We start from the raw sequence: 54,166 nt of genomic DNA on the forward strand, positions 1-54,166 counted from the left end.
ACAACGGCACCTACGGCCATGTCGCCATCGTCGACAGCGTGCACGGCGGGACTGTGACGGTCGAGGACTACAACTGGACCGGTGACGGGCACTACCTCGTCCACGACGTCAGCGCATCGTCGTTCCGCTACATCCACTTCTACAACTGATCCAGGGGCCGACATGCGTTCGTTCAGCCGGAGATCCCTCCTCGCGACGACAACGGCGGCGGTCGCCGTCGCGCTGGCGCCGCGAGCAGCTGTCGCACTCCCGGCGGCTCCGTCCGGCGCCACCGCCCGCGACTACGAGAAGGACGGGCCGCACCAGCCGGTCAAAGCCGCCGGCGACGGTGCGCACACCCTCTACCATCCCGCCGGCCTCGCGTCGAGCACGGCCAAGCACCCGGTGCTGATCTGGGGCAACGGCACCGGGGCCACCGTCGAACAGTACGAACTCCTGTTCGCCCATCTCGCCACCTGGGGCTACCTCGTCGCCGCGGCGAACACCGGGCAGTCCGGCTCCGGCAAGGAGATGCTCGACGGGGCGAAGTGGCTGACCGCCGAGAACGCCCGTCCGGGCAGCGTCTTCCACGACCGCGTCGACACCGGGGCGATCGCCGCCGCGGGCCACTCCCAGGGCGGTGGCGGCGCCATCGCGGCCGGTGCCGATCCGCTGGTCACGACCACGATCCCGATCATGCCGGGGCCGCAGGGCTCCGTGCACCAGCTGCACGGCCCGGCGTTCTTCGTGTCCGGGCAGGCGGACCTCGTCGTCCCAGCGCCCTACGTCCGCGCGCGCTTCGCCGCGTGCGACCAAGTGCCTGCCGTCTACGGACAGCTGCGCGGGGCCACGCATTTCCTGCAGGGCGACACGCGTTACCGCCTCATCGGCGCGGTCACCGCCTGGCTGCAGTACCACCTGGTCGGCGACCAGACAGCGAAGAGCGTGTTCTACGGCCCGAGCCCCGCTCTGCGCCAGGACACCGCTGCCTGGTCCGATTTCGCCCGCGACAGCCGAGCCGACGGCGGATAGGCCCTGCGCGCGAACGGGAAATCGGCGATGACGACTCTGTGCCGAGGCCGCGCAGGCCCAAGTGACGTGTCCACTGTGGATTACTCCGCCTGAGTGGCGGAGGCCTTCATCGCCGACGTGGTCTGAAAAGCACTGGGCCAATGATCGCTGGAAGCGGTGCCGCCCGGCACCGCTTTCGGCGCGTTTCAGCCCAGTTCCTCGGCGAGCCCGACGACGATGTTCTCCGGCCCGCGCACGTAGCACAGCAGGTAGATGTCCTCGTACCGCACCACCTCGCCGACCAGTTCGGCTCCGCGGGCGCGCAGGCGGGAGAGGGTGTCCTCGAGGTCGTCGACCGCGAACATCATCCGGCGGATGCCGAGCGTGTTCGCCGGGGCGTTCCACGGCTCCGGGGCGGCTGCCTTCGGCTGGTGGAATTTCGCCAGCTCGACCCGGCCGGGGCCGTCGGGGACGCGCAGCATGGCGACGTCCTGCCGGACGCCGGTCAGGCCGACCACCCGTTCCGCGCCCTGCCAGTCGAGCGGGCCGCTGCCCTCCAGTTCCAGGCCCAGTTCGACGAAAAAGGCGATGACCGCTTCGAGATCCTCGACGACGATGAGGACGTTGTCCATCCGCTTGACTGCCATGCGCAGCACCGTAGTCCTTTCAGGAAACCTTAGCGGTGCTATTCTTAGGGCGAAGCTATCCAGGGGGTGCCGGATGCCGAAGCGGACCGAGCCGGACGAGGTCGACGAGATGCTCGCGCAGTGGCGCGCGGAGACGCCGGACGTCGACACGTCGCCGCTGGCGGTGTTCGGGCGGCTGCATCGTTCGTTCGACCGGTATCAGCGGCAGCTCGCGCGCGTGTTCGCCCGGCACGGGATCACGGTGGCGGACTTCGGGATCCTCGCCGCGCTCCGGCGGGCCGGCGCGCCCTACCGGCGCACGGCCGGGGACCTCGCCGACACGAATCTGCTCACCACCGGCGGCATCACGCAGCGGGTCGACAAGCTCGTGCAGGCCGGGCTGGTCCGGCGCGAACGCGACGAGGACGACCGGCGGGTCGTGTTCATCGGCCTCACCGAGGACGGGCTCGCGGCTACGGACAAGATCGTGCACGAGCATTTTCCCAACGAAAACCGCATGCTGGCCGGGCTGAGCGCCACGGAACGGGCACAGCTGGCGAAATTGCTGGGACGGTTGGAACGGTCGCTGGACCAGGCTGAGTCTGAGGGCTGACCAGGCGTCAATTTCCCTCCTCGGGAGAAGGGGATTTTCTCGGCCGCCGCTGGTAGCACGCGAGAATGAGCCGTTCGAGGTCCTCGGTGGGAATATTCCACTCGCGACGGGCGCGCAGCGCGAGGCAGAAGACCGCCAGCCGCCCGAGATTGAGCAGCGCGATCGTCGCGAGCATGGCCCAGGCGTAGGCGGGCATCACGAGTCCCCGAACAGGGCCGGAAAAGCTGTCATGGGCTCACTGGACTGGGGCCGGTCGAGAACGTGACGCGGTTTCGCGGAAATAGTTCCCCGAATCCCCGTCATAACCCTCGCGGCGGCGGGTCCTCCGGGCATCCCGACCCCAGGAGGCTCGCGTGCCCGCCGACCAGAGTGACCCCGAATTGATCGCCGCCGTGCGCGCGGGGAGGCCAGCGCGTACGGCATCCTGTACGAACGGCACTGCGCGGCGGCGCACAACCTGGCCCGTCAGCTCGCCAAGTCCAGCGCGGAGGCCGACGACCTGGTGTCCGAGGCGTTCGCGAAGGTGCTCGACACCCTGCGCGCGGGCAGGGGACCCGACTCGGCCTTCCGCGCGTACCTGCTGACCGCGCTGCGGCACACCGCGTACGACGTGACCCGGCAGCATCGCGGCATCCACCTCGCCGACGACCTGTCCGAGCCGATCGGCAAGGACGCGGAGCGGCTGGCCGTGCCGTTCGCGGACACCGTGGTCGCCGGGCTCGAACGGACGCTCGCCGCGAAAGCGTTCGCGCGGCTGCCGGAACGCTGGCAGGCAGTGCTGTGGCACACCGAGATCGAAGGACAGAGCCCGGCCGAGGTCGCGCCGCTGCTCGGGTTGACTCCCAACGGCGTCTCGGCGCTCGCCTACCGTGCTCGCGAAGGGCTCCGGCAGGCTTATCTGCAGGTTCATTTGTCGGAGAACCAATCCGGAAGCTGCCGGGAGGCCGTCGAACGGCTCGGTGCCTGGACGCGCGACGGACTGTCCAAACGGGAACGCGCGCAGGTCGAGAACCACTTGGACGGATGCGAGAACTGCCGCGCGCTCGCCGCGGAACTCGCGGACGTCAACTCCGGATTGCGCGCGATCATCGCCCCGATCGTCCTGGGCGGGGCGGCGCTCGGCTACCTGGCGACCGTCGGCGCGGCGAAAACCACTGCGGCGACAGCGGCCGCGGGTGTGGCCGCCGGTGCCGCCGCGGGCAACGGCGGGGGTGCCGCAGCCGCCAGTGCACCCCGACAGTTCATCGGCGTCGGCGTGTCCGGTGCCGCCGTTATCGCGGCGGTCGCCGTCGCGCTCGCTGCTGGTGGCGCACAGCAACCTCCGGCAGCCGCGCCGTCGATCCCCGCCGCACGCCCTGAGCCCGACGGCGCGGCCGACATCGGCGGGCGCTTCGCCGAGGACGGAATCCGCATCCGCACCGCACCCAGCCCGACCGGCGCGATCAAGGGTGTTGCCTACCGGAATCATCCTGCGACCGTGCATTGTCTGGCCTCGAAGGCTGGTGGCTATGCGTATTTCTCGCTGACCGACAACGCCACCGGTATCACCGGCTATGTCGCCGAGCCCTATGCCGCGCCGGTGAGCAAGGTCAGGACGTGCTGACCCGGGCCCAGGGGATCGGTTCGTCGGCCAGGCTCAGGTACAGGCTCTTTTGCCGCTGGTAGCTGCGGATCGCAGTGCGGCCCTTGTCAGTGCCGAGGCCGCTTTCCTTGGTGCCGCTGAACGGTGTCGAGATGCTGAACTGCTTGTAGGTGTTGATCCACACCGTGCCCGCCTCGACGCGGCGGGCCAGGCGGAGTGCGCGGCGGTAGTCGGAGGTCCAGATTCCGCACGCCAGGCCGTAGACGGTCGAGTTCGCCTGAGCGACCAGGTCGTCCTCGTCGTCGTAGGGGAGCAGGACGCCGACTGGGCCGAAGATCTCCTCCTGGCACGTCTTCGCGTCCGGGGCCAGGCCGTCGAGCAGGGTGGGCAGATAGTACGCGCCGCGGGACAGGCGTTCGTCGGACGGGATGCGGCCGCCGCAAAGGACTTGCGCGCCTTCTTCGCGGGCCCGGTCGACCATCGCGGCCACCTTGTCGCGGTGGGCGAAGGTCGCCAGCGGGCCGACCTGGGTGGCGGGGTCGGTGCCGGGGCCCAGCCTGAGCGAGGTGGCGGCCGCGGTCAGCCGGGCCGCCCAGTCGGCATAGTGCTTGCGGGGCAGGAAGATCCGGGAACCGGCGATGCAGCTCTGTCCGGTCGACGAGAAGATTCCATACAGGATTCCGGCGACAGTCTCCTCGACGTCGGCATCCTCGCAGACGATCGTCGGGGACTTGCCGCCCAGTTCCATGGTGACCGGGATGATCCGGTCCGCGGCGATGCGGCCCAGCACGCGTCCGGTGGCGGTGCCGCCGGTGAAGGCGAGCTTGCCGACCAGCGGGTGGCGGGCGATCGCGTCCCCGACGACCGAGCCGGGGCCGGGCAGGACGGACAGCAGCGCGGGCGGGACGCCGGCGCCGTGCGCGAGGCGGGCCAGCGCCAGGGAGACCAGGGGAGTGGCTTCGGCCGGTTTGAGCAGGACGGCGTTCCCGGCGGCCAGCGCGGGGGCGATTTTCTGGGCGTCGCTGGCGATCGGGGAGTTCCACGGCGTGATCGCGCCGACGACGCCGATCGGTTCGTGCACGCTCATCGTCAGGTGCGCGCCGCGGCTCGGCGGGAGTTCGCCTTCGAGGGTTTCGAGCGCGGCCGCGTAGTACCGGAAAGTGCCGGCCGCGCTCGCGACCAGCGCGCGGGTTTCGCCGAGGGCCTTGCCGGTGTTGCGGGTTTGCAGCAGGGCCAGTTGCTCGGTGTGGTCCTCGATCGCGTCGGCGACCCGGCTGAGCAGGCGGGCACGCTGGTGCGGCAACAGGTCTCGCCACGCCGGATCCGCGGCCGCCGCGGCACCGGCGCGGGCGGCGGCGTCGACCTGGGCGGAGTCCGCGGCGTGAATCGAGGCGACCGCCGAGCCGTCGGCGGGATCCACGCACGCGGACGCGGGGCCGCCGCCGCGCCGCCACTGCCCGCCGACCGGGATTTCGTCGGGCGGGACGGGGAAGGGCTGCATGGCGACGTCCTTTCGGCGCGGATGACGGGGTGTCAGCGAGGAAACCTTAGAGCTAAGATTTCGTCAAGGCCCGGTCCGGCCGGAAAGAATTTTAGGCCTAAGGGGTTGTGCGGATCACAGCCCGCGGGGTACAACCCTTATCGGTAAGTCTCTTAGACCTAAGGCATTAGGAGTCGCCAGCGATGACCACCACCGAACGCAAGCACGAGGACCTCGAGGCGCTGATCGACTCGTGCATCGCCGCTCGCGAGACGCGCTACGAGGACTGGGACACCCTCGGTTTCCAGGCCGCGGCCAAGGGCGACGAGTTCCGCCGCGCGCAGATCCGCTATATCGGCTCCGGCGCGACCGGCAACCACGAGGGCGACGCGCGCCAGCTGCCCTCGGAGCACTTCACCTTCTCCAACATGCGGCTTCCGGTCGGCGCGATCGGCCCGGAGCACACCCACCACGACGTGGAAGAGGCGTTCTTCGTCCTCGAGGGCACGCTGGAGGTGACCGTGCACGACGTCGAGGACGGCACCAAGACCGCCACCCGCGTGCTCGGCTACCGCGACCTGATCCGGGTGCCCGCCGGGGTGCCGCGCAGTCTGCGCAACGCCGGCGACACCGACGCGCTGTTCTGCGTCATCATCGGCGCGCAGAAGCCGCAGCTGCCGACCTACCCGCCCACCTCGCCGATGCACGGCGTCACCCGCTGAGCAGCGACCGCGATGCCGACGATGCTGCGGGTGCACCGGACGACGTGGCTGGCCGACCGGGTCACGCAGGTGGAACTGCGCGATCCGGACGGGAAGCCGCTGCCCGCCTGGGAACCGGGGGCGCACCTTTCGCTCCATCTGCCGAACGGGCTGGTGCGCGAGTACTCCCTCTGCGGCGACCCGGCCGACCGGCACAGCTGGACGGTCGCGGTGCTGCGGGAGGAGTCCTCGCGCGGCGGCAGTGCCTGGGTGCACGAGCGGCTCACCGCCGGGAGCGTCATTCCCGTCGAGGGCCCGCGCAACACCTTTGAACTGCACGACGCTCCGGAGCACTTGCTCATCGCCGGCGGCATCGGCGTGACCCCGATCCTCGCGATGGCCCGGAAACTCGCCGAGGGTTCCGCGCCGTGGTCCATGCTCTACTGTGGACGGTCGCGGGGCGGGATGGCTTTCCTGGCCGAGCTTTCCGGGCTCGCCGGGGACCGGCTGGAAGTGCACGCCGACGACGAGCACGGCGGTCCGCCCGATCTGGTCGCCCGGCTGGCCGGGCTCGCGCCGGGCACGGTCGTGCACTGCTGCGGTCCCGAACCGCTGCTCCGCGCGGTCGAGGCCGCGCTGCCGGAGACGGCGACCTTGCGGGTCGAACGTTTCCGGGCCCCCGAAGCCCCGGCCGCCGCGCCGGGCACCGGATTCGACGTCGTGTGCGCCGGTTCCGGGACCAGGGTCGCGGTGACCGCCGAGGAGTCCATTGTGGACGCACTGGGCCGCGCGGGGGTTTCCGTGCCGACCTCGTGCCGCGAGGGCGTGTGCGGGACGTGTGAGACAAAGGTGCTCTCCGGCGAACCGGACCACCGCGATTTCGTGCTCGACGACGACGAGAAGGCGAGCACCGGCACCATGATGCTGTGCGTGTCGCGGTGCCGCTCCGCCGAACTCGTTCTTGACCTCTAGGAGCCGGCCATGGCCGGACACACTCACCGGCAGCTCGCCGTGCTGCGCGCCGCCGCCGCGGGGCACGTGGAGATGACGTGCAGCCGCGAACCCCATCTCTACGTCGACGGGCTCGCCTGCTGCGACCCGACGCTCGGCCACCAGCTGGCCGGGCTGCTCGCCCCCGAACCGGCCGCGCCGGGCGGCCCGGGGCTGCGGGTGCCCGCGGTGCTCACCGCCGCCGGGCGCGCCGTGCTCGCCCCGTCCGCCGCCTGACCCACCACGAAGCGAAGGGAACGCCCGATGCCGCTGCAGCTGCGGCCGGTGCAGAGCCGCACCGCCCCGCCAACGAGCTACGAGAACGCGCTGGCCGACGAGCTGGAAGCCGTCTACGGCCGGGGCGTGCACGACCTGCCCGGCGTGGTCGCCGCGCTCAACGCGGGCGGTCTGCGCCCGGCGGACGGCTCCGACTGGACCGAAGAGACGTTCGCCGCCGAGCTGGCGCGGCTGGCGGGGGAGGCGTGATGGCGACGAAAACCGCCGAAGAGCTGCTGGCGCTGGGCCTGCGCGACCGCTGGTACCCGCTGTGCCCGTCCGGCACGGTCAAGCGCGGCGAGCTGACCCGCATCGAGCGGGCCGGGGAGCAGCTGCTGCTCTGGCGCGATTCGGCCGGGGTCGTGCACGTTCAGGAAGACCGCTGTCCGCACCGCGGCGCGCGGCTTTCGCTCGGCGTGCACATGGGCGATCGGGTCGCCTGCAACTACCACGGCGTGCAGGTGGACGGCGAAGGCGTCGTCGTGTCGGTGCCCGGCAGCCCGGGGTGTGCGCTGGAGGGCCGCCGCGCGCTGCGGACGTTCCCCGCGCAGGAACACGCCGGTGCCGTCTTCGCCTGGTTCGGCCTGGACGAGGCGGCCGAGCCGACACCGTTGCAGCTGCCGGACCCGATCGCGGGCGGCGAATGGGACAACTTCCTCTGCTACGTCGAATGGGACGCGCCCTACGGCTACTCCCTCGACAACCTGCTCGACCCGATGCACGGCGCGTTCCTGCACCGCAACAGCCACACCATGTTCGGCGGCAAGCGCGAGGCCGTCTTCCAGATCCGCGCGGTCGACGACGGGTTCGTCTTCGAGAAAACCGACCAGCGCGGCGTGAACTTCGACTGGGTGCAGCTCACCGACGCGGGCGCGCAGTGGGTCACGCTCGACATCCCGTATCCGGACACCGCCGGTCCGGGCGGCGCGTTCACCATCGTCGCCGCGCTGTGCGCGATCAACGAGACGCAGCACGCGGCGTTTTTCTGGCGCTGCCGCAAGGTTTCCGGCTGGGAGCGCGACAGCTGGCGGATCCTCTACCGCAACCGGCTCGAAGCCCGGCACTGGGCGGTGCTGGAACAGGACCGCGAGATGGCCGAGGCGATGCCGCTCGACGCGTGGGACCGGGAAAACCTGTACCAGCACGACATCGCGCTCGTCCGGATGCGCCGGTTGCTGCGCTCGGAAGCCCGCCGCCAGGCCGCCGCGCTGGCCGCCCCCGCCGCCGAACCCGCACCGGTGCCCGTCCCCACCCGCTGACGTTTCAGGAGGCTTCATGTCCGCCGAACCCATCGCGCGGCTCCGCGCCCTGCGCGCGGTGACGCTGCGTTCGACGCAGTGCGCCGATTCCGGCGAGTTCTACCGCGAAGTCTGGGGGCTGCAGCAGGTCGAAGCCGACCGCGGCGCCGTGTGGCTGCGCGGTTCCGGCGACGAGCACCACGTGCTCCAGCTCGAACAGGCCGACCAGAACGCGCTGGGCAAGATCGCGTTCGCGCTCGGCACCCCGCGCGAGGTCGACGCGGCCGCCGCCCGGCTGGCCGCGCACGGCGTCCCGCTGGTCACCGAACCCGGCAAGCTCGACCAGGTCGGCGGCGGGTACGGCCTGCGCTTCGCCGATCCGGAGGGCCGGCTGGTGGAGTTGTCGGCCGAGGTCGACGCGGTCGTCCCGGGCGATCCGTACGGCCGCGCGGCGGTGCCGCGGAAACTGGCGCACGTCGTGCTCAACACGGTCGACATCGACGCGGCCTGCGAGTTCTACACCCGCGTGCTCGGGATGCGGATCTCCGACTGGTCCGAGCACCAGATGGCGTTCCTGCGCTGCAACGCCGACCATCACGTGATCGCGTTCAACCAGGCCGAATTCGCGTCGGTGAACCACATCGCGTACGAGATGAACTCGATCGACCACTTCATGCGCGGCATCGGACGGCTGAAGCACAACGGCGTCACGCCGCTGTGGGGTCCCGGCCGGCACGGCCCGGGCAGCAACACCTTCGGCTACTTCGCCGACCCGGCCGGGCTCGTGTGCGAATACACCTCCGAGGTCGCGCAGGTCGAGGAGGACGCGTGGTTGTGCCGGGTGTGGCGGCGCACGCCGGAGCTGTCCGACCTGTGGGGCACTGCGGGTCCGCCGTCGAAGGACGTCCGCGCACACATGCGTGGCGTGCCGGATCCGGGCTACTCGGCGTGGTGGCAGTCGTGAAGGTAGGAGTGCTGGGCGCGGGGTCGATCGGCTCTGTCGTCGCCGAAGCGGTACGCGACGGGCTGGTGCCGGGCGCGCAGCTGGCCGGGGTCGTCGATCCGGCGCTGTCTCCGGCGGGGCTGCCGATGTGCGCGTTGCCGGAGCTGCTGTCCGCTTCGGACTTGGTGGTCGAGGCCGCCGGACAGCGGGCGCTGGCCGACGCGGGGCCGCAGGTGCTGTCGGCGGGGTGTGACCTGCTGGTGGTTTCGGTCGGCGCGCTGGCGGCGGACGGGTTGCTGGAGAAGCTGCTCGCGGCCGGGCCGGGTGCGGTCCATTTGTCGACCGGCGCGATCGGCGGGCTTGACCTGCTGCGTTCAGCGGCGCTGCTCGGACCGTTCGAGCGGGTGGTCATCGAGACGACGAAGAAGGCGTCTTCGCTGGTCCAGCCGTGGATGTCGGCCGCGGAGGCGGAGGAGTTGCGGCAGGCGACCGAGCCGATCGAGGTGCGACGCGGGCCCGCGCGGGAGATCACCGCGGCGTTCCCGAAGTCGGCGAATGTGGCTGCGTCCGTGGCGCTGGCGGTGCGGGATTGGGACGTCGTGGAGGCGGCGGTGATCGCCGATCCGGCCGCGCCGTTGACCTCACACGTGATCACCGCGGCGGGCCCGGCGGGGGAGTACCGGTTCGAGATCAGGAACCGGCCGTCGCCGCAGACGCCGACGTCGAGTCAGGTCGTGCCTTACGCGGTGCTTTCCGCCCTGGAAGCGCTGGCCTCGCCACGGGCGGTGTTCCGGTGACTTCCATTGTGGACGGTGTGCGGGTACGGACGGCTGGCGACGGCAGTCCGGTGTTGCTGCTCCACGGCATTGGCGGTTCGAGCGCGTCGTTCGACGCACAGATCGCGGGCCTGGCCCCGAAACACCGGGTGCTGGCTTGGGACGCACCGGGGTACGGCGGTTCGGCCGATCCGGAGAAGCCGTTGGGCATGGCGGGATACGCGGCGCTGGTCGGCCGTCTGCTGACCACATTGGACGCAGCGCCCGCTCATCTCGTGGGCGTGTCGTGGGGCGGCGTGATCGCGACGCGGGTGGCGCTGGAGTACCCGGAGGTCGTGCGGTCGCTGGTGCTGGCCGATTCGACGCGCGGTTCCGGCATCGATTCCGAGCGTGCCGCGGTGATGCGGGCCCGGCCTAGTGAGCTGAACCGGGTCGGGGCGGCGGAGTTCGCGCGCCGCCGCGCACCGAGACTGCTCGCGCCGGGAGCGGATCCTGCGGTGGCACAACGGGTTGAGGACATCATGGCGGGCCTCCGGCTGCCTGGGTACACGTCGGCGGCGCAATCGATGGCGGAGACGGACCACGGGCCGCGGCTTTCGCGGATTTCGGCGCCGACGCTGGTGCTCGTCGGCGAGCATGACCAGGTGACCGGGGTCGCCGAGGCGCGACGGCTCGCCGCGTCGATCCCGGGGGCGCGGCTGGCAGTAATCCCTGGCGGGCACGCGGCGAATCAGGAGTCCCCGCGCCGGTTTTCCGCCGAGGTACTGGGCTTTCTGTCCGAAGTGGACACGGTGGTGGCGCGATGAAGGACCGGTTGTACGTGGTCACCGGAGCGGGCCGGGGCCTCGGCTGGGCGATCGCCCGCGAGATCGGCCGTCAAGGCGGTCGTGTCGTCGTTGCCGAGCGCTCTCCGGATCGGGCAGCGGACGGCGTCGCCCGGCTGCGGGCGGAAGGCGTTGCGGCACACCGGATCGACACGGATGTTGCGGATCCGGCGTCGGTGGCGGCGTTGGCGGACGCTGTCGCGAAGCTCGGGCCGTTGCACGGTCTGGTGAACAACGCGGCGATGGCCGACGGCGTGGGCGGCAAGCACTTCGCGGAGCTGGACGTCGAAGCGTGGGACACGTTGATGACCGTCAACGCGCGCGGTCCCTGGCTCGTCTCCCGGGCGCTGTATCCGCAGCTCGCGCAAACCGGCGGACGCATCGTGAACCTCGCCTCGGACGCCGCGCTGTACGGCTCGCCGCGGCTGGTCCAGTACGTCGCGTCCAAGGGTGCGGTGATCGCGATGACCCGCGCGATGGCTCGCGACGGCGGCCCGGACGGCGTGACCGTCAACGCGGTCGCCCCCGGGCTGACCGAGGTCGAGGCCACGGCGGGCATCCCGCGGGAGCGGCACGATTTGTACGCGCTGAACCGCGCGCTGACCCGGCCGCAACAGCCGGAGGATGTCGTCGGTTCGGTGGCGTTCCTGCTGTCCGACGCGGCCTCGTACATCACCGGCCAGACCCTCGTGGTCGACGGCGGATTCGTCTGCAGCTGAAGGGAAAACCGTGGACTTGGGATTGAAGGGCCGGGCGGTGCTCGTCACCGGGGCCAGCTCCGGCGTCGGGCTCGCGACCGCGGCCGCGCTGCTGGCCGAGGGCGCGCACGTCGCCGCCTGCGCTCGCGACGGCGTCCGGCTGGAGAAAGCCCTCGCCGACCTGCCCCGCGCCGACGGAGTCCGGCTGTACACCGCGTCCTGCGACGTCCTCGACGAGCAGCAGGTGGAAACGTTCGTCGCCGACGCCGCCCGCGAGCTGGGCGGGCTGGCCGGGGTGGTGAACAACGCGGGCCGGTCGCTGATGGCGCGGCTCGCCGAGACCACCGACGCCCAGTGGCGGGAAGAGCTGCAGCTCAAGATCTTCTCGGTGCTGCACGTCGTCCGGGCTGCCCTGCCGTGGCTGCGCGCGGCTTCGGCACCGGCCGTGGTGAACGTGAACGCGATCCTCGCCCGGCAGCCCGAACCCCGGCTGGCGGCCACCTCGGCGGCGCGGGCGGCGTTGCTCAATCTCTCCACGACGTTGGCGGCCGAACTGGCCGAGGACGGCGTGCGGGTCAACTCCGTCTGCCTCGGCCTGGTCGACACCGGGCAGTGGCGGCGGCGGTACGAGGCTTCCGGCAGTGCGTTGTCCTTTGTGGACTGGTCGGCGGAACTGGCCGCCGAGCGCGGGATCCCGCTCGGCAGGCTCGGCACCGCCGAAGAGGTCGCTTTCCCCATCGTCACGCTGCTTTCGCCGCGTGCCTCCTACGTGACCGGCGCGACGATCGACGTCGGCGGCGGCATCGCCCGTTATGTCTAGAAGGGACGGACCCATGAATCACGGTCACGGAGGCGAGCTGCTCGTTCGCCTGCTGTCCGAAGCCGGAGTGGACACCGCCTTCGGCGTGGTGAGTGTGCACAATCTGCCGCTGGTGGAAGCGGTTTCGCAGCATCTGCGGTTCGTCCCGGTGCGGCACGAGGCGGCCGCGGTGAACGCCGCCGACGGGTTCGCCCGGGCCGGCGGCGGCCTCGGCGTCGCGATCACCAGCACCGGCACCGGCGCGGGCAACGCGGCAGGTTCGCTGGTCGAGGCGCTCACGGCGGGCAGCCGCGTGCTCCACGTGACCGGCCAGATCGACTCCGAATTCCTCGGCGGCGGCCGCGGCGTGATCCACGAGACGCGCGACCAGCTCGGCATGCTGACCGCGATTTCCAAGCACGCGGCCACGATCACGTCGGTCGAGACCGCCGAGGAGACGCTGCGCGCGGCGATCCGGCACGCGCTGTCGGTGCCGAGCGGTCCGGCCAGCGTCGAGTGGCCGATCGACCTGCAGTACTCCCGGCACGAATTCCGTCCGGGCACGCTTGCGCCGACCCCGGTTCCGCCGCCCTCCGCTGCGGCAATCGCGGAAGCCGCGGAATTGCTCGCGGGTGCCCGCCGCCCGGTGTTCTGGCTCGGCGGAGGCGCGACCGGCGCACGCGACGAGGTCCGTGCGCTCGCGGAACGGTTCGGCGCAGCGGTGTTCACCAGCAACTCCGGCCGGGGCACGGTGCCGGAGGACCACGAACTGGTCGTCGGGAACTTCGCCGCGCACGAGTCGGCGGCCGCACTGCTTGCGGACGCCGACCTGCTCGTCTCGATCGGCACCCACTTCCGCTCGAACGAAACCAAGCACTACCACCTGAAACTGCCCGAGCGGCATCTGCAGATCGACGTCGACGCCGAGGCGCTGGGCCGCGTCTACCCGGCCACCGTCGGGGTGCAAGGCGACGCGGCGGCGGTGCTCACCGGTCTGTCCACTGTGGAACCACAGGTCGAAAAGGGCTGGCGCGAGCGCGTCGTCGAGACCCGGAAAGCCGTGCGGGACAAGCTGAACGAGGCGATCGGCCCGTACGCGGAGATCTGCGCCGCGCTGCGCGAAGGACTGCCGGTCGAGTCGGTGATCGCCCGCGACGTGACCATCCCGTCCAGCCAGTGGGGCAACCGGCTGCTGGACATCCACGACCCGCGGACCAACGTGTTCCCGGTCGGCGGCGGCATCGGACAGGGCCTGGCCACCGGCATCGGAGCCGCGCTCGCGACGCCGGACGCGCCGACCGTGGTCATGGTCGGCGACGGCGGCCTCGCGGTACACCTCGGCGAACTGTGCACACTGGCGCAGGAACGGCCGTGGCTCGCGCTGGTGGTGTTCAACGACGGCGGCTACGGCGTGCTGCGCAACATGCAGGACCACCACCGCGGCCAGCGCGCCGGAGTCGACCTGTACACGCCAGATTTCGCCCGGCTCGCGCAGTCGCTGGACCTGCCGCACGCGCTGGTGTCGAAGCCGGGCCAGTTCGCCGACGCGCTGGCGAAGGCGGTGGCCCAGCAAGGGCCGTTCGTGATCGAGGTGGACGTGACCGCCCTGCCCGCGACGCCGCGGCCGTTCGTGCCGCCGGTCCCGGTCCCGGAGAGCTGAGCCGTGGGAGGCATCATCGAAGCTGCCGAAGCCCACCACCATCACGGGCACGGACCCGCCAACCGCCGCCGCCGGGTGGTGCGGACGTCCGCGCCGCTGCTGGTGCGGCATCCACCCGGCGACGGCTCGCGCGTGCGCGGCGCGGTGCTCGTGCTGCACGGTGCCGCCGGGCTCGACGAACCCGTCGAAAACTGCTGCCGCACGCTCGCGAGCTGCGGTTACCTGACGGTCGCGCCGCTGTTCTACTACGAGACCGGCGGCCCCACCTTCGGCCCGGACAAAGCCGGCGAAGCGTTCGCCGCGCTCGAACTTTCCGACCTCGAAGCCGACCTCGCCGGCGCCTTCGACTACCTCAGCACCCGCCTGGGACTGCCGCGCCACCGCGTGGCCGTCGCCGGGTTCGGCTCCGCCGCGCACCTCGCGGAACTGGCCGCCGCGCACCTCGCCGCCGCCATCGGACCCGAGCCGCCACCGTGGCCCGGTACGCCCGGATTCGACCCGCATGCGCCCGATCGGCTCGTGCTGCCCGCCGGACCGTCCGCCGCGGACGACCTGGTCCGGTTCCTGGACGCCGCTTGAGGTCCGTGCCGCTGGCGCCGCGGCATCGCGCCGGAAACCCCCTACGATCGACTGCACGCTCCGGCTCCGAGGAGGGCCCATGAGTATCGCCGCCACCCCCGAGGTGACCCAGCGGGACATCGCCGCCCGGCTGGAACGGCTCCCGATGTCGCGGTGGCAGGTGTCGATTCGCCTGATCATCGGCATCGTCACGTTCTTCGAGGCGTTCGACCAGCTGCTGATCGCCTACACGCTGCCGGTCATCAGCCGCGAATGGCACTTGACGACCGCGTCGGGCACCGCGACGCTGACCGTCGGCTCGATCGGCATGCTGCTCGGCGCGCTGGCGTCCGGCTGGGCGGCCGACCGGATCGGCCGCGTCAAGGTGATCACGCTGTGCGTCGCGATCACGGCGTTGTGCAGCCTCGCGATGACGCTGTGCACCGCGCTGCTGCCGTTCCTGATCCTGCGGTTCGTCCAAGGGCTCGCGATCGGCGGCGAAGTCCCGACTGCCGCCGCGTACATCGCGGAGATCAGCCGGGCCCGCCGCCGCGGCCGCTTCGTGCTGATGTACGAGATCGTCTTCCCGGCCGGGCTCGCGGTCGGCGCGCTGGTCGCGGCCTGGGTCATCCCGCACTGGGGCTGGCGTCCGCTGTTCGCGCTGGCCGCCATCCCCGGCCTCGCCGCGGTGCTGCTGCAGCTGCGGATCCCGGAGTCGCCGCGCTGGCTCGCCGCGCACGGGCACACCGAGAAGGCCGAAGCGACAATGGCGCTGATCGAGCGCCGGGTCGAGGCGTCGCTCGGCCGTCCGCTGCCTCCGCCCGCTGCGGCCGCGGAAGTGCCTGCAGCGGTGCCCGCGAAGCGCGGTTCGTTCCGCGACCTGTTCGCCGGACGCTACCGGCGGCGCACGCTGATGGTGTGGACGATCTGGTTCGTCGGCTACCTCGCCAACTACGGCATCACCTCGTGGCTGCCGACGCTGTACAAGGGCTCGTTCCACCTCTCGATCGGCCAGGCGCTCTGGTACAGCACCGCCACGTCGGTCGCCGGGCTCGTCGGCTGCCTGATCGCCGCGCTGGTCGTGGACAAGCTGGGCCGCCGGGTCGTGCTGGCCGCGGGCTTGGGCGGGACCACCGCGATGCTGGTCGTGCTGGGCGCGCTCGGTGCCGGGACGCCGTTGCAGCTGCTGGTGTGGTCGTCGCTCGCGGCGATGTTCAACTTCGCGGTGAACGTCTGCCTGTACCTGTACACGCCGGAGCTGTACCCGACGCGCAGCCGCGCGCTGGGCGTCAGCCTCGGCGGCGTGATGAACCGGTTCGGCCTGATCCTCGGCCCGATCCTGGTCGGCGCGCTGTACGCGGGCGGCAGCGGACTCGCCTCGGTGTTCCTGGTGCTCGGCGGGATCTGCCTGGCCGGCGCCCTGGTCGCCGGGTTCTTCGCGGAGGAGACCAAGGGCCGCACGCTCGAAGAGGTTTCCCCGTGACGGACGCGCTGCGCGTGGTCCTGCTCGGCACGGCGGCCGGGCCGTACCCGGCGCCGGGCCGGCAGGGCTGCGCGAACGCGGTGGTGGTCGGCGGGCGCGTGTACCTGGTCGACGCGGGCTACGGGACGCTCGGCAAGTACGTCTCCGCCGGGCTGTCGCTGCGCGATCTGGCCGCGGTGTTCGTGACGCATCTGCATTCCGACCACGTCGCCGAACTGTTCACGCTCTTCCTGCTCGGCTGGGGCCCGGCCAACCAGGGCGTCGTCGATCCGGTGCGGATCTACGGCCCCGGTCCGGACCCGACCGATCCCGGTCCGCCCGCCGCCGGCACGGAGGGGCTGGTGGCGAGCAGTCTCGCGGCGTTCGGGCAGGACGTCGCGGTGCGGCAGCGGACCAGCGACCGGCCGCCGCTGGCCGGCCTGATCCGCGCTACCGACCTCTCGGTGGCGACGGAAACCGTGGTGCACGAAGACGATCGGGTGCGCGTGACGGCCAGGGCGGTCCCGCATCCGCCGCTGCGGCTGGCGTTGGGCTACCGGTTCGAGACCGAGCACGGCGTGGTCGCGTTCTCCGGCGACACCGCCCGCAGCGACGCGGTCGGCGAGCTGGCCGCGGGCGCGGACTTGCTGGTGCACGAAGCGATGGAGCCCGATTTCTACCGCAGCATCGGCTATTCGCCGCGACTGCTGGACTTCCTCACCGCCTCGCACACGTCACCGGCGGACGTCGGCCGGGTCGCCGCGGCGGCCGGAGCCCGGCGGGTCGCGTTGTCGCACCTCGGCCCGGCCGACCCCGCCCGCCTGGACGACGAGGGCTGGCTCCGGCGGGTCCGCCCGCACTATTCCGGCCCGGTCGTCGTGGGCCACGATCTGCTCGACCTCAGTGTCTGAAAAAACTGTCTGAAGGAGCCTTCGCTGTGCCGGAAATCGGAATCGTCGGCGGCGGGATCGGCGGACTGGCCGCCGCGGTCGCCCTGCGGAAGGCCGGCTTCTCGCCGGTCGTGCACGAACAGGCGGGCGGATTCGGCCGCGTCGGCGCGGACATCAACCTCACGCCCAACGCCGTCCGCGCCCTCGACGGCCTCGGCGTCGGGGACGAACTGCGCGAAACCGCCGCGCGGCCGAAGTACCGGATCAGCCGCACCTGGAACACCGGCGAGGAAACGTCGCGACTGCCGATGGGCGACGAGGCCGAACGCCGCTACGGCTCGCCGCAGCTCACGATGCACCGTGCCGATCTGCTGGCCGCTTTGGAACGCGCGCTTCCCGACGGTGTAGTCCACTTGGGACATAAGCTCATTGGACTGTCCACATCGGATCGCGTGTCCCTGGACTTCGGCGACGCTAGTGCTTCCGCGGACGTGGTGATCGGCGCGGACGGCATCCACTCCGCCGTCCGTACCGCGTTGTTCGGCGCGGAGCACCCGGAGTTCACCGGCGTCGTCGCGTACCGCGCGGTGCTGCCCGCGGGTTCGGTGGACGTTCCGAACCTGGACTGCTTCACCAAATGGTGGGGTCCGGATCCGGACACGCAGCTGGTGACGTTCCCGCTCAACCGGGGCGCGGACGTCTTCGTCTTCGCCACGACCCGGCAAAGCCAGTGGCGGCACGAATCCTGGACGACCCCGGGCGACGTGGCCGAACTGCGCGAGGCGTACCGCGGCTTCCACCCCGAAGCCCGCGCGCTGCTGGCGGCGTGCGATTCGGTGCTGAAATCGGCGCTGTACGTCCGCGATCCGCTGCCGACCTGGACGTCCGGCCCGGTGACCCTGCTGGGCGACGCGTGCCACCCGATGATGCCGTTCATGGCGCAGGGCGCGGGAATGGCCATCGAGGACAGCGTGGTGCTGGCACGGGCGCTGGCGGCGTACCCGGACACCGAGGTCGCGCTGAAGGCCTACCAGGCCGCCCGGCTGGACCGCACGCGCGAGGTGCAGCTGGCCTCGCGGAGCAACAGCTGGCTCAAACAGAGCGGAACAAGCTCGGCTGCGGCGGACGCGATCTACGGGTACGACGCTTGGCACACTTCAGTGTGATCGGCATCACTGCGGACTCATGTCTGATCGGGCGGCTGCCGTTCGACGCGTAGGCGAACATGCACCAACCCCGAACAGGAGCTGATCCCATGCGCACCCTCATCGCCACCGCGTTCGTGTCCCTCGACGGCGTCGTCGAAGCCCCCGGCGGCGAGCCCGGCTACCGGAACGCGGGCTGGACGTTCAAGGACATCGAGTTCGACCCCGCCGCCTACGCGCTGAAGGGGGCGGAGCAGGAGGAAGCCACCGCGCTGCTGCTCGGCCGGGTCAGCTACGAGGCGTTCTCTCCGGTCTGGCCGGACATGACCGAGGAATTCCCGCAGTACAAGGTGATGCCGAAGTACGTCGTGTCGACCACCCTGCGCGACGAAGACCTCGTCACGAACTGGGGCGAGACGACCATCCTGCGCTCGCTCGACGACGTCGCCGCGCTGAAGGAGACCGAAGGCGGCCCGATCATCGTCAACGGCAGCGCCACCCTGGTCCGCGACCTCACCGACGCGGGCCTGGTCGACCGGCTGCACCTGCTGGTCTTCCCGGTCCTGCTCGGCGCGGGCAAGCGGCTATTCAGCGAGACGGACAAGGAGAAGCAGCCGCTGAAGCTGGTCGAGAGCGAGAGCTACTCGAACGGGATCCAGAAGCAGATCTTCGAGTTCGTCCGCTGAGCGGTCCGGATTCAGGCGCGATCGGAAGCGGTGTCGAAGGAGGCGCGCGCCTCGACGATCGCCGAGGCGTTCTGTGCCGCCCAGGAGTCGATCGCGGCGAGCAGGGGCGCGGCGTCGCGGCCGAGGTCGGTGAGCCGGTATTCGACGCGCGGCGGAACGGCCGCGTAGATGCGGCGGTCGACGAGGCCGTTGCGCTCGAGCGTGCGCAAGGTCTTGGTCAGCGACTTCTGCGTCACTCCGTCGACCAGGCGGCGCAATTCGTTGAAGCGCAAGGGGCTTGCGGACTTCTGCAGGAGCGCCAGGACGTAGAGCACCCACTTGTTGGCGAGCACGTCGACCACGACGCGGGACGGGCAGTCCGCGCGGTAAGCGGGCAGCGGCGGGTAGGTATCCATCGGGTACCTATATATCCAATCGGTGCCTTCTTTACAACCGATACCGGACCTTGCAGTCTGGTGATCACCAGACCGATTCCGGAGGAAACCCATGAAACGCTGGACGCGGCGTCCCGAAGGCTCGAACTGGGGCGACTTCGGCGACGACGACCAGATCGGCAGGCTCAACCTGATCACGGCCGAACGCCGCCTCGCCGCCGTCGCGGAAGTCCGCGAAGGAATCGCTTTTCCGCTGAGCATTCCGCTCGATTTCCCGAAAGGCGACTACGCCGCCGGACCCCGGAAGCCGCCGCGGCTCTCCAGCACTCCGCTCGGGCACAACCAGCAGGTCCTGCCCGGTTTCCCCGACGTCGTCTGCGACGACTACGCGGTGCTCTACCCGCAGTACTCGACGCAGTGGGATTCCTTCGCCCACAGCGGTTCCCTGTTCGATCTCGACGGCACGGGCGAGCCCGTCGTCTGTTATTACAACGGTTTCCGGGCCGATGCCGACATCATCGGCGATCCGTCGGGTTCGGTGCCGCCCCACGCCGACGCCCTCGGCATCGAGACCATCGCGCAGACGTCCGTGCAAGGCCGCGGCGTGATGGTCGACCTGGCCCGCGCGGTCGGCCATGACCGGGTCGAAGTGGGCTACGAGCAGCTCGTCGACATCATGGAGCAGCAAGACGTCACGGTCGAAACCGGGGACATTCTCTGCCTGCACACCGGCCTGACCAAGATCATCCTCGAGGCCGGGGACAACCTGACCCAGGAGATCATGGAAACGAGCTGCGCCGTGCTCGATTCCCGAGATGACCGTCTGCTTCAGTGGATAACTGACAGCGGGGTCTCCGCGATTGTCGCTGACAACCACGCGGTCGAATCGTTCAGCCTCGACCCGGGGCAGGCGCCGGGCGCCGTGCTCCCGCTCCACCAGCATTGCCTTTTCAAACAAGGGATTCCGCTCGGCGAGCTGTGGTGGCTGGAAGATCTCAACCAGTGGCTGCGGGAGCACGACCGGTCCCGGTTCCTGCTGACCGCGCCCCCGCTCCGCCTGCCCGGGGCGGTGGGCTCGCCGGTCAGCGGGGTAGCGACCGTGTGACCCGGAATCTAGGCGCTGACAAGTGGGCATACTCGATGCCATGGCCCGGCGTTACCACCATGGCGACCTTCGGCGAGCGGTGCTGGCCGCGGCGGTCGAGGTGCTCCGCGAATCCGGTCCGCCCGCGGTGAACCTGCGCGATCTCGCCCGCCGGGTCGGCGTCTCGCACGCCGCGCCCGCGCACCATTTCGGCGACCGGACCGGCCTGCTCACCGCGGTGGCCGCGCAGGGATTCGAGCTGCTCGCGGACGCGCTCGAGGAGCTGCCGCCGTCAGCGGACCTGCTTGAGGCCGGGGTCGCGTACGTTTCGTTCGCGGTCGAGCGGCGGGCGCATTTCGAGGTGATGTTCCGTCCGGAGCTGCTCCGGACGGACGACCCGGACCTGCGCGCCGCGCGACGGCGCAGCGACCAGGCGCTGGACTGGGCGATCGCCGGTTTCCGGGACGGCGGCGCCGACCCGGTGGCGGCCGGCGCGGCGGCGCGGTCGCTCGTGCACGGGTTCGCGACGCTGTGGCTGCAGCACGCGCTGCCCGCGGAACTCGGGGAAGACGTCGAGGCAGCGACCCGCGCGGTGGCCGAGTTGCTCGTCCGGGGAGCGAACCAGCCGCCGTCCGGGTGATTCCCGGAACCGCCGCCGCGCCGGAACCGTCCCATCGCCGACTTCGCCGGACCGGATGCCCTGGGCCGGGACGGCTGACATACTGGTGCGCGCGTCCGATGAGGACGCCTGCTGGGAGGTGGACTGGGGTGAGTTCGCACCGGGTTTCGGACTGGTCAGACGTCCGTGCGCTGCACAGGAAACAGGCGAAGGAGACGCATCGGTCCGGGCGGCCGGAAACGTCGGATTCCGTGCCGGGGCCCTCCGGCGCGGGCACCGCCGAGATCGTCGCCGACACCGGCGTCATCGAACTGGACCCGGCCGAGATCGCGGCGGCCGACGCGGAACTGGAGAAACGCCAGCAGGAGCTGACCGCCTGCCTCGAACAGGCCAAACAGCTCACGCATCCGCTCAAGGACGGCACCAGCCCGGTCGCCGCGCACCTGCGGAAGGCGTTCGGCGTGCGCGGGTCCGCCGACGGCGGCGCGCAAGCGATCCTGCAGCAGTACCTCGACGAACTGTCGGCTCTGCGCGAGGCGATCCGGCGGGCGAGCGCGGGGCATGTCCAGCAGGAAAGCGACGCCAAGGAATCGCTGGACGCGCTGCACCGCCGGGCCGAGGACGGGGGAACGGCATGAGCCGCACGCACGGCTACGAGAAACTTCCGTACGAGAAGCACCGCAAGCACCGGCTGTGGAGCGAGGACCACAAGCCCACCGCCGCGCAGCGCCGGATCCTGCGGCGCACCAAGCTGGCCCAGCGCGCCAACATGAAGGACGCCTCCTTCGGCAAGATCAACTGGAACGCCTGGGCGCACACCACGTTGTACGACATGATCATGACCGCGGACCCGGTCGAGATGGGCGCGTCGGCGCACCAGTGGGGCAAGCTGGCCTACGACGTCGACTCCTCGACCGCCGCGGTCCACAAGACGGTGCAGAAACTGTTGCTGTCCTGGCGCGGCGGCGCGGCCGGGAGCGCGGCGCAGTCGGCTTCGAAGCTGACTTCCTGGGGAGCCGGCGCGAGCGAGACGATGCGGGCTGTCGGGGAGAAGCTCGACCATTACACGAGCGCGGTCGAGACGGCGAAGCACAAGATGCCGGAGCCGGTGTTCTACGCGGCGGAAAACCAGTTCCGCGAAGGCTATGACGTCAACGCGGCCAGCGGTCCCAGCGGCGCGGTGATGGTCGACCAGTTGCTCGACGACCATTTGCCCGCCAAGCGCAAGGCGTCGGCGGCCAAGGCCGAGGCGGTCCGCGTCATGGAGGACTACGAGACCTCCAGCAAAGGCGTGCACGACAAACTGCCGCACTTCACCGACGCGCCGGCGGCCACGAATGTCGATCCGCACGGCCAGTCGCGCAGCGGATCGCGCGGGTCCGGCGGCTCTTCGACTGCGGATCCGTCGGTCACCACGGCCTCCTCGGCCGCGGTCAACCCGGGGCAGCTGCCGGGAATGGGCGGCCCTTCGGGCGGAATGGCCGGAATGCCGGGTTCGCTCGGCAGCGGACCGGGCGGTGCGCTCGGGTCCGGCTCGGGCGGCGGCAGCGGAAGCGCGTTGCCGGGCGGGCTGCTGGGCGGCGGTCCGGCCGGAGGCGCCGCGGCCGGGGCAGCCGGTGCCGCGGCGGGCGCGCGCGGCGGCGGCCCGATGTCCGGCGGCGGATTCTTCCCGCCGATGGCCGGTCAGCGCGGCGACGGCTCGGAGGACCACCAAAACCGTTACACCAAGGGCAGTTCTTTCGACTTCCTCGAAGACCTTCCCGACGCGTACCCGCCCGTGCTGGGCGAGTGAGGGCGGATGGCCAGACACCTTCCCGGGATCGACGGGCTCGCGCTCTCGCACCTGGAATTCGACTTGCTGTGGTCGGATTTCGGCACCGGCCCCCTGCCGTATCCGCTGGACGTGCCCTCGCACGGCCAGACGATGGACGAACGCGACGCGCTCGGCGCGCAGGTCGCGGAAAGCCTCGCCGAGGCCGGGCTGCTCGACGACGAGGACGAACCGCATCCCCGGCTGCGCGAGGTGTTCGCGGTGCTGGCCGAACCGGAGTTTTCGGTCGACCTGCTGGTGTTCCGGGATCCGCCGCTGCGCGCGCTCGCCGCGGCCGGGCGGAAACTGGGCGTGCTGGCCGTGCTCGACGCGGGCGAACTCGCGCTGCGGCCCTGCTACCCGGACGACGTCCCGCAGCTCGCCGCCGGCGTGGTGGGCGCCGCCGAACCCGGGCCCGGCGACCCGGTACGGCTGCCGCGCAGCGCGTTTTCCGAGGCGATGCAAGCGTTTGCGGACAACGGGCACGCCGCGTTCGAGCGGGTGCTCGGCCGGGCCGGTCTCTCCGGACGCGACCTGCGCGCGATCTCGACGCTCGTCGGCACCCCGCGCGTCGCGTACGGCCAGTTCGCGGTCAACGGCCCGGGCGGCCGTTCGCCGGTAGTCGCCTGGTACGACACGGAAGCCGGGCGGTACGGCGCGGTCGTGCGGGAAAGCGCGGGCACGCAATGGGTCACCGTCGCGCCCGCGGACCACGCGTGGCTCGCCGACCGGATGCAGGAACTCGCGCGCGGGGTGTCGTCCGTTCGGGGGACTAGGGAACCAGAAGACGAAGGCTTCCGTCTCACCTAGGGCAGCAGCGAAGCGCCGAGCTGGAGGGGACAGGACATGAGCAAGTTGTCGGCCGAGGAGATCGCCCAGCACGCGTACCGGGCCGGGTTCCGCGGGCACGCGCTGACCACGGCGGTCGCGGTGGCCCTGGCGGAATCGGGCGGGAACACCCGGGCGCACAACGGGACCCCGCCGGACAACTCGTACGGGCTGTGGCAGGTCAACATGCTCGGCTCGCTCGGTCCCGCCCGCCGCCACGAGTTCCACCTGCGCTCCAACGACGAACTGTTCAACGCGGACGAGAACGCCAAGGCAGCGTGGGCGATTTCGGGGCACGGCAAGAGTTTCCAGCCGTGGTCCACCTACACGAACGGCGCGTACAAGAGCCATCTGGCCGCCGCGCGCAAGGCCGCCGAGGACGTCACCCGCCACCACGGCAAGGGCGGGCACCATCCGCACAAGCCCGCGAAGCCGCACCACGGCAAGGGCGGCAAGGACGGCGGGTTCAAGGCCGATCTCGAACAGTTCCTCGCCTACGAGCGCAAGACCGAGCACATCGCGGACGAACTGGTGTCGGTCGGCCGGAAGACGGTGCACCGGGTCACCGGGATCGCCAAGGACAGCTTCGGGAAAGTCGGCCAGGAGACCGGATTTTCCGACGCGCTGGGGGATTTCAGCCGTTCGCTGGAATCGCAGGTGCGGGCCACCGGGGCGCACGCGCGCACGCTGAGCGCGTCGGTTTTCCGGGCCCGGCAGGCGTATGCGGGCGCTGATTCGGACGCCCGCGCGACGATCAGCGAACACGACATCAAGGGCATTCTGGGCTGAGGGGGATTCCACGATGGACACCGCAGGGGTCGCGACGCTGTTCGCGGACGAGATGAAAACGCACCACGGCAAGCTCCAGGGCAAGGCCGCGGATTCGCAGGCCGCGCAGCACGCGCTGCAGCAGGCCGCGCGGGAGATCACCGAACAGTACGACGTGCAGCGCAAAGCCGCGCACGCGCTGCTGAACACCTGGCACAGCAAGGCGAACCCGGCCTTCGAGCACGACACCGGCAAGTTCGGCCGCGACCTCAAGGTCACCGCGCAGGCGAGTACGCACGGGGCCAAGGTGGTCAGCGAGGTCACCGACGCGCTCGCCGGCCGGCACCAGGCCACCGGCAAGCTGATCGACGAGTTCGTCGCGAAGGCACGCAAGATCATCGACGCCGGATACGTCCTGGCGCGCAACGGAAGCCCGGCGGCACTGCTGATGGCGATCGGCGACGTGGCCGACCTGGCGGGCAAGTACCTCAAGGAATCCGGCGGGCACCTGAAGAACGCCCGCGCGGAAATGGAAGAGGCGGCCCGCAAACTGCGCGCGCTGCAGAAGGACCTGAACCACGACGGCGTCGCCGACCCGGGCGGCCCGCACCGCGCCAAGCCCGGCGACCACCGCAAGCACGAGCAGCACAAGAAGCACGAGGCGCACAAGAAACACGAGAAGCACCACGGGTCGACGCATCCGAGCCACAGCAAGAAGGTCGACAAGATCCTCGACCACGCGCGGCACAACCTCGGCTACCACGAGGGCCCGAACAACCGGAACAAATGGGGCCCGACCGGGCAGCCGTGGTGCGCGTACTTCGCGACGTCGATGTGGCGTTCGGCCGGGGTGGACATCCCGAAGTACGGCTTCACCGGCGACGTCTACAAGTGGGGCCAGCGCCACCACCTCGCCTACGACCGCGGCGCCCTCGCGCACAACGCCCGCCCCGGCGACACGATCCTGTTCGGCGACGGCCCGTCGTGGGGGCAGAGCCACCACATCGGGATCATCGAAAAGGTCGAGGGCAACAAGATCACCACGATCGAGGGCAACGCGAACGACCAGGTCGAGCGCCTCACGTACACACTGCCGCGCGACCTGCACAAGTTCTACGGCGGAGTGCACCCGAAGTGACCACCACCGGCACCGCCCGGCACGCCGGGGTCACCGTGGAGGTCGCCCCCGGCGGTGCCCTGCGCACCCTGGAACTCACCGCAGAATCCCTCCGCGGCGGCGGCCCCCGGCTGGCCGACGCGATCCTGCGCGCAGTACGCGAGGCCGCCGCCGAAGCCAACGAACGTGCCCGCCGCGCGCTGGAAGCCGAGCTTGGCAACCTGGACGGCCTCAGCGGCGACAACCTGAGCAGCCTGGGCCTAGCCCGCGAAGACGACCTGGCGGCCCGCGCGGAGGACACCACGCCGGACACCTGGAGGGTGTGATGGAGGAGGCGTACCCGGGGGCTGCTGGCTCTGGCCCGGCTGGCGGCTGGCGTCCGGACAGCGGCCGGGTCGGCGGTGCGGGGCCGGATGACCGCGGTCTGGAGACGAAGCACATGGCTGCCGAGGACCCGGCTGGGGCTGGTTTCGAGCAGGCGGCTGGGGGTTCTTCGGCAGGGGCTGGTTTCGAGTGGGCGGCCAGTGGCTCCGCCAGGCCTTTCGAGCAGGCGGCAGGTGGTGCGGCCGGGCCGGGTTTCGAGCGGGCGGCCAGTGGCTCCGCCGGGTCTTTCGAGCAGGTGGCCGGAGGTGCGGCCGGGCTGAGTTTCGAGGGAGCGGCTGCGGACCCGGCTGGGCCTGGTTTCGAGCGGACAGCTGGGTCTTTCGAGCGAGTGGCTGGGGGTTCTTCGGCTGGAGCCGGTTTCGAGCGGGCGGCTGAGGGTTCGGCCGGGCCGGATTCCGAGCGGGCAGCCGGGGGTCCGGCTGGGTCTGCTGCCGGACCCCCGGCCGAGGACCGGCCCGCCGTATCCGGCGGCGGGCACGAACCAGGCGACGAGGCGGTCGATCGGTCCGAGAGCGAGGAACCCGAGGCCGCAGGCGAGTCCGGCGATCAGGACGAGCGAGGGATCGACGAACTGATCGAGATCGCCGAGGAAATCCCGGAGCGGCTCGGCCTGTCCGAGGGCCTCGCCGGAATCCGCGCGACCGCCCGCGGCGAAGGACTGTCCGTCACCGTCGACGTGCACGGCATGCTCGTCCACCTGGACATCGGCGAGTCCGCCCTCGAACTGGGCCCGGACGCTCTCGCCGCGGAGATCTCCCGCCTCAGCACCGAGGCTGGCACCCGAGCGCTGCACCAGGGCCTGCGCGCCGTACGCGCAGGATGCGTTCCGGCAGTAGCGGCGGCCGTCGAGGACGCCCTGGAGCTGGGCGACGTCCCGGACACGGAACCACCCGCAGCCCAGAAGCAGGACGCCCCGCAGGAGCCGCTCCGAGCCCAGCCCGCCCCGCGGCGACGGCCTCCCGCCGACGACCACGACGACGAAGGCTTCGTGCTCAAACCGGTCAAGGACTGAGTAGTCGTGAGTGGCTATGCCAGTTAGAACCGGCATAGCCACTCACGACCACCCCAGCGGAAGGCCAGCGTCTGCCGCGACCGGCCCGCGGCGGCGCCTGGGTCTTGTGCGTGGTGATGCCGGTTCTAACCGGCTTTGCCGCGCACGGACATCCTGGCCCGCAGCGCGTCGCCCGGGCGCCCGTCCGCGGCCGATGCCATCCTGGGAGGCATGACCCACTACGCATTGACCCAGTCCGTGGCCCTCGCGGCCGACCTCGAGGCCAAGGGATTCCTTGGCACGGTCGGCAAGATCGCCGCCGCCACGATCATTTTCTTCATCGCGATCGGCCTGATCGTCGGGCTTGTCCTCGGGTACTTCATCGGCCGTTCGGTCGGGCGGCGCCAGGGCAGCGGCGGCTGATCGGGTTAACCCGACTGTCCGGAACGGGACAGAACCGCGCGCGGGACTTCACCGGGCCCCGCGCGGGTTTCTATTCTGGACATAAATCACCCGGTGAGGGGACGAGTCCATGCGGACCGTGCTCGTGCTGCTGCTCGTTTTCGCTTCCTTGACCGTCCCGCGAACGACCTCCGCGGTGTGTGCGCTCTCCTGCGACACCCTCGATCCTTCGCGGGCCGCGCAGGAGAGTTTTCCCTTGCCGGACAAGGAGATCAACGGCCGGGTGCTGCGGCTGCACGTCTCCGACCAGGACGGGATGGCCTGGGCCAGCATCGACAACGGCCGCACCGGCGACGCGGTGTGGCTCGACCGGTCCTGGGACGGCGGCGGAACCTGGGACGGCCTGCTCGGCAAAGCGAGCATCCCGGGCGCCTGGGCCGGCACCCGCACGCTCATGTACAACCTCACCGACCCGGTCGGCCACCGGCGCGGCCTGCTCCGTGCCTGCGGTGACGCGCAGGCTGTCGCGTGCACAGCCTGGGTCTACCCGATCGTGTGCGACGCGGCTTGCGACGGCGACGCGCCCGGGGCCGGCGACAGTCAGCCGGTGCCGTCCGCGACGATCTTCGGCCGGGCTGTTCGCCTCCACTTCGACGACCGGGGGATGGCCTGGGGCAGCATCGACTCGGGCGGCGCGGGGGACGAGGTCTGGCTGGACCGTTCCTGGGACGCGGGTGCGACCTGGCCGGACGGTTCGTCGCTTGGCCGCACGAGTGTCCCCGCCGGTGCGAATGCGACACACACTGCGACTTTCGCCGCGCGAGATCCGCGCGGACGGATGAATGGCGGCGCCGTTCGGGCGTGCGGTCGGGAAGCGGCTCATCAAGAGGGCGCTTGTACCGCGTGGGCTCGTCCGCAGCACTCGCGGATCGCCGCGGCGACTGATGCCTTGCTGTGGTCGCAGGATGTTTACCGCGCCTGGTGGCCGTCGAGCTGGTGGAATTCGGCGGTAGCGGTGACCGCGCTGGCGGATTCCGGAGTGTCCGGCCTGGATCCGGTGCTGGCACGGGTCTTCGAGGTGAACCGGGTCGCGTTTCCCGCCGGGGAGCGCAGTTCGGACCCGATCGACGGCGACTTCATCGGCCGGGCCATCGACGACACCGCGTGGTGGGGGCTCGCGTGGATCGCGGCGTACGACCGTACGCACGACGCCCGGTACCTCGCCGAAGCCACGAAAATCGCCGACTACGTGCACGGGTTCTGGGATCCCAGCACCTGCGGCGGGGGAGCGTGGTGGGATCGCGAGCGGACGTACAAGAACGCGGTCACCAGCGGCTTGTACCTTCGGCTTTCCGCCGCGCTGCACCGCCGCACCGCCGGTGACACCGCATGGCTGGCGCGCGCTCGCGAGGCCGGGGATTGGTATGTGCGAAGCGGTTTGATCAACTCGGCCGGTCTGGTGAACGACGGTCTCACCTCGGGTTGCGCGAACAACGGCCAGACAGTGTGGACGTACAACCAAGGGCTGGCCATCGGCGGTTTCACCGAACTCTGGCGGGCGACTGGCGATCAGTCCTATCTGGACACCGCCCGGCGGCTGGCGGACGCGGCGACGACCGGCCTCACGTCGGGCGGAATCCTGATAGAATCGTGCGATAGCGGTTCGTGCGACGATAATCAGAAGCAGTTCAAAGGCATCTTCATGCGGTACTTCGGCGACCTCGCGGCAGCGACCGGCGAACAGAAGTACCGAGATTTCGCGCGGACGCAAGCGGATTCGCTGTGGCAGCGGGATCGTGACCCGCTCAACCGGATCGGCGAGCGGTGGGCGGGCGGCTCGCCGAACGCGGTGGATTGGCGGACTCAGGCGTCGGGGCTGGAGGCGCTGATCGCCGCCGCGCAGTAGGTTCCGTTGCGCCACACGTGCTTCACCGAGAGGGTGTCGCCGATGGTGACCGTCGGGTCGCCGGTGACGAGGACGAGGTCCGCGCGGAGGCCGGGTTTGATGCGGCCGCGGTCGGTGAGGCCGAAGCGTTGCGCTGGAACGGATGTTGCTGCCCGCAGCGCTTCCGCTGGGGAGAATCCCGCTGTGGTCAGCAGGCGCAGCTCGTCGTGCAGGCTGGCACCGTGGGCCATCCCTGGTGCGCCCAAGTGTGCGGCGTCGGTGCCGGCGAGGATGTCGACCCCGGCTTCGTGCAGGGCGGCAAGGGTTCCCCGCGCGTAATCGAGGTGCTCGCGGGGGCTGGTCGCGATCGTGCCGGAAAGATTGTCGAGCCATTCCGGAGTCAACTTGGGACGGACACGCGGATCCTCGGCGAGCCGGCGACCGGCGGGCTCGCCGGTGATGGACGCGATCACGGTCAAAGTGGGAATCACGAAAACGTTGGCGGCGGCGATCTTTTCGATCAACGCGGTGTGGTCCGGCCGATCGAAGAAGAGATGCGTGAACCCGTCCACGCCGGCGTCGACGACCTGCTCGGCCGTCTCGGCGGTCATCGCGTGTGCCAGCACCATTTTTCCGCGGGTGTGGCTTTCCCGGACGGTCGCCGAGACCAGTTCGGGAGCGAGCCGAGGCAGGTTCGCGCCGAACAGTTCGCCGTCCTCCACCAGCACCTTGAGGTAGTCCGCGCCCTCGGCGATTCGCCCCTCGACGAAGGCCGGGATGTCCTCCGGACGAGCGGCGGTCGGCCACGGCGGGTCGCCCTCGCCCTTCCGGAGTTGGTGCGGGTGCCCGTCGGCGGGAGTGAGCCCGAAGGACGGGGAGCGCACGTCGGCGAGGTCATTCGCGGTGGCGGCCTGGCGGCGCAGCGGAATCATCTGGCCCGGCATCGAGAGCATGTCGAATTCGGTGGTGACCCCGAAGGTCAGCGACTGGCGGAGCGACTCGGCGTCGGTGTGCGTATGCGCGTCGAGGAGACCGGGCAGCAGGGTGGCGCCGGCACCGTCGATCAGGTCGGCCCCGTCGGGCCGGTCGCCGCCGACGCTCGCGATCCGGCCGTCGGCGACCTCGACGTCGACGACGCCGAGCGAGTTCTCGCCGTCGAAAACGCGCGCGCCGGCGATGACGAAGTGGTTCACGGAAGACTCCCGGCAGGATTGGCGGCGGTGCTTACGGCGACCGTAAGCGGCGGCGATCTTGGTGCCAAGAAGGCACTTTTCGGACAGCTGGTGAGGTCGAGGTGACCAGGGCATCCGCGCCTGCTGGGCCATCCGCCAAGGACGCCCGGGTCGCCCGATTGAGGTCCGCATGGCCAGGCCCGGAGGTCCGTGAGGGGAACCCTGAGGGAATCTGCGGCTGTGAAGGTTCCCCTCACGGACAACCCGGCCCGCGCCCGCTGTCCACCGGCTTGACAAGGGCCGCGCCGCCCCTGGGACGGAAGGCGATCCTCAAGCGGCAACCCGCCCCACCAGCCGTTCAACCTCGGGAAACGGCCCTTGCCCGCCTGCCATGCGTGATGTATACATCTTGTCCATGAGCAGTGTACGACAGGCTGGGCGGGCCGGGTCCGCGCAGGACGTCACCTATCGGTTCCTCAAGCAGCGGATCGCCGAGCTGCCGCGCGACGGCGGGACTTTTCTCACCGAGTCAGAGGTCGCCGAGGCGGCCGGGACGTCTCGCACCCCGGTGCGGGAGGCTCTGCTGCGGCTCGAGGCCGAGGGGTTTCTCGAGATCGTGCCGAAGAAGGGCGCGTTCGTGCCGCCGATCTCCGACGCTGAGGTGCGGGCGGTGATGGAGGCGCGGGAGCTGGTCGAGGACTGGTGCGTCCGCAAGCTCGCCGAGCGCGTCGACGAATCCTTCCTCGCCGAGCTGGACGAGATTCTCGCGAAGCAGCGCGACGTGGTGGACGAGCCGGTGCGGTTCATCGAGTTCGACCGGGCCTTCCATCGGGCGATCGTGCGGCGGGCGGGGAATCCGGTGCTAGCGGAGTTCTACGAATCGTTGCGGGACCGGCAGGTCCGGATGGGGCTGCGCGCGGTCGCCGGCAGCGACACCCGGGCGGAAACGGTGCTGGCGGAGCACGCGGCGATCGTCGAGGCGCTCCGCGGCGGCGAGCCGGCCGCGGCGGGAGAGGCGCTGGCGAAGCATTTGTCCAGCACGATGACGGCGTTGCGGGTCGGGGAGCGGCTGTGAAGGTCGCGTTGGTGCAGCTGGCCAGCCCGCCGGACGAGCCGGCCGCGGATCGCCGGGTGCGGGCCGGGCAGCTGGTGGAGTCGGCGCGCGGGGCTGACCTGGTGGTGCTGCCGGAGTTGTGGGCGGCTGGGTACTTTTCGTTCGACGCGTATCCGGACGAGGCCGAAACGCTGGACGGGCCGACGGTTGCGGCGGGGCGGGAGTGGGCGCGCAGTTTGGGCGCGTACGTGCACCTCGGCAGCTTGGTCGAGCGCGACGCGGCCGGGCGGTTGTTCAATACCGCGGTGTTGCTCGCGCCGGACGGCACGATCGCGCACACCTATCGCAAGGTGCACGTTTTCGGATATGCCTCACGCGAGGCGGAATTGCTCACGCCGGGAAACACGCTCAGCGTCGCGGAAACGGGACTCGGGCCGATCGGGGCGACGACCTGTTACGACCTGAGGTTTCCCGAATTGTGGCGCGGGCTGGTGGATCGCGGCGCGAAGACGGTCGTGGTCCCGGCCGCGTGGCCGGCGGCGCGGCGGGAGCACTGGCGGATGTTCACCTCGTGCCGGGCGGTGGAAGAGCAGGTACTGGTGATCGCGGTGAACGCCGCCGGGACGCAGCGCGGCGGGGTCGAATTGGCCGGTGCCAGCCGGATCGTCGATCCGTGGGGCACGGTGCTCGCCGAGGCGGGCAGCGGCGAGGAAGTGCTGCGCTGCGAAGTAGACCAATCCATTGTGGACACGGTGCGGGCGGAGTTCCCGGTGCTGGCCGACCGGCGGTGGCCGGTGTCCACAGCAGACTCGGGAGCGGGAGTATGAACACGATTGCCCTGCACGTCGCGGGAACCGGGGAGGAGCTGGCGTTCACCCCGGCGCGGCTGGTGGTGGCCGGGTACACCGGAAGCGACGAGGCCGCGGTCGAGGAGCACATCGCCGAACTGGCGGCGATCGGAGTGCCTCGGCCGGAATCGGTGCCCGCGTTTTACCACCTGGAGCCGGAACTGCTGACCACCGAGCCGGTGGTCGGGGTGAGCGCGCCGGGGACGTCCGGTGAGGTCGAGCCGGTGCTGATCCGGCATCAGGGACGGTACTTCCTCGGGGTCGGGTCCGATCACACGGACCGCGACCTGGAGCGGGACGGCGTGGCACTGTCCAAAGCGGCCTGTCCGAAGCCGCTCGGGGAGGTGGTCGCCGAGATCGGGACCGAAGTGTCCATTCCGGACTGGGACCACGTGGTCGCGGACTCCAGTGTGGACGGTTGCCCGTATCAGAAGGGGGAGCTGGCCGCGCTGCGGCATCCGGCGGATCTGCTGGAACGGCTCGGTCCGGTCGACGGCGATTTCGCGCTGTACTGCGGCACTTTGCCGCTGCTCGGCGGCGAGTTCACCTACGGCGCGTACTGGCGTGTCCACTTGGAACTGCCCGGCGGCCCGACCCTGACCCACGCGTACGAAACGAAACAGAGGAGCGAGTGATGCGCAGCGGAGCCGACTATCTGGCCGCCTTGAAGGGCCCCCGGCGGATCTACCTCGACGGCGCGCCGGTCGAGGACGTCGCCCACCACCCGGCGTTCGCGCCGATCGCGAAGACCATCGCGGAACTGTTCGACATCGCGGCCGACCCCGAGTCCGGCATCTCGGTCACCGACCCGGCGACCGGGTCCACAGTGAACCGTCTGTTCACGCCGCCGCGCAGCCGGGAAGACCTGAAGGCCTACCGCGAAGCGGCGACGACCTGGGCCCGGCACACGCACGGCTGGGTCGGCCGCAGCCCGGACCACGTCGGCGCGTTCGTCGCGGCGTTTTCCGCGCACCCGGAAGCGTTTTCGCAAGGGGAGCGGGACTTTTCCGCCAACATCGCGGCGTATCACAAGCGCGTGCTGGAGGAGAATCTGTACGTCTCCTACGCGATCATTCCGCCACAGGTGTCGCGGGCGACCACCGCGCACGCTTGGGAAGGCGACTTGATCCAGGCGGGCGTCGCGGAGGAGCGCGAGGACGGCATCGTGATCCGCGGTGCGCAGATGCTCGCGACCGGCGGAGCGGTGGCTGACGAGATTTTCGTTTCCTGCATCAAGCCGCTCGGCCCGGAGGACGCGGACTTCGCGCTCGGTTTCGCGGTTCCCGTTGACGCGGAAGGGCTGAAGCTGTACTGCCGCCGTCCGTACGCGCCGGCCGCGACGAGCGAATACGACTACCCGCTCACCTCGCGGTACGACGAAACCGACGCGCTGGTGGTTTTCGACGACGTCTTCATTCCGTGGGACCGGGTGTTCGTCTACCGTGATGTCGCGGGATTGCGGCGGCAGTTCTTCGACACCGGCGCGCACGTGTTCGGCAACTGGCAGGCGCAGATCCGGTTCATGGTGAAGACGCAGTTCATCGCCGGGCTCGCGCGCAAGGTCGCTGCCGTCAACGGAGTCGACAAATTCCCTGGCGTGGTCGAGAAGCTCGGTGAACTGGCGAGCCTCGCGTCCATTGTGGAGTCAGCCGTGCTGGCCGCGGAATACACCGCGGAACCGGACGAGAACGGCATGTGGCGGCCCGGCTCCCGCGCGGTCTACGGCGCGATGGGGCTGCAGGCCGAGCTGTACCCGCGGCTGCTGGCGATCCTGCGCGACCTGGTCGGCGGCGGGGTGCTGCAGGTGCCGTCCAGCGTCGCGGACCTGACCAACCCGGAGACTCGCGCCGACATCGACAAGTACATCTACAGCCCGTCCGCGCCCGCCGAGGAACGGGTGAAGCTGTTCAAGCTCGCCTGGGACGTCGTCGGCAGCGAATTCGCCGGACGGCACCACCAATACGAGATGTTCTACGCGGGCGCGCCGTTCGTGGTGAAGGGTTACGCCTTCCGCAATTACGGTTTCGACGCCGCACTCGGCGACATCGACGCCTTCCTGTCCAGCTACGACCTCGACGGAGCTGTTGCCCGATGAGCAAACCGGAACACGAATTCTTCCCGGTCTCCGACGTCGCCTTCACCGTGTGCCCCGGCGACGACCCGAAGATCACCGAGCGGATTCTCGCCAAGGACCCGGAAACCGGCGTGGCGACGCGGATCCTGCGGTACGAACCGGGCGCTGATTCGACGCCGATGGGCGTGCAGAAACACGATTTCTGGGAGGAGGTCTACATTCTCGAGGGCTCGTTCACCGATCTCACGCTCGGCCGGACGTTCACCGCAGGGATGTACGCCTGCCGTCCGCCGGGCATGCCGCACGGCCCGTGGCGGACCGACGAGGGGGTCGTCACGTTCGAGGTCCGCTACCCCGCCTGAACCCATCCAGGGAGAACGCCATGATCACCACTTCGTCGACGGTCGACCCGATGGCGATGCGCCGCACGATGGGGCGGTTCGCCACCGGGGTCGCGGTGGTCACCACCCGGGCGGCGGGGGTGCCGCACGGGATGACCGTCAACTCGCTGACGTCGGTTTCGCTGGAGCCGCCGCTGCTGCTGGTGTGCCTGACGACCGGCGCGCGCAGCACCGACGCGGTCGTCGACGCGGGCCGGTTCGCGGTCAACATCCTGTCCGCGCGGCAGGAACAGCTCGCGCTCCGCTTCGCCCGCCGGGGCGAGGACCACTTCGCCGGGCTGGAGGTGACCGAGGGCCGCCACCGCGTGCCGGTGATCCCGGACGCCTTCGCGCACCTGGAATGCGACGTCGAGCGGCATCTCGTCGCCGGCGACCACGTGGTCGTGTTCGGGCACGTGCGCAGCGTGTGCGAGCGCGACGGCGAACCGCTGGCGTTTCACGGCGGGCGGTTCGCCGACCTCACCGACCGGGCCAACGAGCCCGTGCACTGGTTCTTCTGAGGTCTTCCCAAGGGGGAACACGCCTCGGTGGCTGCGCCAACAGCCACCGAGGCTTCCGGCACCAGCACTGCATCCGCGTCACGGACCCTCCGACTACAGGAGCCGAAATGGCTGATACCTCTCGCGAACGTAACAGAAAACGCCCGCACACGCGGCTGGGGGTGGTGGCGGCGTCGAGTCTCGCCGGCACCGCCGTCGAATGGTACGACTTCTTTCTGTACGGCACCGCGTCCACTTTGGTCTTCAACAAACTGTACTTCCCGTCGCACGACCCGTTGGTCGGCACGGTATTAGCTTTCGCCACTTACGCGGTGGGCTTCCTCGCCCGGCCGCTCGGCGCGGTGGTGCTCGGCCACCTCGGCGACCGCAAGGGACGACGGTCAACGCTGATCGCCAGTCTGTTGTTAATGGGTGCGTCGACGTTCTTGATCGCGCTTTTGCCTACTTACGAAGCGGTCGGCGTTCTCGCGCCGCTGCTGCTCGTCGTTTGCCGTTTGGTGCAAGGGTTTGCGCTCGGCGGCGAGTGGGGCGGGGCCGTGTTGCTGGTGTCCGAACACGGTGGCAGCGCGCGGCGAGCGTTCTGGTCCTCGTGGCCGAATGTCGGGCCTCCGCTGGGTAATCTGCTCGCCGCCGGTGTGCTGGCGGTGCTCGGTTCGGTGATGCCGTCGGCGCAGTTCCTGTCGTGGGGCTGGCGGATCGCGTTCGGACTGTCCGCGGTGCTGGTGCTGATCGGCTTGTGGCTGCGGCTTTATGTCGCGGAAACTCCGTTGTTCAAGGACGCTCCGAAACCCAAGGGCCTGCCTGCCGGAGTGGTGGTCCGCAAGCATTGGCGCAGTGTGCTGCTCGCCGCGGCTACGCGTTTCGGCGAGAACGCCGGGTTCTATCTGTTCTCGTTGTTCGTGATCACCTATGTCACGACTGTGCTCAAAATGGACAGTTCGGTCGGGTTGACCGCAGTGCTGGTCGGGCAGGCGTGCGCGGTGGTGACGATCCCGCTGTTCGCCCTGCTGGCCGACCGGGTCGGACGACGGCCGATCTACCTGGTGGCGTCGGTGGCGACGATCGTGTGGGCGTTCGTGTTCTTCGCGCTGGTCGATACGCGCAGTCCTGGGCTGATCATGGTGGCGGTAGCCGGCGGATTGCTGATCTTCGCCGCCTACAGTTCGGTGATCGGCGCGTTCTTCGCGGAGCTTTTCCCCACTGAAGTGCGGTATTCCGGGGTTTCGCTGGCTTACAACCTGGCGTCGGTGCTGGCCGGTTCGCTCGCTCCGATCATCGCGATCGGGTTGTACGCGAAGTTCGGCACCGGGTACGCGATCGGGGCGTATCTGGCGGCGATGGGGTTGATCTCGCTGGTGGCCTCGCTGATTTCGAAGGAGACGAAGTCGGTGGATCTGGCGGGAATCGCGACGGAGAAGGAGGAAGTTCGTGCACCCGTTGAATGAGTATCTGAACGCTTACGGCCGCGGCGAGGAGGATCTTCTCGACGGCGAGCGGGAGCAGATCGCCGCCGCGGACGTGGACTACGACACGGACAAGCACTGGGCGTTCGAGATCAAGCCCGAGGAATGCGCGCTGATCGTGGTCGACCTCCAGGAGGATTTCGTCCGCCCGGACGGTCCGATGCGGGTGCCGGAGGCGTACCGGCAGCTGCCCCGGGTACAGACGCTGATCGAGGCGTGCCGGACGGCCGGGGTGCCGGTGCTGTACACCGAGCACACGATCGCCCCGGATGTCGCGCACGATTTTCCGGCTTTCTGGCCGCCGATCGCGAACGGCGCGATCGAGGAGGGAACGCCTGGAGCCAAGCTGTACCACGGACTGAAGCCACGTGACGATGAGCGCGTGATTTCCGCGAAGCACACCTACGATTCCTTCGCGGGCACCGATCTCGACTACGCGTTGCGGTGCCAAGGAGTGCGGACGTTGATCGTGTGCGGGACGCTCACTAATTTCTGCTGCGAATCCACTGCCCGCACCGGGTACTTCCTCGGTTACCACATCGTCTTCGGCTCAGACGTCAATGCGACCGACAATGCCGAAGCGCACCGTGCCACCCTCCGCACGATGCGGCGTGGTTTCGGCCGGGTAATGGATCACCAGGCGATCATGGCCGCGCTGAGCGAAGGGGACGTCCTTCACCGCGAAGCGAAACTCAAGACAGCGCCTTGACGTCCAGCAGCTGATTCACGTGCGCGGTGAGCGCCGCCGCCTGGTCGAGGTCGATTTCCCGGAAGGTCACGGTGTCCCGGCCCGGCCGGAGCTGCCCGACCTTCCACAAGGACGCCGAGGCGACGGTGGCGATCACCGCGAATCCGCCGGAGGTGTTGCTGTCCGGGCCGAGCACGGTGAGCACGTCGCCGTAGGCGAGGATGCCGCCGGGCGGATAGCTGGAGTCCAGGATGTTCGACGGGTGCCCGCCCGCCACGTCGCCGGACGGGCGGGCCCAGCGGAAGCGGTGCGGGTTGAACCGGATGCCGACCCGGTCCGAACTCAGGTCGCAGCGCCACGACGCGGCGAGGAACTCGGCGAAATCCTCCGCGGTCAGGAAATCCGGGTCCGCGTGCGGGCCGCGGAGGATTTCGATTTCCCAGGCGGTCGGATACACCGGGCGCAAGGAAACCGGAAGGCGGCGCGGCCGGGAAGGAGGGGACGGGAAAGTGTCGAGGATGTCCGCCCGTTCCAGTGCCCGGCCGTCGAGGCCGCCGATTCCGGCGAGCAGGAACGTCGAGCGGGAACCGAATACCTCCGGTACCGCGATGCCGCCGGACAGTGCCAGGTACAGCCGGTGTCCGGGGCCGCGCAGCACCTCGCACGCCAGGACGTCGCCGGTTTCCACCGGGACCGATTCCCATTGCGGGATAGGCGATCCATTGAGAGTGACCGTGGTTTCCGGGCCGGTGACAGCGATCCGTCCAGGGGCGAGGACACCGGCCTGGAAACGGCCCAGCGGGATTTCCAGGGCTGCCGCGCCGGGACGGTTGCCGACCAAGAGGTTCGCGAGGCGGAAAGCGAGCGAATCGACAGGGCCGGAAGGGAAGAAACCCAATGACTGCCTGCCGCGCCTGCCGGGAAAATCCTGCACGGTCGTTTGCAGGCCGGGTTCCAGCACTTCCAGTGCCGCGGTCTGATTCACGGGATTTTCACCAGTTCCTGCGCGGCGGCGCGGTCCGCGCGGCGTTTGGCCGCCTCGGCCGCGACGGCCGGATCGGCTTGCACGGCGAGGTGGTCGGCGACCGCGTACCGGCCGGGTTCGATGTCGTAATCGTAGCGGCCCTCGAAAACCTGCCTGCGCAGTTCGATCAATTCGGCCTCTTCGACGCGGTAGAAGGAAATCCGGTCGCCGGGATGGATCACGATCGGGTCCGCCCGGTGCGCGCGCGGACGGCGGACGAGGTCGCAGATCGGCAGCGTCCGGCCGAAAAGCTGGTACGAGCCCGGCGATTCGATCGGATGGATCACGAGACACGGCCCGCCGAACGCGACCGCTCCTTCCGGCGTCCACGAGCGCGCCGGATTGTATTTCGGGGCGACCAGTTCGGAACGCGGGTCGAGCGGCAGCAGCGACGGCAGGCCGGGGTAGAACCCGGTGAACGCGTTCCACCACTCGGATTCCAGGATTCGCGCATACAGCGCCTCGCGGTTCGGCAGGCCGTTGGAGCGCACGAGATAGTCGACGTTGTTGCCGTCGACGACGTTCGGCGCGTCCGGGCGCGTGGTGATCTGGTAGCGCTCCACGGCCTCCCGCGACGTCGAATCGTCGAACGCGATCGGGAGTTTCACCCGCCGGCTCGGCAGCACGAGCGAACCGGGCTCGGGGATTTCGCGGTGCAGCCGGTCCAGCGCGGCGATCACCGCGTCGTGCTGAATCGTTTCCGGGTCGTAGTGCACCAGCAGCGAACGCAGTCCCGGCGCGACTTCCAGGACGCCGCGCACGGGATTCTCGTCGAGGCGCCGGGCCGAGGCGTGCGCGAAGAAGTTGAGCCCGAGGTCGACCGGCAGCGGCGGCCCGTACTCGACGAGCAGCGCGCGATCGCCCGCGGTCCGGTACGTGACGTCCGGCCGGGCCGGGGCGGGTACGGTCATCGAGATCTCTTTCCGTTGTGCCGCCGGGCATCCGCGGGCGGGGAAGTCCACTGGGGACGGTTTCTACCCATCGGGGCCGGGGTTTGTCCAGCGCGTTGGTTCCTCCGGGTGGAGATCGACCGGCGGCGGACCGGAGTCGCGGTTAGACTTCCGGCCGCCGGATCCGTCCCCGGGAGACACCATGCCGCTTACGGTCCAGATGCTGCTCGAACGCGGCGAACACGGTCTCGAACTCGCCGCGGAGGGATCGCCGGGCGCGCTCGACCGCGCGGTCACCTGGGCGCTGATCAGCGAACTGCCCGATCCGTCGCCGTATCTCGAGGGCGGCGAACTCGTGCTCACCACGGGGTCCCGGCTCGCCTTGGGGGAGGCGGCCAGCCGCGAGTACGTGGACCGGCTCGTGGCGGGCGGCGCGGTGGCGCTGGGGTTCGGGGCCAGTTCGTTCTATCAGAACGTGCCGGGGCCGCTGGTCGAAGCAGCCAGCGAGGCGGGGTTGCCGGTGCTGGCGGTGCCTGCGACGACCCGGTTCGCCGCGTTGAGCCGCCTTGTCGCCGGACACCTGTCCGACGAGCGGCAGCGGGAGTTGAATTACGCGGTTTCGGCGCAGCGGGATTTGACCCGGGCGTCGTTGTCTCCGTACTCGGCGCGGGCGATCGCCGAGCGGCTGGCGAAAGCGGTGCGGGGGTGGACGTTGCTGCTGGACGCAGGAGGTGGGTTTCGAGCGGGGGTGCCGGCGGCGCGAATGCATGTGGCACGGGTGCGGATCGAGTTGCCTCGGCTGCGCGACCGGGCCAATTCGGCGAGTTTGAGCATGACTATCGCGGGGGAGTCCGTGGTGGTTTTGCCGTTGGCGGTGCGGGGGCGGGTGCAGGGGTTTTTGGTGGTGGGGCGGTCGACCCCGCTTACTACGGCTGAGCAGGCGATTGTTACTACCGCGGTGTCGTTGTTGTGCGCTGAGTTGCACAGTGCGCGGGGAGTGCTGGACAGCGAGCGGCGGCATCGGTTGGCGGTGTTCAAGGCCGCGGTGGCTGGGGATGTCGGATTGGCCACTTCTATTGGGGAGGCGTTGGATACGGACTTTCCGGAGGGGGATTTGCGGGTCGCGATTTTGGGGGTTCCGTCTGGGCATGAGCGGGAGTTGCTTGAGCATGCCGAGGGGGATCACGGGTTGCGGAGTTTGCGGGCGTTGGTGGCTGAGTGGGAGCGGGGGCGGGTGGTGGTGTTGATGCCGCCTGCGGAGGGGGATACGCGGACGTTGGAGGCGCTGCTGCGGCGGATTCCGTTGGCTCGAGGGGCGGTTAGTGATCCGACTCCGCCTGGGGAGTTGGCTGCTGCTTGGGAGCAGGTTCGGTCGGTGTTCACCAGTTCGCCTGGGGATGCTGGGGTGCTGACTTGTGCTGGGGATGTGGCTACTAGTGGGTTGATGCGGTTTTTGGATAATGACGAGGTGCGGGGGTGGGCTCGGGCATTGCTGGAGCCGGTTACGGATAAGACCGGGGCGGCGAAGATCGATTTGCGGCATACGCTGCGGACGTTTTTGGCGCATAACGGGCAGTCGGATGCTTCGGCTACGGCGTTGGGGATTCATCGGCATACGTTGCGGTATCGGATGGGGAAGGTGGCGGAGGCGTTGGGGAGGGAGGTGGATGATCCGGCTGTGCGGGCGGAGTTGTGGATCGCGTTGCAGTTGGATGATCAGTTGTGAGGGGGCACGGCTCATGCTCCGGACAGTCATTTCCTCTTGAATGTTTGGCCGCGACCTCTGCGGCGTGTCGCGTCACATATCTGCTGGTCGAGCGAGTTAGAGCGACGTCGCTTGTCTGCATCTGCTGACAATTACCTGCAGTCGCCACTACAGTGACGGCGCGACCACACACGGTCGTGCAGTGCAGGGGGTGGGGAATGGAGGGGCACGCCGACGCGTCCAACGTCGTCCAGGCGCTAGTGCGGCTCGATGACGTGCGGGTGAGGTTGCCGGATCTGGTGTTTGTGCTGGTCACCCTGGGAACAGAGGGTCAGCCGGGCGGGCTTGAGGTCCGTCGTACCGCGCGGAACGAGTTCGCCGTCACGGCGTACTCGTCGATCGATCGGCTGGTCGATGCCTGTGGGAGCGGGCAGCCGTGGGCGCAGGTCACCCGAGACCGGCTCGCGGAGGTTTGCCAGGAATTGGGGATCGGCATCGTGGTATTCGATGCCGTGCTCGACCGCCTGCCGCGGTATCCGGAGGTCGACAGCCGGGACCAGCCTCCGCTGGAGCCAGCCGAGCCGCTGGACGAACCGGACGGCTGCTTCTACGTGCCTTCGAGGCCGGTGCGGGCCGGTCAGCGGGTGGTGGAGCTGGAATTGCAGCCGGTCCGGGATGGCCGGCCGGTGCTGCTGGCCTATACCTCGCCGGAACTGTTGGCGGCGGGATGCGGGCCGCATCAGCCCTGGGTCGCCGTGAACGGTGACGATCTCGAGGCCGTCGCGAACGAGGCGGGAGCGCGCGGGGTGCTGCTCAATCCCGTGCTCGCCGAGGAATCCCGGCACGCCGCGCCCGTGCAGGACTGGGCGTCCCGGTCGGCTATCGGAGGGGAGTGAGCATGTCCGCGCCTTATGGGGACACGACCGGCTACAGCTTCACCGAAGGTGCGCTCGTCGGCATCGTCGGCCAGCTCCGCGAAGCGGAGAAAGCGCTCGACGGTGTCACGTCGAGCGTCGTGCGGGGTGTCGATGCGGGTGCGTCGTCCGCGGTTGTCGGGACCGTGCTGGACGACCTGGTGAAGCTGGGCGTCGGTGCGGCTGGCGCGGCCGGTGGTGCGGCGGAGAAGGTGCACGCGGCCAACGGGGCTTACGACGACATCGAGAACACTCACGCCGGGCAGCTCAAGCTCGACGGGAAACATGCCGACGACCCTGATGAACAGCGGGAAACTCACGTCCACGGCTGACGGGAGGCGAGCATGGGACAGGCGCTCAACACCACGGTGAACGGTTCGTCCGGCACCTGTGTCGCTGCCGCGGACTGGCTGCGCGCCGTCGCCGAGGCAGGGCATCGTGCGGCCGGGAACGTTCGCGCCGCACGCGGCGGGGCCGAGGCTGGCTGGCACGGGCCGTCGAGTCAGGCTTTCCAGGAGTCCATCGCAGGCGTGGACGTCGCGGCGGACGACATGGCCGGCTGGGCGACGGCTGCCGAGCGCGGTCTTCGGGAGTTCGCGTCGTCGCTGGACGCGGTGACTGCCCGGATGAACGAGGCCTTGGCCCAAGCCCGCGCGGGCGGGCTGCGGGTCGACGGGCCGTTCATCGTCGAGCCCGACCCGATTCCGGCGAACAAGCCCGGAACTCCGGTGAACGTGTGCACCGCCGGCGGTGCGACCAAAGCGGTCGGCGTCTATCAGGGCGACATCAAGCAGTACAACACTCTTGTCTTCCAGTACAACGGCAAGATCGCTGTTTACAACGAGTGCAAAGCGATCGTCGACGCGGCGCGCACTGCCGAGGGCAACGCGCACCAAGCGCTTCGCCGCGCTCTCCAGCCGCCCTCCGGACGGCTCGACGTCGATGCTTATGCGGTCGGCACGACCACGATCGCGCGAGTCAACGGCTACATCAGCTCGTTCGAGAACCCCCGCAAGGAAGCGCTTCTCAACGCCCAGCGTTCCGCGGCCAGCGCACAGTTCTTCGACGACTGGGCCCACGGCACTCGCATTGACCTGACCGCACTCAACAAGGAGGACCTCGCGTGGGCGGCCAGCAAGGCCCGCGACAACAAGGCAGCGTACGAGGCGTGGGCGAAACAGTTCCAGCAGTACGTCGACAAGGTTCCGGATAAAGTTCGCGATTGGATCGCGAAGTACCCCGGAAAAGGCAGTATCCATATCCTTCCGGAGGATGCGAGCCTGGGCTTGAGGGCGGGGCAGAAGCTTCTCAAAGGCATGCCCTACGTCGGCAGTGCCCTGACTGTGGTAAACGAGTCGATTGGCGCGGCTAGCGGCGAGCAGTCTTGGGGCAAGGCTGTCGCGGACTCCGGCGGGTTGATTGTAGGCGGCGCAGCGGGCGCGGCACTCGCGAGCGCGGGAGCGAGCGCGGCCGCCGGCGCCGTCTTCGGTTCGCCGCTGGGCCCTTTTGGATCTTTCGTCGTCGGCACAGTCGGCGGAATCGCAGGAGCTGTCGGCGGTCAAGCCGTCGCCGACTGGCTCGTGCCGAAATGAGCAGGAAGCAAAACTCATGACCCACGCATCGACTCCAGGCGGCACAGACGGCCCTGCCGGGCTTCCGCCGCGGCCGGACTCGCAGACCGGTGAACCGTTCCCGCCGCACGGCCTAAGCTACTTTGGCGGGGAGCAGCAGCCGCATCACGCTGACCCGACCCGTGAGAAGCGGCTTTCTTACCGGCCTGAGCCGCCCCCCGGCAAGGGTCCGGTGCTGGCTTGGCATCGAGAGAGCCGCAGCGGGAAGATCCTGAGCGCCGTTGTCGGCCTGGTGCTGATGCTTGCGTTGGTGGCAGGTGTTTCCTTGGTCCGAGGCATGGGGTTGAGCGCATTCAAGTACTGGCAGCTCTGGATCGTCATCGCGGTATTCACGTTTCTGACGACCAGCCCGTTCACGTATTTGACCTATGCCGCGGGAGCCGACTGGCTTCTGGTCGAACGATCGAGGTGGGGAATAAAAAAACGAGTCTGGCTGGACCTGTACAGCTTGACCAAGATCGATGCGTCGTACGGCGGAACGACCTTCCACCTCTGGCTTTACAACAAGGACGGCGGGTTTTCCCGCAGCTCGCAGGAGCTGCAATCAGATCGCCGAATCTGGGACCTTGTGTACAACGGCATACTGCACTCGGTTGCGAACGGGGCGCAGGTCAGTCATCAAGCGATCGGCATCCTGCAGCTGAATAAAACGCCAGCTTTGAATATGCGGGACGCGGAGCGTGGCGACCAGTAGCGCTTCCGAAGCGGTTTCGCGTCCGTCCTCGCCCCTCGCGTCGGAGTTGCCTCGGGTATGCCAATGAGCCCCGGTGCCTGCCAAAGGCACCGGGGCTCGATGCCGCGTCGGCCACGCCGTCCAGACACTCTGGACGGCTGCTGCGTGGGATCGGCTCGGGGTGGTTGCAGCGCTCGGTGCGCCGGTCGCCGTCGATGATCCGCAGCGCGGCGGTGGGGGCTCCTTGACGGATTCAGAAGGCTTGCGTAGATCGTTGCGGTGCCGGGTGCGGCGCGCTGACCTGCGTTGATGTGGGTGGGTGCTCCGGTTTGGCATCTCTGGCGGGGTCGTTGTCCAACTTGCGCACTACCTGGCCGGGGGTGTGTCGCGCAGGCTTTGGGACACCGCTTCGGGGAGTGCCGGGGCGGGACGTTCAACGGTGAACCTGGAGGCACACCCCTATGGGCACGTCGCTGCATCCGCCGCAGCTGGTGACTGGGTCTCGGACTCTCTATCTGGTGTGGGTACCGGAGGATCCGGACGCTGTCGCCGGGCTTGTCCCGGCGGGACTTACGCCGGCTGCTGATCGCTCGTGCTACATCAATCAGTACGTGGTCGAGGGGGATGCGCAGACGTCGGCCAGCGACGGGGACGACGCGTTCGGTGCTTACTCGCTGACGTATCTCGGCGTGAATCTGTCCGGCTTGGACACTGAGGCCGGCATTCCGGGGCGGTGGTGGACCGACTACCACAACAGTTCCGAGCCGATGATCCGTTACGCGCGGGAGCACGGTGTTCCGGCTGGGGCGCCGGGGGAGACGACGCTTGATCTGGACGGGGATCGGCTGGTCGCTACGACGGTCGTCGAAGGGCGGCCGGTTATTCGTACTACCGCGCGTGTCACGGTCGGTACGCCGCAGCGGGTTACCGGGCAGTTGAGGTATATCACCAGCCGCGGTGGTGAATTCGTCAGCGGGCGGTATGCCTATGTCGCTGACATCGCCGAGGAGTTCGAGGTCGAATCCTTTGAATTCCTCGACAAAGAGCATCCTGTCTACCGGTTGCGACCCGCACATCCGCTGCAGGTGACGTTCGGGTTCTACGCCCCGGCCATGTCCTTCGTCTACCCCGGCGGCGAGGGGCCGCTGGGTTCCGAGCACGGCAGCTAAAGGAGCAATTCGCAATGGCTCTGCTGGAACGAGCACAGTGGTACGACATCGCCCGCGATACTCAATGGACTCCGCGTTACGTCAGCGAAGCGGAGTTGTTCCCGCCGGAGCTGTCCGGCGGCGAGGGGCTGCCCGACGAGGTGTGGGCGACTTATGACGAACCGTACAAGGTGAGTTATCGCGAGTACGTCGATATTCAGCGGCAGAAGGACGCTGGGGCGTATTCGGTGAAGGCGGCGCTGGAGCGGGCCGATCTTTACAATAAGGCCGACCCGGGCTGGATTTCGATTCTCAAGGAGCATTACGCGGCGGTCGCGCTCGTGGAGTACGGGGCGTCGTTCCAGGAGTCTCGCTTTGTCCGCTGGTCGAAGGCGCCGGGCATGCGCAACATGGCGACCTTCGGGATGCTGGACGAGATCCGGCACGGGCAGATCCAGTTGTACTTCCCGCACGAGTACGTGAACAAGGACCGCCAGTTCGAGTGGTCGCACGCGGCGATGTTCACCGACAACTGGGTCACGCTCGGCGCGCGGCACTTCTTCGACGACGTGATGATGACCCGCGACGCCGTCTCGACCTCGATTTTCGCGAACTTCTCCTTCGAGACCGGCTTCACGAACCTGCAGTTCATCGGGCTTTCCGGGGACGCGGCGAAGGCGGGCGACTTCACGTTCTCCAAGCTGATCCAGAGCATCCAGTCCGACGAGGCCCGGCACGCGCAGCTCGGCACGCCGCTGCTGCAGATGCTGATCGAGAACGGCCAGAAAAACGAGGCGCAGAAGAAGATCGACATCGCGTTCTGGCGCTCGTATCGGCTGTTCACCATTCTTTCCGGCATTCCGATGGACTACTACGTCCCGCTGGACGTGCGCGAGGCGTCCTTCAAGGAGTTCATGGAGGAGTGGATCGTCACCCAGTTCATGCGCTCGCTGGAGGACCTCGGGCTCTCCAAACCGTGGTACTGGGACATTTTCCTGCGCGACATCTCCGAACATCACCACGGCCAGCACCTCGGCACCTACTCCTGGCGGCCGACGCTGTGGTGGGACCCGGCGGCGGGCGTCAGCCCGGAGGAGCGCGACTGGCTGGAGGAGAAGTACCCCGGCTGGAACGACACCTTCGGCAAGGTGTGGGACGTCCTGATCGACAACTTCGCCCACGACCGTCCGGAAAAGACGGTGCCGGGCACGCTGCCGATCATCTGCAACGTCTCGCAGCTGCCGATCGTCGGCACGCCTTCGCAGACGCTGCGCGACATTTCGCTGGTCCACGAAGGACGGCGCTACCACTTCGCGTCCGAAGTGGACAAGTGGATCTTCGAGGACGACCCGGAACGCTACCGGCACCACAAGAACCTGGTCGACCGGTTCCTCGGCGGCGAGATCCAGCCCGCGGACCTCGGCGGCGTCCTGGAGTACATGGGGCTCGGCTCGGTCGGGCCCGGCGGGGACGACGCGCACGGGTTCTCCTGGGTCGACACCTACCGCAAGCAGCTCGTCAAGGCCGGCTGAAAGGAACGCTGATGGCCACCATTCCGCTCGCCGTGCACTTCGACGGCGACTTCGTGCTCAAGCTGCTCCCCGCGGACAGCGAGCACACGATGGACGAACTCGCCGCCGCGGCGGCCGAGAACTCGGTCGGGATCCACGTGCCCGACCAGCCGGGACGGACGCTGCGGGTGCGCCGCCAGGGCGACGCGCAGCCGTTCGAGCGGTCCAGCACCGTCGCGGCGGCCGGTCTCGGGCCGACCGAATGCGTCGAAGTCTATTTCGAGTGAGGAGGACCGGATGAGCAGCACCGAACCTATCGCCGACCCGGTCGGCCCGGTCCTCCAGGTCGGCGAGGTGGCGCGCGCCGTCGCCGACGCCGCCGTGACCGACAATCCCGGCCGCCGGGTGGACATCCGCGACCGCGGTTCGTACGTGCGGGTCGAGGTCGAGGGCGGCGAATGCGTCCTGCGCCGCGAGACCATCGCCGAGGAACTCGGCCGCCCGTTCAAGATGTCCGAACTGGAATTGATCATGCCCTCGTTCGTCGGGCGGATCGAGACCGGCGGCGACGTCTTCCGCTTCTACCTTGGCACCTCTGCCCGCAAGGAGGCCCTGTCGTGAGCACCCCGCTCAAACCGCTCAAGACCTGGGGGCACCTCGCCGCCCGCCGGCGCAAGCCGAGCGAGTACGAGATCGTCTCCACGAACCTGCTGTGGCACACCCGCGACCCGGAACAGCCGTGGGACGTCGGGCACACCGGTTTCATGGCGGAGCACTACCGCCGCTACCGCAACCAGAGCCCGATCACGCATCCTGACTGGAACGCTTTCCGCGACCCGGACGAGCTGGTGTACCGCACGTACAACATCCTCCAGGACGGCCAAGAGTCCTATGTGGACGGCCTGCTCGACCAGCACGACGCCGAGGGCCACGACCGCGGACTCTCGCCGGAGTGGGTCGCGGTGCTGGCGCAGCTGTACACGCCGAGCCGGTACCTGCTGCACACCGTGCAGATGGCCAGCGCGTACCTCGTGCACATGGCCCCGGCCAGCACAATCGCCAACTGCGCGGCGTTCCAGGCCGCCGACTCGCTGCGCTGGCTGTCCAATGTGGCCTATCGCACCGCGGAACTGCGGCAGGCGCATCCGACCGCAGGGTTTGGCGAGCGCGAACGTGAGCTGTGGGAGGAACTGCCTGCGTGGCAAGGCTTCCGCGAACTGATGGAACGGCAGCTGACCACTTTCGACTGGGCCGAGGCGTTCGTCGCGCTCAACGTGGTGGCCAAGCCAGCGCTCGACGAGATCGTGCTGCGTCAGCTCGGCGTGAGTGCCCGGCGGCACGGTGACGTGCTGCACGCGCTGCTGGCCGAATCGGCGTTGCGGGACAGCGAACGTTCGCGTCGCTGGACCGAAGCGCTGGTCAAGCAGATGTCCGAAGTGGACTCGAACGTGCCGCAGCTGCGCGAGTGGGTCGCGAAGTGGCAGCCGCTCTCGGTCGCCGCGATCGAGGCGTACGGCGCGGAGGTGGCGGAAAACGCCGAAGCGGCGGAGAACGCGATCGGTGCGGTCCGGGCGTTCCAGCGGCAGCTCGGCATCGGAGGCTGAACCGGCCATGACGACCGAACACCAAGTCCTCCTGCGGGGGACCGGCGTTCGCTTTCCTTGCGCGGAGGGCGACACGCTGCTGCGCGCCGCCCTCCGCGCGGGGGTCGGCCTCAGCTACGAGTGCAACAGCGGAGCCTGCGGCAGCTGCCGGTACGAACTGCTCGAAGGCGAGGTCCGCACGCGCTGGGCGGACGCGCCCGGGCTCAGCGCCCGCGACCGGCGCAAAGGACGGCGGCTGGCGTGCCAGAGCGAACCGGTCAGCGACTGCGCGGTCGACCTCGCTTCGGTGCCGGAACCCGCGCCGCACCGGCCGATCCGGCAGCGCGCGGAATTGCGCGAGGTGCACCGGCTCACCCACGACATGGCCGAGTTCGTGTTCACCGCGGAGAAGCACGCCGCGTTCAGCGCGGGACAGTACGCGATGCTCGGCTTCCCCAGCGGCATCGAACGCGCGTACTCGATGAGCAATCTCGGGAACTGCCAACGGGAATGGAAATTCGTCGTCAAACGGTCGCCGGGCGGGAAAGCCACGTCGATCCTGTTCGACGGGCTCGACATCGGCGAGAAGATCGAACTGGACGGACCCTACGGCCAGGCGTACTACCGCGCTGACGACGACCGTGACATCGTATGCGTCGCAGGGGGCTCCGGTCTTGGCGCGATGGCGAGCGTCGTGCTCGGCGCGGCCGCGCAGGCCAACGCTGGCGAACGCACTGTCCACTTGTTCTGCGGTGGCCGCGCTCCGCGGGATTTGCACATCCCGGAAGCAATGGCGATGGCGCAACGCCGGCTGCGCGCCCTCCATGTCCACACTGCAGTGTCCGAACCGGACTCGGCGGATTCCGGATCGCACCAAGGCTTCGTCCACGAGGCCGTGGTCGCGAAACTGGGCGACGCGCTGACCGACTTCACCTACTACGCCGCCGGGCCGCCCGCGATGACCGACGCGCTCGCCCGCGCGCTGGTGCTGGACGGCGGGCTGGCCGCCGACCGGCTGCATTTCGACCGGTTCAGCTGAGAAAGGAGCTTCCGCATGGGCTACGTGCGGGTGTGCAGCCTCGACGACGTCTGGGAAGGCGACATGGAGTCGTTCGAGGTGGGGGACAAGGAGGTGCTGATCGCCCACCTCGACGGCGGCGAGGTCGTCGCCACCCAGGCGATCTGCCCGCACCAGCAGGTCGAACTGGTCGAGGGCGAACTGGACAAGAAGACCCTCATGTGCAAAAGCCACCTGTGGACGTTCGACCTCGCCACCTGCCAGGGCATCAACCCCGGCCACGCGCGGCTCGCCCGGTACCCGGTGCGGCTCGAGGGCGACGACGTCTACGTCGATCCCGACGGGGACACCCCGAAGATCGCGCATTCCTGACGGATTTCCTGAGAGAAGACAAGGAACAGCACTCATGGTTGCCATCAACTGCGACATGGGCGAGGCCTACAGCATTTATCGCTGCGGCGACGACGAGGGCATCATGCCCTACATCACGGTCGCGAACGTCGCCTGCGGCTATCACGCCGCCGACCCGGTCGTCATGCGGCGGACAGTCGCGCTGGCGCACGAGCATTCGGTGAAGGTGGGCGCCCACCCGTCGTTCCCGGACCGCGACGGGTTCGGCAGGCGGGAGCTGAAGATGGAGCCCGAGGAACTCACCGCCGCGGTCGTGTACCAGGTCGGCGCGCTGACCGGGTTCCTGGCCGAGCACGGCATGCCGCTCAACCACATCAAACCGCACGGCGCGCTGTACGGGCTGGCGTCGCGGGACGAGACGGTCGCGCGGGCGATCGCCGAAGCGGCCGACGTCTTCGACGTGCCGTTGATGGGCATGGCGAATACCGTGCACGAAAAAGTGTGGGGCAAGCGCAGCCAGGGGTTCATCGCCGAGTACTACACCGATCTCGACTATCGCGCCGACGGTTCGCTCATCATCACCCGCGAGCACGTCGCCTACGATCCGGCGATCGCCGCCGAACGGTCGGTGCGGGCGGTGACCGAGGGGCTCGCGACCTCTGTGGACGGTCAGGACATCCCGATGCGCGCCGATTGCATCTGCGTGCATTCGGACACTCCTGGCGCGGTGGATCTGGCGAAAAGCGTGCATGATGCGCTGACGCCCTACCTGACCTGAACTCCGAATTTGTCCCTACCGAGTGCGAGGTGACGCTGATGTCCCGTCTCGAAGTGGTTTCGCCCATTCCCGGGGTCTTTTACCGCAAGCCCGATCCGGACAGCCCGGATTTCGTGAAGCCCGGCCAGCAGGTCGGCGCGGACGACACGGTCGGGCTGGTCGAGGTGATGAAGTCCTTCTACCCGGTGCCGGCGGGCGCCGCCGGGACCGTGGTGGAGTTCGCCGCCGACGCCGAGGCGGTCGTCGACGCGGGCCAGCCGCTGGTAGTGCTCGAGGTGGACGCATGAAACGGTTGCTGATCGCCAATCGCGGCGAGATCGCGGTCCGGATCATCCGCGCGGCCAACGACCTGGGCATCGAGACGGTCGCCGTGGTCAGCGAGGCGGACCGGAACGCCGCGCACGCGCTGCTCGCCGACCAGGTCGTCCCGATCGGCCCGGCTCCGGCGACGAAGAGCTACCTGGTGGCGGACGCGATTCTCGCCGCAGCGAAGGAATCCGGCGCGGACGCGGTGCATCCGGGGTACGGCTTCCTGTCCGAGCGCGCGTCGTTCGCGGCGGCGGTGGCGGACGCGGGGCTGACGTTCGTCGGTCCAGAGGCCTCGGTCATCGAGCAGATGGGGGACAAGGTTCGCGCGCGGCAGGTCGCACAGGCGGCCGGAGTGCCGACGGTGCCCGGGACGCCCGGCGGAGTGTCCGATGTGGCCGAAGCGGTCGCCGCGGCGGGTGAGATCGGGTATCCGATCATGCTCAAGGCCGCGGCCGGCGGCGGTGGGCGCGGTATCCGGGTCGTCGCGGACGAGGCCGAGCTGAAGGTCGCGTTCCCGCAGGCGTCCGGCGAGGCGGCGAGCGCTTTCGGCGACGGGCAGATGTATCTGGAACGGTTCGTGCGGGCCGCGCGGCACGTCGAGGTGCAGGTGCTCGGCGACGGTTCCGAGACGGTGCACGTCTTCGAGCGCGAGTGTTCGCTGCAGCGGCGGCGGCAGAAGGTGGTCGAGGAGGCTCCGTCGCCGGGGATTGACGAGCGGATCCGCGCCGAGATGACGGCCGCGGCGGTGCGGCTGTGCAAGGAGGTCGGCTACCGCAGCGCGGGCACCTGCGAGTTCCTGGTGGACGACGACACCGGCGAGTTCTTCTTCATCGAGATGAACACCCGGATCCAGGTCGAGCATCCGGTCACCGAATTGATCACCGGCATCGATCTGGTGGCCGAGCAATTGCGGATCGCGGCCGGGGAGCCGTTGCGGTTCCAGCAATCCGACGTCGCCAAACGCGGCCACGCCGTCGAATTCCGGGTGTGCGCCGAGGATCCGGAGCGGAATTTCCTTCCTGGTCCGGGAAAGATCGGCGACGTGCGGTTGCCGGGCGGGCCGTGGGTCCGCACCGACACGTGGCTCGCGCCGGGCAGCCAGGTTCCGCCATTCTACGATTCCTTGGTGGCCAAGGTGATCGTGTGGGGCGATGACCGGCCGACCGCATTGCGCCGGGCGAAGCGGGCACTGTCCGAATTGGTCGTCGAAGGCGTCCCCACCACCACGACGCTGCTTGTCGAACTCCTCGGGCAGCAATGGTTCGCCGACGGCGCGTTCACCACCGGGACGCTCGAAGAATGGCTGGCCCGGCGAGCGGAGGCGGGCGCATGAGCGGCGCGAACCCCGCCCGGTACAGCTGGGGCGGAGACGAGCACATTTTCGTCGAGCTGGCCGAGGAAATGAGCCTGCAGGCCAATTTCCGCGCGATGGCGATCACCACGTCGCTGCGCGAGAACCGGCCGGACGGCGTCGTGGAGATCTGCCCGGCGAACGCGTCCTATCAGGTCCGGTACAACCCGGACGTCATCGAACCGCGCACGCTGATGGCGCATTTGCGCGAGATCGAGGAGAAGGTCGGCGACGCCGCGGACTTCAGCCTCGCCACCCGCGTGGTCGAGATTCCGGTGCTGTACCAGGATCCCTGGACCACCGAGACGCTCATGCGGTTCCGCGACCGGCATCAGGATCCGGACGCGACCGACATCGAGTATGCGGCGCGGATCAACGGTTACGCCGGTCCGGCGGAGTTCATCGCGGCACACAGCGGTGCGCCGTGGTTCGTTTCGATGGTGGGATTCGTCGCCGGGCTGCCGTTCATGTACCAGATGGTGCCCCGGGAACGGCAGATCGTGGTGCCGAAATACCTCCGGCCGCGTACGGACACTCCTAAGCAGACAGTCGGTTATGGCGGCTGCTTCAGCTGTATCTACTCGGTCCGCGGGGCAGGCGGGTACCAGATGTTCGGCATCACGCCCGCGCCGATTTACGACCCGGCGCAGGAGCTTCCGGACTTCGGCGATTTCATGGTGTTCTTCCGGCCCGGCGACATCGTGCGCTTCAAGCCGATCGACCGGGACGCCTACGACGACTACGTCAAGGAGGTCGAGGCCGGGACGTTCCGGATCCGTTCGCGCCCGGTCGACTTCGGGCTGCGCGAGTACCTCGACGACCCGGACGGCTTCACCGCGGGACTGATGGAGGTGCTCCGTGCCGATTGAGGTCCGCCAGCCCGGACTGGCCACGACGATCCAGGACGCCGGCCGCAACGGTTATTACGACGTCGGCATCCCGCCCTCGGGCGCGCTCGACCAGTACTCGTACTCGGTCGCGAACCGCCTGGTGGGCAACGATCCCGGTGCAGCGGTGCTCGAATGTGTCTACATGGGGCCGGAGCTGAAGTTCACTGAGGACACTGTCATCGCGATCGCCGGAGCGGAACTTCCGCCGAAAGTCAACGGCGAGGAACGGCCTCTGTGGGAGGCGTTCGCGGTGCAAGCGGGCGACGTGCTCACCTTCGGGTTCTGCAAACGCGGTGCCCGCGCGTACATCGCAGTGAGCGGCGGCATCGATGTCCCCTTGGTGCTGGGCAGCCGATCCACTTACGGACTGGGCAAACTCGGCGGGATCAGCGGTGCGCCGTTGGTTGCCGGAGACGTCATTCCGACTGGCACCGGCACCGGCGTTCCCGGACGTTCCTTGCCGGAATCCATGCGCCCGGCTTTGGCGAAGGAGATCGAAGTCCGGGTGGTGATGGGGCTTTACGACCACGTGCTCACCGACGCGGGCCGCGCGACCTTCCTGGACACGGACTGGACGCTCACGCCGGTGGCCGATCGCGTCGGATTCCGTTACCAGGGCGGGCAATTGGAGACCAAACCGCGCACACCGCCGTTCGGGGCCGGACAGGATCCGTCGAACATCGTGGACGCGCCCTATCCGATCGGCTCGATCCAGGTTCCCGGCGGAGTCGAACCGATCATCCTGCACCGCGACGCGGTGTCCGGCGGCGGGTACATGATGGTCGGCACTGTCCTCAGTGGAGACTTGGACCTGGTGGCGCAGTCCGCGCCGAACACGAAGACCCGGTTCGTCGCGGTCGATCTGGACGAGGCTCTGGCCCTCCGCCGCGACTACCGCACCCGCACTCAGCTCGCCGCTGAGTCCCTGAGCTGACAAGGAGTTCTCATGCCGCACGTTCAGATCGACTGGTTTCCCGGCCGTACCGTCGAG

Annotated in this window: 64 protein-coding genes (2 of these 64 cut by a window edge); 57 read left to right on the forward strand and 7 right to left on the reverse strand. The window is 69.3% G+C overall.

Annotated elements, in window-relative coordinates:
* Together RPX00_RS27975 and RPX00_RS27980 are read left to right on the forward strand one after the other, a co-directional pair.
* Nucleotides 1-149, forward strand: the 3' portion of a protein-coding gene (locus tag RPX00_RS27975; RefSeq protein WP_406629793.1) for a CHAP domain-containing protein. Its footprint begins 376 nt before the window's first position; only the last 149 of its 525 coding nucleotides appear in the window; the start codon falls outside the window, past its left edge; its stop codon occupies nt 147-149.
* A gap of 13 nt (nt 150-162) precedes the next feature.
* Nucleotides 163-1,011: an acetylxylan esterase gene (locus RPX00_RS27980; protein ID WP_406629795.1), complete on the forward strand. Its 849-nt coding sequence runs from the start codon at nt 163-165 to the stop codon at nt 1,009-1,011.
* 185 nt (nt 1,012-1,196) lie between these two features.
* Here the strand turns inward: RPX00_RS27980 and RPX00_RS27985 are convergent, their stop codons facing one another.
* Nucleotides 1,197-1,637 (reverse strand): VOC family protein, encoded by a 441-nt coding sequence (locus RPX00_RS27985; protein WP_406629797.1) that lies wholly within the window; start codon nt 1,635-1,637, stop codon nt 1,197-1,199.
* Nucleotides 1,638-1,710: 73 nt separating this feature from the next.
* Here RPX00_RS27985 and RPX00_RS27990 point away from each other — a divergent pair, with 73 nt between their 5' ends.
* Entirely contained in the window at nt 1,711-2,229 is a 519-nt protein-coding gene (locus RPX00_RS27990) for a MarR family winged helix-turn-helix transcriptional regulator (protein WP_378309004.1), read from the forward strand.
* 7 nt (nt 2,230-2,236) lie between these two features.
* Here the strand turns inward: RPX00_RS27990 and RPX00_RS27995 are convergent, their stop codons facing one another.
* Nucleotides 2,237-2,425, reverse strand: coding sequence for a hypothetical protein (locus tag RPX00_RS27995; protein ID WP_378309003.1), 189 nt, complete (start codon nt 2,423-2,425; stop codon nt 2,237-2,239).
* A gap of 261 nt (nt 2,426-2,686) precedes the next feature.
* Here RPX00_RS27995 and RPX00_RS28000 point away from each other — a divergent pair, with 261 nt between their 5' ends.
* Complete coding sequence (locus tag RPX00_RS28000; protein ID WP_406643122.1) at nt 2,687-3,832, forward strand: sigma-70 family RNA polymerase sigma factor; 1,146 nt, start codon at nt 2,687-2,689, stop codon at nt 3,830-3,832.
* Here RPX00_RS28000 and RPX00_RS28005 read toward each other — a convergent pair.
* The gene (locus RPX00_RS28005; protein ID WP_406629799.1) at nt 3,819-5,312 is read right to left on the reverse strand and encodes an aldehyde dehydrogenase family protein; all 1,494 of its coding nucleotides are present in this window, start codon (nt 5,310-5,312) and stop codon (nt 3,819-3,821) included. The genes RPX00_RS28000 and RPX00_RS28005 overlap by 14 nt on opposite strands.
* A 182-nt stretch (nt 5,313-5,494) precedes the next feature.
* Here RPX00_RS28005 and RPX00_RS28010 point away from each other — a divergent pair, with 182 nt between their 5' ends.
* The 16 genes from RPX00_RS28010 to RPX00_RS28085 all read left to right on the forward strand — a co-directional run bounded on the left by RPX00_RS28010 (nt 5,495) and on the right by RPX00_RS28085 (nt 18,937).
* Nucleotides 5,495-6,013 (forward strand): cupin domain-containing protein, encoded by a 519-nt coding sequence (locus tag RPX00_RS28010; RefSeq protein ID WP_406629800.1) that lies wholly within the window; start codon nt 5,495-5,497, stop codon nt 6,011-6,013.
* A 12-nt stretch (nt 6,014-6,025) separates the two neighbouring features.
* Nucleotides 6,026-6,964, forward strand: a complete 939-nt coding sequence (locus tag RPX00_RS28015; protein WP_406629803.1) for a PDR/VanB family oxidoreductase — start codon at nt 6,026-6,028, stop codon at nt 6,962-6,964.
* A gap of 9 nt (nt 6,965-6,973) precedes the next feature.
* A complete protein-coding gene (locus tag RPX00_RS28020; RefSeq protein WP_406629805.1) occupies nt 6,974-7,219 on the forward strand; it encodes a hypothetical protein in 246 nt (81 codons plus the stop codon).
* Between the two features lie 27 nt (nt 7,220-7,246).
* Nucleotides 7,247-7,468, forward strand: coding sequence for a recombinase-like helix-turn-helix domain-containing protein (locus tag RPX00_RS28025; protein WP_182896046.1), 222 nt, complete (start codon nt 7,247-7,249; stop codon nt 7,466-7,468).
* A complete protein-coding gene (locus RPX00_RS28030; RefSeq protein ID WP_406629807.1) occupies nt 7,468-8,517 on the forward strand; it encodes a Rieske 2Fe-2S domain-containing protein in 1,050 nt (349 codons plus the stop codon). Before RPX00_RS28025 ends, RPX00_RS28030 begins: the two co-directional genes overlap by 1 nt.
* Nucleotides 8,518-8,533: 16 nt before the next feature.
* Entirely contained in the window at nt 8,534-9,460 is a 927-nt protein-coding gene (locus RPX00_RS28035) for a VOC family protein (RefSeq protein ID WP_406629809.1), read from the forward strand.
* Nucleotides 9,457-10,236: an aspartate dehydrogenase domain-containing protein gene (locus RPX00_RS28040; RefSeq protein WP_406629811.1), complete on the forward strand. Its 780-nt coding sequence runs from the start codon at nt 9,457-9,459 to the stop codon at nt 10,234-10,236. Before RPX00_RS28035 ends, RPX00_RS28040 begins: the two co-directional genes overlap by 4 nt.
* Nucleotides 10,233-11,021, forward strand: a complete 789-nt coding sequence (locus RPX00_RS28045; RefSeq protein WP_406629812.1) for an alpha/beta fold hydrolase — start codon at nt 10,233-10,235, stop codon at nt 11,019-11,021. The genes RPX00_RS28040 and RPX00_RS28045 overlap by 4 nt, the downstream gene beginning before the upstream one ends.
* Complete coding sequence (locus RPX00_RS28050; protein WP_406629814.1) at nt 11,018-11,758, forward strand: SDR family oxidoreductase; 741 nt, start codon at nt 11,018-11,020, stop codon at nt 11,756-11,758. The genes RPX00_RS28045 and RPX00_RS28050 overlap by 4 nt, the downstream gene beginning before the upstream one ends.
* A 10-nt stretch (nt 11,759-11,768) precedes the next feature.
* Entirely contained in the window at nt 11,769-12,557 is a 789-nt protein-coding gene (locus RPX00_RS28055; RefSeq protein ID WP_406629815.1) for an SDR family oxidoreductase, read from the forward strand.
* Nucleotides 12,558-12,570: 13 nt separating this feature from the next.
* Nucleotides 12,571-14,196, forward strand: coding sequence for a thiamine pyrophosphate-binding protein (locus RPX00_RS28060; RefSeq protein ID WP_406629817.1), 1,626 nt, complete (start codon nt 12,571-12,573; stop codon nt 14,194-14,196).
* 3 nt (nt 14,197-14,199) lie between these two features.
* A complete protein-coding gene (locus tag RPX00_RS28065) occupies nt 14,200-14,775 on the forward strand; it encodes a dienelactone hydrolase family protein (protein ID WP_406629819.1) in 576 nt (191 codons plus the stop codon).
* Between the two features lie 79 nt (nt 14,776-14,854).
* Nucleotides 14,855-16,237, forward strand: a complete 1,383-nt coding sequence (locus RPX00_RS28070; protein ID WP_406629821.1) for an MFS transporter — start codon at nt 14,855-14,857, stop codon at nt 16,235-16,237.
* Nucleotides 16,234-17,127: an MBL fold metallo-hydrolase gene (locus tag RPX00_RS28075; protein WP_406629823.1), complete on the forward strand. Its 894-nt coding sequence runs from the start codon at nt 16,234-16,236 to the stop codon at nt 17,125-17,127. The genes RPX00_RS28070 and RPX00_RS28075 overlap by 4 nt, the downstream gene beginning before the upstream one ends.
* A gap of 26 nt (nt 17,128-17,153) precedes the next feature.
* Entirely contained in the window at nt 17,154-18,272 is a 1,119-nt protein-coding gene (locus RPX00_RS28080; protein ID WP_406629825.1) for an FAD-dependent monooxygenase, read from the forward strand.
* Between the two features lie 89 nt (nt 18,273-18,361).
* Complete coding sequence (locus tag RPX00_RS28085; RefSeq protein WP_406629827.1) at nt 18,362-18,937, forward strand: dihydrofolate reductase family protein; 576 nt, start codon at nt 18,362-18,364, stop codon at nt 18,935-18,937.
* An 11-nt stretch (nt 18,938-18,948) separates the two neighbouring features.
* On the opposite strand, the gene RPX00_RS28090 is transcribed toward RPX00_RS28085, so the two are convergent.
* Nucleotides 18,949-19,332, reverse strand: coding sequence for a winged helix-turn-helix transcriptional regulator (locus RPX00_RS28090; RefSeq protein ID WP_406629829.1), 384 nt, complete (start codon nt 19,330-19,332; stop codon nt 18,949-18,951).
* Nucleotides 19,333-19,423: 91 nt separating this feature from the next.
* On the opposite strand from RPX00_RS28090, the gene RPX00_RS28095 reads away from it, so the two are divergent.
* The 11 genes from RPX00_RS28095 (at nt 19,424) to RPX00_RS28145 (ending at nt 29,220) form a co-directional block, all read left to right on the forward strand.
* Nucleotides 19,424-20,416, forward strand: a complete 993-nt coding sequence (locus tag RPX00_RS28095) for a cyclase family protein (protein WP_406629831.1) — start codon at nt 19,424-19,426, stop codon at nt 20,414-20,416.
* A 40-nt stretch (nt 20,417-20,456) separates the two neighbouring features.
* Complete coding sequence (locus RPX00_RS28100) at nt 20,457-21,035, forward strand: TetR/AcrR family transcriptional regulator (RefSeq protein WP_406629833.1); 579 nt, start codon at nt 20,457-20,459, stop codon at nt 21,033-21,035.
* A 128-nt stretch (nt 21,036-21,163) separates the two neighbouring features.
* Entirely contained in the window at nt 21,164-21,652 is a 489-nt protein-coding gene (locus RPX00_RS28105; protein WP_406629835.1) for a hypothetical protein, read from the forward strand.
* On the forward strand, nt 21,649-22,806 hold the full coding sequence (locus RPX00_RS28110) for a PPE domain-containing protein (protein WP_406629837.1): 1,158 nt from the start codon (nt 21,649-21,651) through the stop codon (nt 22,804-22,806). The genes RPX00_RS28105 and RPX00_RS28110 overlap by 4 nt, the downstream gene beginning before the upstream one ends.
* 6 nt (nt 22,807-22,812) lie before the next feature.
* Nucleotides 22,813-23,634: an ESX secretion-associated protein EspG gene (locus RPX00_RS28115; protein WP_406629839.1), complete on the forward strand. Its 822-nt coding sequence runs from the start codon at nt 22,813-22,815 to the stop codon at nt 23,632-23,634.
* A gap of 36 nt (nt 23,635-23,670) precedes the next feature.
* The gene (locus RPX00_RS28120) at nt 23,671-24,441 is read left to right on the forward strand and encodes a transglycosylase SLT domain-containing protein (protein ID WP_406629841.1); all 771 of its coding nucleotides are present in this window, start codon (nt 23,671-23,673) and stop codon (nt 24,439-24,441) included.
* Nucleotides 24,442-24,454: 13 nt separating this feature from the next.
* Nucleotides 24,455-25,558: a CHAP domain-containing protein gene (locus RPX00_RS28125; RefSeq protein ID WP_406629843.1), complete on the forward strand. Its 1,104-nt coding sequence runs from the start codon at nt 24,455-24,457 to the stop codon at nt 25,556-25,558.
* Nucleotides 25,555-25,863 carry a YbaB/EbfC family nucleoid-associated protein gene (locus tag RPX00_RS28130; protein ID WP_406629844.1) on the forward strand — a complete coding sequence of 103 codons (309 nt, stop codon included), beginning with the start codon at nt 25,555-25,557 and terminating at the stop codon, nt 25,861-25,863. The genes RPX00_RS28125 and RPX00_RS28130 overlap by 4 nt, the downstream gene beginning before the upstream one ends.
* Nucleotides 25,863-26,933 (forward strand): hypothetical protein, encoded by a 1,071-nt coding sequence (locus RPX00_RS28135; RefSeq protein ID WP_406629846.1) that lies wholly within the window; start codon nt 25,863-25,865, stop codon nt 26,931-26,933. Before RPX00_RS28130 ends, RPX00_RS28135 begins: the two co-directional genes overlap by 1 nt.
* 210 nt (nt 26,934-27,143) lie before the next feature.
* Nucleotides 27,144-27,335: a hypothetical protein gene (locus RPX00_RS28140; RefSeq protein WP_406629847.1), complete on the forward strand. Its 192-nt coding sequence runs from the start codon at nt 27,144-27,146 to the stop codon at nt 27,333-27,335.
* 109 nt (nt 27,336-27,444) lie between these two features.
* The gene (locus RPX00_RS28145) at nt 27,445-29,220 is read left to right on the forward strand and encodes a glycoside hydrolase family 76 protein (RefSeq protein WP_406629848.1); all 1,776 of its coding nucleotides are present in this window, start codon (nt 27,445-27,447) and stop codon (nt 29,218-29,220) included.
* On the opposite strand, the gene RPX00_RS28150 is transcribed toward RPX00_RS28145, so the two are convergent.
* Entirely contained in the window at nt 29,178-30,392 is a 1,215-nt protein-coding gene (locus tag RPX00_RS28150) for an amidohydrolase family protein (RefSeq protein ID WP_406629850.1), read from the reverse strand. The two genes, RPX00_RS28145 and RPX00_RS28150, sit on opposite strands and share 43 nt — an antisense overlap.
* 394 nt (nt 30,393-30,786) lie before the next feature.
* Here RPX00_RS28150 and RPX00_RS28155 point away from each other — a divergent pair, with 394 nt between their 5' ends.
* From RPX00_RS28155 to RPX00_RS28190, 8 genes are all read left to right on the forward strand, one after another.
* Nucleotides 30,787-31,446, forward strand: coding sequence for a GntR family transcriptional regulator (locus RPX00_RS28155; protein ID WP_406629852.1), 660 nt, complete (start codon nt 30,787-30,789; stop codon nt 31,444-31,446).
* On the forward strand, nt 31,443-32,252 hold the full coding sequence (locus RPX00_RS28160; protein ID WP_406629854.1) for a carbon-nitrogen family hydrolase: 810 nt from the start codon (nt 31,443-31,445) through the stop codon (nt 32,250-32,252). Before RPX00_RS28155 ends, RPX00_RS28160 begins: the two co-directional genes overlap by 4 nt.
* A complete protein-coding gene (locus tag RPX00_RS28165; RefSeq protein ID WP_406629856.1) occupies nt 32,249-32,908 on the forward strand; it encodes a DUF2848 family protein in 660 nt (219 codons plus the stop codon). Before RPX00_RS28160 ends, RPX00_RS28165 begins: the two co-directional genes overlap by 4 nt.
* The gene (locus RPX00_RS28170) at nt 32,908-34,368 is read left to right on the forward strand and encodes a 4-hydroxyphenylacetate 3-hydroxylase family protein (protein ID WP_406629858.1); all 1,461 of its coding nucleotides are present in this window, start codon (nt 32,908-32,910) and stop codon (nt 34,366-34,368) included. The genes RPX00_RS28165 and RPX00_RS28170 overlap by 1 nt, the downstream gene beginning before the upstream one ends.
* Nucleotides 34,365-34,709, forward strand: coding sequence for a cupin domain-containing protein (locus tag RPX00_RS28175; protein ID WP_406629860.1), 345 nt, complete (start codon nt 34,365-34,367; stop codon nt 34,707-34,709). Before RPX00_RS28170 ends, RPX00_RS28175 begins: the two co-directional genes overlap by 4 nt.
* 20 nt (nt 34,710-34,729) lie before the next feature.
* Complete coding sequence (locus RPX00_RS28180; protein WP_406629862.1) at nt 34,730-35,248, forward strand: flavin reductase family protein; 519 nt, start codon at nt 34,730-34,732, stop codon at nt 35,246-35,248.
* A 107-nt stretch (nt 35,249-35,355) separates the two neighbouring features.
* Entirely contained in the window at nt 35,356-36,693 is a 1,338-nt protein-coding gene (locus tag RPX00_RS28185) for an MFS transporter (RefSeq protein ID WP_406629864.1), read from the forward strand.
* The gene (locus RPX00_RS28190; protein ID WP_406629866.1) at nt 36,677-37,420 is read left to right on the forward strand and encodes a cysteine hydrolase family protein; all 744 of its coding nucleotides are present in this window, start codon (nt 36,677-36,679) and stop codon (nt 37,418-37,420) included. The genes RPX00_RS28185 and RPX00_RS28190 overlap by 17 nt, the downstream gene beginning before the upstream one ends.
* Here the strand turns inward: RPX00_RS28190 and RPX00_RS28195 are convergent.
* Both RPX00_RS28195 and RPX00_RS28200 read right to left on the reverse strand, forming a co-directional pair.
* Nucleotides 37,404-38,384: a biotin-dependent carboxyltransferase family protein gene (locus tag RPX00_RS28195; RefSeq protein ID WP_406629868.1), complete on the reverse strand. Its 981-nt coding sequence runs from the start codon at nt 38,382-38,384 to the stop codon at nt 37,404-37,406. The two genes, RPX00_RS28190 and RPX00_RS28195, sit on opposite strands and share 17 nt — an antisense overlap.
* Entirely contained in the window at nt 38,381-39,334 is a 954-nt protein-coding gene (locus tag RPX00_RS28200) for an allophanate hydrolase subunit 1 (protein ID WP_406629870.1), read from the reverse strand. The genes RPX00_RS28195 and RPX00_RS28200 overlap by 4 nt, the downstream gene beginning before the upstream one ends.
* A 181-nt stretch (nt 39,335-39,515) precedes the next feature.
* On the opposite strand from RPX00_RS28200, the gene RPX00_RS28205 reads away from it, so the two are divergent.
* The 18 genes from RPX00_RS28205 to RPX00_RS28290 all read left to right on the forward strand — a co-directional run.
* Complete coding sequence (locus RPX00_RS28205) at nt 39,516-41,039, forward strand: PucR family transcriptional regulator (RefSeq protein WP_406629872.1); 1,524 nt, start codon at nt 39,516-39,518, stop codon at nt 41,037-41,039.
* Nucleotides 41,040-41,236: 197 nt separating this feature from the next.
* Nucleotides 41,237-41,914 carry an SAV_915 family protein gene (locus RPX00_RS28210; RefSeq protein WP_406629874.1) on the forward strand — a complete coding sequence of 226 codons (678 nt, stop codon included), beginning with the start codon at nt 41,237-41,239 and terminating at the stop codon, nt 41,912-41,914.
* Nucleotides 41,915-41,916: 2 nt separating this feature from the next.
* On the forward strand, nt 41,917-42,264 hold the full coding sequence (locus RPX00_RS28215) for a hypothetical protein (protein ID WP_406629876.1): 348 nt from the start codon (nt 41,917-41,919) through the stop codon (nt 42,262-42,264).
* A 198-nt stretch (nt 42,265-42,462) separates the two neighbouring features.
* Nucleotides 42,463-43,524 carry a hypothetical protein gene (locus RPX00_RS28220; protein ID WP_406629877.1) on the forward strand — a complete coding sequence of 354 codons (1,062 nt, stop codon included), beginning with the start codon at nt 42,463-42,465 and terminating at the stop codon, nt 43,522-43,524.
* 16 nt (nt 43,525-43,540) lie between these two features.
* Nucleotides 43,541-44,257, forward strand: a complete 717-nt coding sequence (locus RPX00_RS28225) for a hypothetical protein (RefSeq protein ID WP_406629879.1) — start codon at nt 43,541-43,543, stop codon at nt 44,255-44,257.
* A 440-nt stretch (nt 44,258-44,697) separates the two neighbouring features.
* Nucleotides 44,698-45,405: a hypothetical protein gene (locus RPX00_RS28230; RefSeq protein WP_406629880.1), complete on the forward strand. Its 708-nt coding sequence runs from the start codon at nt 44,698-44,700 to the stop codon at nt 45,403-45,405.
* A 14-nt stretch (nt 45,406-45,419) separates the two neighbouring features.
* Nucleotides 45,420-46,916, forward strand: a complete 1,497-nt coding sequence (locus RPX00_RS28235) for a YHS domain-containing protein (RefSeq protein ID WP_406629881.1) — start codon at nt 45,420-45,422, stop codon at nt 46,914-46,916.
* A gap of 11 nt (nt 46,917-46,927) precedes the next feature.
* Nucleotides 46,928-47,182, forward strand: coding sequence for a toluene-4-monooxygenase system B family protein (locus tag RPX00_RS28240; protein ID WP_406629883.1), 255 nt, complete (start codon nt 46,928-46,930; stop codon nt 47,180-47,182).
* A 10-nt stretch (nt 47,183-47,192) separates the two neighbouring features.
* On the forward strand, nt 47,193-47,516 hold the full coding sequence (locus tag RPX00_RS28245; protein WP_406629885.1) for an MmoB/DmpM family protein: 324 nt from the start codon (nt 47,193-47,195) through the stop codon (nt 47,514-47,516).
* Entirely contained in the window at nt 47,513-48,499 is a 987-nt protein-coding gene (locus tag RPX00_RS28250; protein WP_406629886.1) for a toluene monooxygenase, read from the forward strand. Before RPX00_RS28245 ends, RPX00_RS28250 begins: the two co-directional genes overlap by 4 nt.
* Nucleotides 48,500-48,506: 7 nt before the next feature.
* Entirely contained in the window at nt 48,507-49,517 is a 1,011-nt protein-coding gene (locus RPX00_RS28255; protein WP_406629888.1) for a 2Fe-2S iron-sulfur cluster-binding protein, read from the forward strand.
* A 15-nt stretch (nt 49,518-49,532) separates the two neighbouring features.
* The gene (locus RPX00_RS28260) at nt 49,533-49,868 is read left to right on the forward strand and encodes a Rieske 2Fe-2S domain-containing protein (RefSeq protein ID WP_406629890.1); all 336 of its coding nucleotides are present in this window, start codon (nt 49,533-49,535) and stop codon (nt 49,866-49,868) included.
* A 34-nt stretch (nt 49,869-49,902) separates the two neighbouring features.
* Nucleotides 49,903-50,625 carry a 5-oxoprolinase subunit PxpA gene (gene pxpA / locus RPX00_RS28265; protein WP_406629891.1) on the forward strand — a complete coding sequence of 241 codons (723 nt, stop codon included), beginning with the start codon at nt 49,903-49,905 and terminating at the stop codon, nt 50,623-50,625.
* A 38-nt stretch (nt 50,626-50,663) separates the two neighbouring features.
* Nucleotides 50,664-50,912 carry an acetyl-CoA carboxylase gene (locus RPX00_RS28270; protein WP_406629893.1) on the forward strand — a complete coding sequence of 83 codons (249 nt, stop codon included), beginning with the start codon at nt 50,664-50,666 and terminating at the stop codon, nt 50,910-50,912.
* The gene (locus tag RPX00_RS28275; RefSeq protein ID WP_406629895.1) at nt 50,909-52,267 is read left to right on the forward strand and encodes an acetyl-CoA carboxylase biotin carboxylase subunit; all 1,359 of its coding nucleotides are present in this window, start codon (nt 50,909-50,911) and stop codon (nt 52,265-52,267) included. The genes RPX00_RS28270 and RPX00_RS28275 overlap by 4 nt, the downstream gene beginning before the upstream one ends.
* A complete protein-coding gene (locus RPX00_RS28280) occupies nt 52,264-53,154 on the forward strand; it encodes an allophanate hydrolase subunit 1 (protein WP_406629897.1) in 891 nt (296 codons plus the stop codon). The genes RPX00_RS28275 and RPX00_RS28280 overlap by 4 nt, the downstream gene beginning before the upstream one ends.
* On the forward strand, nt 53,144-54,109 hold the full coding sequence (locus RPX00_RS28285; RefSeq protein WP_406629899.1) for a biotin-dependent carboxyltransferase family protein: 966 nt from the start codon (nt 53,144-53,146) through the stop codon (nt 54,107-54,109). The genes RPX00_RS28280 and RPX00_RS28285 overlap by 11 nt, the downstream gene beginning before the upstream one ends.
* A 12-nt stretch (nt 54,110-54,121) precedes the next feature.
* A protein-coding gene (locus RPX00_RS28290) for a tautomerase family protein (protein WP_406629901.1) crosses the window boundary here: on the forward strand, nt 54,122-54,166 show its 5' portion. Its footprint extends 141 nt past the window's final position; 45 of the gene's 186 nt are visible here — the first part of the coding sequence; it begins with the start codon at nt 54,122-54,124; the stop codon falls past the right edge of the window.

Origin of the sequence: Amycolatopsis sp. WGS_07 (genome assembly GCF_045278895.1) — a bacterium.
GTDB lineage: Bacteria > Actinomycetota > Actinomycetes > Mycobacteriales > Pseudonocardiaceae > Amycolatopsis.

What these genes read in the sequence shown, in the direction of transcription:
- RPX00_RS27980 (WP_406629795.1), top strand. Translation starts at nt 163, where the DNA reads ATGCGTTCGTTCAGCCGGAGATCCCTCCTCGCGACGACAACGGCGGCG.
- RPX00_RS27985 (WP_406629797.1), bottom strand. Translation starts at nt 1,637, where the DNA reads ATGGCAGTCAAGCGGATGGACAACGTCCTCATCGTCGTCGAGGATCTC.
- RPX00_RS27990 (WP_378309004.1), top strand. Translation starts at nt 1,711, where the DNA reads ATGCCGAAGCGGACCGAGCCGGACGAGGTCGACGAGATGCTCGCGCAG.
- RPX00_RS27995 (WP_378309003.1), bottom strand. Translation starts at nt 2,425, where the DNA reads ATGCCCGCCTACGCCTGGGCCATGCTCGCGACGATCGCGCTGCTCAAT.
- RPX00_RS28005 (WP_406629799.1), bottom strand. Translation starts at nt 5,312, where the DNA reads ATGCAGCCCTTCCCCGTCCCGCCCGACGAAATCCCGGTCGGCGGGCAG.
- RPX00_RS28010 (WP_406629800.1), top strand. Translation starts at nt 5,495, where the DNA reads ATGACCACCACCGAACGCAAGCACGAGGACCTCGAGGCGCTGATCGAC.
- RPX00_RS28015 (WP_406629803.1), top strand. Translation starts at nt 6,026, where the DNA reads ATGCCGACGATGCTGCGGGTGCACCGGACGACGTGGCTGGCCGACCGG.
- RPX00_RS28020 (WP_406629805.1), top strand. Translation starts at nt 6,974, where the DNA reads ATGGCCGGACACACTCACCGGCAGCTCGCCGTGCTGCGCGCCGCCGCC.
- RPX00_RS28025 (WP_182896046.1), top strand. Translation starts at nt 7,247, where the DNA reads ATGCCGCTGCAGCTGCGGCCGGTGCAGAGCCGCACCGCCCCGCCAACG.
- RPX00_RS28030 (WP_406629807.1), top strand. Translation starts at nt 7,468, where the DNA reads ATGGCGACGAAAACCGCCGAAGAGCTGCTGGCGCTGGGCCTGCGCGAC.
- RPX00_RS28035 (WP_406629809.1), top strand. Translation starts at nt 8,534, where the DNA reads ATGTCCGCCGAACCCATCGCGCGGCTCCGCGCCCTGCGCGCGGTGACG.
- RPX00_RS28050 (WP_406629814.1), top strand. Translation starts at nt 11,018, where the DNA reads ATGAAGGACCGGTTGTACGTGGTCACCGGAGCGGGCCGGGGCCTCGGC.
- RPX00_RS28060 (WP_406629817.1), top strand. Translation starts at nt 12,571, where the DNA reads ATGAATCACGGTCACGGAGGCGAGCTGCTCGTTCGCCTGCTGTCCGAA.
- RPX00_RS28070 (WP_406629821.1), top strand. Translation starts at nt 14,855, where the DNA reads ATGAGTATCGCCGCCACCCCCGAGGTGACCCAGCGGGACATCGCCGCC.
- RPX00_RS28085 (WP_406629827.1), top strand. Translation starts at nt 18,362, where the DNA reads ATGCGCACCCTCATCGCCACCGCGTTCGTGTCCCTCGACGGCGTCGTC.
- RPX00_RS28090 (WP_406629829.1), bottom strand. Translation starts at nt 19,332, where the DNA reads ATGGATACCTACCCGCCGCTGCCCGCTTACCGCGCGGACTGCCCGTCC.
- RPX00_RS28095 (WP_406629831.1), top strand. Translation starts at nt 19,424, where the DNA reads ATGAAACGCTGGACGCGGCGTCCCGAAGGCTCGAACTGGGGCGACTTC.
- RPX00_RS28100 (WP_406629833.1), top strand. Translation starts at nt 20,457, where the DNA reads ATGGCCCGGCGTTACCACCATGGCGACCTTCGGCGAGCGGTGCTGGCC.
- RPX00_RS28110 (WP_406629837.1), top strand. Translation starts at nt 21,649, where the DNA reads ATGAGCCGCACGCACGGCTACGAGAAACTTCCGTACGAGAAGCACCGC.
- RPX00_RS28115 (WP_406629839.1), top strand. Translation starts at nt 22,813, where the DNA reads ATGGCCAGACACCTTCCCGGGATCGACGGGCTCGCGCTCTCGCACCTG.
- RPX00_RS28120 (WP_406629841.1), top strand. Translation starts at nt 23,671, where the DNA reads ATGAGCAAGTTGTCGGCCGAGGAGATCGCCCAGCACGCGTACCGGGCC.
- RPX00_RS28125 (WP_406629843.1), top strand. Translation starts at nt 24,455, where the DNA reads ATGGACACCGCAGGGGTCGCGACGCTGTTCGCGGACGAGATGAAAACG.
- RPX00_RS28135 (WP_406629846.1), top strand. Translation starts at nt 25,863, where the DNA reads ATGGAGGAGGCGTACCCGGGGGCTGCTGGCTCTGGCCCGGCTGGCGGC.
- RPX00_RS28140 (WP_406629847.1), top strand. Translation starts at nt 27,144, where the DNA reads ATGACCCACTACGCATTGACCCAGTCCGTGGCCCTCGCGGCCGACCTC.
- RPX00_RS28145 (WP_406629848.1), top strand. Translation starts at nt 27,445, where the DNA reads ATGCGGACCGTGCTCGTGCTGCTGCTCGTTTTCGCTTCCTTGACCGTC.
- RPX00_RS28155 (WP_406629852.1), top strand. Translation starts at nt 30,787, where the DNA reads ATGAGCAGTGTACGACAGGCTGGGCGGGCCGGGTCCGCGCAGGACGTC.
- RPX00_RS28165 (WP_406629856.1), top strand. Translation starts at nt 32,249, where the DNA reads ATGAACACGATTGCCCTGCACGTCGCGGGAACCGGGGAGGAGCTGGCG.
- RPX00_RS28170 (WP_406629858.1), top strand. Translation starts at nt 32,908, where the DNA reads ATGCGCAGCGGAGCCGACTATCTGGCCGCCTTGAAGGGCCCCCGGCGG.
- RPX00_RS28175 (WP_406629860.1), top strand. Translation starts at nt 34,365, where the DNA reads ATGAGCAAACCGGAACACGAATTCTTCCCGGTCTCCGACGTCGCCTTC.
- RPX00_RS28180 (WP_406629862.1), top strand. Translation starts at nt 34,730, where the DNA reads ATGATCACCACTTCGTCGACGGTCGACCCGATGGCGATGCGCCGCACG.
- RPX00_RS28185 (WP_406629864.1), top strand. Translation starts at nt 35,356, where the DNA reads ATGGCTGATACCTCTCGCGAACGTAACAGAAAACGCCCGCACACGCGG.
- RPX00_RS28200 (WP_406629870.1), bottom strand. Translation starts at nt 39,334, where the DNA reads ATGACCGTACCCGCCCCGGCCCGGCCGGACGTCACGTACCGGACCGCG.
- RPX00_RS28205 (WP_406629872.1), top strand. Translation starts at nt 39,516, where the DNA reads ATGCCGCTTACGGTCCAGATGCTGCTCGAACGCGGCGAACACGGTCTC.
- RPX00_RS28210 (WP_406629874.1), top strand. Translation starts at nt 41,237, where the DNA reads ATGGAGGGGCACGCCGACGCGTCCAACGTCGTCCAGGCGCTAGTGCGG.
- RPX00_RS28215 (WP_406629876.1), top strand. Translation starts at nt 41,917, where the DNA reads ATGTCCGCGCCTTATGGGGACACGACCGGCTACAGCTTCACCGAAGGT.
- RPX00_RS28225 (WP_406629879.1), top strand. Translation starts at nt 43,541, where the DNA reads ATGACCCACGCATCGACTCCAGGCGGCACAGACGGCCCTGCCGGGCTT.
- RPX00_RS28230 (WP_406629880.1), top strand. Translation starts at nt 44,698, where the DNA reads ATGGGCACGTCGCTGCATCCGCCGCAGCTGGTGACTGGGTCTCGGACT.
- RPX00_RS28235 (WP_406629881.1), top strand. Translation starts at nt 45,420, where the DNA reads ATGGCTCTGCTGGAACGAGCACAGTGGTACGACATCGCCCGCGATACT.
- RPX00_RS28240 (WP_406629883.1), top strand. Translation starts at nt 46,928, where the DNA reads ATGGCCACCATTCCGCTCGCCGTGCACTTCGACGGCGACTTCGTGCTC.
- RPX00_RS28245 (WP_406629885.1), top strand. Translation starts at nt 47,193, where the DNA reads ATGAGCAGCACCGAACCTATCGCCGACCCGGTCGGCCCGGTCCTCCAG.
- RPX00_RS28255 (WP_406629888.1), top strand. Translation starts at nt 48,507, where the DNA reads ATGACGACCGAACACCAAGTCCTCCTGCGGGGGACCGGCGTTCGCTTT.
- RPX00_RS28260 (WP_406629890.1), top strand. Translation starts at nt 49,533, where the DNA reads ATGGGCTACGTGCGGGTGTGCAGCCTCGACGACGTCTGGGAAGGCGAC.
- pxpA (WP_406629891.1), top strand. Translation starts at nt 49,903, where the DNA reads ATGGTTGCCATCAACTGCGACATGGGCGAGGCCTACAGCATTTATCGC.
- RPX00_RS28270 (WP_406629893.1), top strand. Translation starts at nt 50,664, where the DNA reads ATGTCCCGTCTCGAAGTGGTTTCGCCCATTCCCGGGGTCTTTTACCGC.
- RPX00_RS28275 (WP_406629895.1), top strand. Translation starts at nt 50,909, where the DNA reads ATGAAACGGTTGCTGATCGCCAATCGCGGCGAGATCGCGGTCCGGATC.
- RPX00_RS28280 (WP_406629897.1), top strand. Translation starts at nt 52,264, where the DNA reads ATGAGCGGCGCGAACCCCGCCCGGTACAGCTGGGGCGGAGACGAGCAC.